We start from the raw sequence: 57,671 nt of genomic DNA, 5'->3' as shown, positions 1-57,671 counted from the left end.
ACCAATAAAAGAAATTCTGGTCATTCCGGCAAGACAGGCAGCATCGTTGAGAGGTGGCTGCGGCTCACTGCGGGCGGGATGCTCACGCTGGCAGGGCTCTGGTGTCGTTTACCTGGATCATGCACCCAGGTAGCAAGAACAGTTTGCGCTTTAACTATACTCAGGAAGCTTCAAAAGTGCCGGCGATTGTACACCCGCCAATCAGCTATTCTCGCAAAAATGTAGGAGAATAGCTTGACTAATGTAGTAGGCTATTCAGCATTTCCCGTATCCTGTTATTTCCCTACCAAATCCTTACTAAAATCGGCCATCCACCATGAAAATTGCCATACTCGATGATTACCAGGATGCCGTGCGCGGCCTCGATTGTTTCCAATTGCTCGATGGCAACGAGGTCAAAGTATTCAGCAATACGGCGCGGGGCCTGGGCCAGCTGGCGATCCGCCTGGCGCCGTTCGACGCGCTGGTGCTGATCCGCGAACGCAGCAGTTTCAACCGGGCCCTGCTGTCGAAACTGCCGAACCTGAAACTGATTTCGCAAACAGGCAAGGTCAGCGGACACATCGATGTGGCGGCCGCCACGGAGCTGGGCATCGCCATCGCGGAAGGCATAGGCTCGCCCACGGCGCCGGCCGAACTGACGTGGGCACTGATCATGGCGGCGCAGCGCAAGATCGTGCCTTACGCGCAACATTTACAGGAGGGGCTGTGGCAGACGTCGTCACTGGAACCGGCGCGCAATACGCTGGGGACGGTACTCAAAGGGCGCACCCTGGCGATCTGGGGCTACGGCAAAATCGGCCAATTGATCGCCGGCTATGGCCGCGCCTTCGGCATGACCATCCTCGTGTGGGGCAGCGAAGCGAGCCGCGCGGCGGCCGTGGCCGCGGGCGACACGGCGGCGGTTTCGCGCGAAGCGTTCTTTGAACAAGCGGACGTGCTGACCTTGCACCTGCGCCTGTCCGACAAGACGCGCGGCCTGGTTACCAACGAAGACCTGGCGCGCATGAAACCGACTTCCCTGTTCGTCAACACCAGCCGCGCCGAACTGGTGGCTGAAGGGGCGCTGGAAACGGCGCTGCCGCTGGGACGCCCGGGCGCCGCCGCGCTGGACGTATTTACGGACGAGCCGCTGCCGCCAGGCGCGCCATTGCTGCTGCTGCCGAACGTGCTGGCCACGCCACACCTGGGCTACGTCGAGCGTGACAGCTATGAGCTGTATTTCCGCTACGCCTTGCAAAACATCGTCGATTTTGCGCAGGGTCAATGCACGCGCCTGCTCAATCCCGAGGTGCTGCAGCACGCGCGGCAAACGCCTCAGGAGCGCTGAAAGCCCTTGATGAGGTCGGCCTCGCCCGTGAGGCGGATGGCGGGCGCTGGCAGCACGTGGCGGCCACGCCACAGGCCAGCCCAGCCGGGCGGCCAGGCGATGTCCGGCCCGGCATATGGCGCCACGCCAGCGCGCACGGCGACCACCGGCACGGGCGGCATGTCGGGCAAAGGCTCGCCTGGGCTGCGCTGCATGTCAAGGCTGTACATGTAATTGGGCAACAAGGCGTCGCAGACACGGCCAAACCAGTCGCTATGGTCGTCGTCGCGGCCCAGCGCCTGCGCCAGCCCTTGCGGGTCGAAACGGGCCAGCGCATCGATCAGCTCGCCGGTAGAGGCGCCGGGCGTATCGCCCCAGCCCATCACGGGGTTAACGTTGTAATCGGCGCCCGAGCCATACCAGCCTTCGCGCCAGGGCCGCTGCATCCAGTCACGCGGCCCCGTGAACAAATGCCAGCGCCAGTGCAGGCCGGACGGTTTCGGCCAGGAATACAGGTACAGTTTTTGATAGCCGGCCTGATGCAGTTCGCGCACCATGGCCATCAGGCGAGCATGCGGCATGCGGTCGGGCGGCGCGCGGCGGAAAAGGATCGCTTCGCCATCGGCAAACTGCACATCGTCGGTCGACAGGTTCAGGTCCAGGGTCCGCGATTCGCTGCCGAAACGGGCGGCAATCCAGCCCGTCAGCAAATTGACGGACGTGATCACACCGTAACCTCGGTGGCGGTGAAAAATGACGGTACCGGGAGCGAGCGCTTTCATACGGAGTCGGGGCGGTAGGCAAACAAAGAAACCAGTGTACTCACAGGTGGTCAAATTTTCCAGTGGCGATCTGCAACGGCCTGCAGCGGGCCCGCCTTTCACGCAAGGCACACAATCCACGCTATCATGCGCGTCATTCTCCACTGACATCGTGACCACATCATGACTTTGCGCATACTCGCCACTGGCGGCACTTTCGACAAACACTACAACGAATTGAACGGTACCCTGGGCTTTTCCGACAGTCATTTGCCGGCAGCGATTGCCCGCGCGCGCATGACGGCGCCCGTGGCCCTGGAGCAACTGCCCCTGCTGGACTCGCTCGACATGCAGGATGCGGACCGCCAGCGCGTGCTGGCCTCATGCCGCGCGGCACAGGAGAAAGCCATCGTCATCATCCACGGCACCGACACCATGCGCGAAACGGCGCAAGTGCTGGGTGCGGCGAACCTGCAGCAGACGGTCATCTTGACGGGCGCCATGATTCCTTATGAAATCGACAATTCCGATGCCCTGTTCAACCTGGGCTTTGCCTGCGGCGTGGCGCAAACTTTGCCATCTGGCGTGTACGTGGCCATGAATGGCCAGATCTTCGCCTGGGACAACGTGCAAAAGAACCGCGCCGCCGGCGTGTTCCAGCCCTTGTAAGCCGATGGCAGGAATGGTGGCAAACAGCAGACCGGCAAACGATCTGACTGACCATCTTTCACAATTCAAGCAGCCCGTTTCAACGGGCTTTTTTTACGTTTTTTTACCTTGCACTAATTCTGCAAAGCAACAGCTTTCAACGAATTATTGCAGGTAAAACATCGAATTGCCAATAGAATAATTTTATGTTGTAAAAAAACGCCATTGATCATTTTTAAAAACACCGATACGGTCAAATATAAAATCGTCATTTAACAATTTAATTGAAGTTTCTTCAGTATCCGTAAATTATTGCCAAATCCGACACGGTTAGGGTGCATTTTTTCTTTCTTAGAAGACATAATGTTTGCCTCGACAAGTCATAAGTGCATTTATAACAATATTGCGCTAAGTAGTCTTCCACCTCCCACAGACGTGGTTCCGCCTACCGTACACGCGCACCGCTGGTCATCTATCCGATGGCCTGAGCGGTGCTCGTGTACCGCTTGTCGTTATTAAAACTACTACGGAGTAATTGTTACAATGGCATTTAAAGAAAAAATTGGCGTACGCAGCGTACGCCTGGCCCTGACCGTCCTGGCAGGCAGCGTCTTGTTCTCTGGCCAATCCATGGCAGACGAAGCAATTCAAAAAGTTGAAATTACCGGTTCGAGTATCAAGCGTATCGCCGTCGAAGGCGCACTGCCAGTGCAGCGCCTGACGCAAGAAGCGATCGCCCGTACCGGCGCAAACACCGTTGCTGATCTGGTACAAAGCCTGCCAGCCATGCAAGGTTTCACCATCGGCGCCGTTGCCGCCGGTTCCAACTCGGGTGGCCGCACCAGCGCATCGATCCATGACATCGGCGAAAGCTACACCCTGGTTCTGCTGAACGGCCGCCGCATCGCGCCACAAGGCTCGGGTACCTCCGTCAACCTGAACGCCATTCCGATGAGCGCGGTTGAGCGCGTCGAAATCCTGACCGACGGCGCTTCGGCCCTGTACGGCTCGGACGCCATTGCCGGCGTGATCAACTTCATTCTGAAGAAAAACGTCCAAGGCGGCACCCTGGAAGCCACCTACGGCGGCCCGGAAGACAAAGGCGGCAACGCCTGGAATACCAACGTCACCTACGGCTTCGGCGATCTGGATGAAGATCGCTTCAACGTGCTGGTATCGTACCGCCACGATGAGCAATCGAAACTGAAGGCAACGGACCGCTCGTTCGCCCGTTCGTCGTACATTCCTGTCAGCAACGGCGGCAAGAACTACATCTACGACCGCACCAGCCCGTCGACAGCGCCAGGTAACGCCACCGTCGCCTTCAAGGACAGCGCCACCAACCCACAACTGCAGTTCAGCCCGTACCTGGCTGCCAACGGCAATTGCGGCCCGACCAACTACGTCACGGCTACCAACGCAGCTGCATGCGGCTTCGATGGCGGTTCGACCGTTGAAATCGTTCCAGAATCGAAACGCGACAGCCTGTTCTCGCGCGGTACCTACAAACTGACGGACAACCTGAATGCGTTTGCCGAAGTCGCCCTGTCGCGCTACGACCTGACCGCACGCATCGCCGCCAACCCGGTGCCGATCACGATCGCCAAGGGCAGCGCGCTGTACAACCAGTACGTCCAGCCATACCTGACGCCTGCGCAGCAAGCGGACGTGAAAACCGTCACCGCCAACTACCGCATGGTTGACTGGGGCACCCGCGCCAGCAACACCATCACCGACACCAAACATTTCGTCGTCGGCGTGGAAGGCGAAGTGGGCGAGTGGAACGTGGAATCGGCCCTGACCTGGTCGCAAAACGCGATCGATGAGCGCTATGTGGGCGGCTATGCCAAGAACGCCGAGTTCAAGGCCATGCAAAAAGATCCATTGTTCAACCCGTTCGTACCAGCTGGCAGCGCTTCGCCAGCCCTGCAGAACCTGATCAACAATTCGCAATTCAACGGTTCGATCCGTACGGCATCGACCACCATGCGCGGCATCGACGCGCACGGTTCGCGGGAACTGTTCACCCTGCCAGGCGGCAAGGCCAATATCGGTATCGGCGGCGACTACCGCGAATACAAATATGAGCAAACGCCATCGAACGGCGCGACCAGCGACACGATCTACAACTTCAACACCTCGGCACGCTACGACCTGAGCCGCGAAACCTATGGTGTGTTTGCCGAATTGCTGGCACCTGTCACCAAAACGATCGAAGTGAGCCTGGCCGGCCGTTACGACACCATCACCAAGATCGACAACGGTGTTGTGAACAAGTCCATCGGTAAAGACCAAAGCGCCAGCACCTACAAAGTGACGGCACGCTGGCAGCCAGTCCAGCAATTGCTGGTACGTGGTTCGTACGGCACGGGCTTCAAGGCGCCGAGCATGCTGGACATTGGCCAGCCACTGGTCAACAACGGCTTCACCGCCAAACCATGGGATTGCCCATTCCCAGGCAGCGATCTGTGCCGCGGCAAAGCCCAGCAATACAATCAGTTGGCAGGCGGTAACGAAAACCTGAAACCGGAAAAATCGAAGCAGTACACCGTTGGTTTCCGTATCGAACCTAGCTCGGCATTCTCGTTCGGCGCCGATCTGTGGGATGTGAAGATCACCGACGCGGTGTCGGCAGTAAGCGAAACCCAGGCCTTCGGCAATCCAGCGCTGTACAAGGATCTGTTCGGCGCCTATACCGAGCCATCGACCGGCAATACCTACTTTGCGTTCAAGTCGCTGTCGATGAACATCGGCCAGACGCATAACCGTGGTATCGACTGGGACATGACCGGTCGCCACCGCTTTGACTTCGGTAACTTCACGGCCAACCTGAGCGGTACCCATATGCTCAAGGCTGACTACACCGTGCCAGGCACCAAGAATCAGTGGACCACCAACATGAACTACTTCGGTATCACCGATGCAGTCACGTTCCGCAACCTGATCAAGCTGAACATGAGCCTGGAATCGGGCAAGCTGACCAGCAGCATGGTTGTCAGCTATCGTAACGGCTACACCGATGCAGCTGCTTCGGTACTGAACGTCGATACCAAGAAACTGGAAACGATCCGCCTGGAAGTTCCGTCGTACACCACCGTCGATCTGCAAGGCCGCTATGCCTTCAGCTCGGCGTTGACGCTGCGCGCTGGTATCAAGAACCTGTTTGACCGTGAACCGCCGCTGTCGCTGCGCGCTTCGTCGGGCCACCAAGTTGGTTTCGATCCACGCTACGCCGATCCAATGATGCGTTCGGTCTACTTCACCGGTAGCTACAAGTTCTAATGTGACGTTTTGAACTAGGCTTAGTAAAAGCGCCTTGCACCTCACCGTGCAAGGCGCTTTTTTTATACGTCAGCAAAGGACGCTGGCGAAAAAAAAGGAGCCGAAGCTCCTTTTTCGTACCGGCATGACGACGCTTACGCGGTCGCCTCGCCGCCCAATGCTTCGACCACGTCGGCCATCAGCTTGCTCAGCTCGCCCGTCATCAGCATCACGTCGCCGTCGAAACGCTCTTCGTCGTTCTTCGTGCTCGATTCCGTTTCCTTGATCACGTCCAGCGGCTTGACGCTCTTGATGGCCAAGGACTCCGTCAGCACGAACGAGATCTTGTCGTTCCACGTCATGGCCAGGCGCGTGCACTGCTTGCCGGCCGCGATGTGGCGGCGCACGTCGTCCGCTTCCAGCGTGTGGCGCACGTAGCGCACGGTGGCCTTGCTCTCGCCCGTGGCGCGCAATTCCGTATCCATGTCGACCGTGAAGCCGGCAGGCGCATCGTCGGCCTGCAGCCACTCCGTCATCACCGCCACCGGCGAGCGCTGTACGCGCAAGCTTTCCAGCGGCAGTTTGTCGACGGCTTTCAGCAGCAGCTTGATGACTTCATCGGCTTTTGCCGGGCTGGCGGCATCGACCACCAGCCAGCCATTGACGGGGTCGATCCACGTCCAGACATTGCTGCGGATGCTGAAGGCGCGCGGCAGCAATTCGTCGGCCACGCGTTCCTTCAATTCTTTCATGGCTTTCTTGCCAGGCGCAAAGCCTTGTGCTTCTTCCATCTCGGCAGCGCGGGCCTTGGCCACCTGGTTGATGACGGTCGCTGGCAGCAGTTTCTTTTCCGTGCCCAGCAAGATCAACATTTGTTTGTTGACAACATGGACCAGACCACCATTCGGGCGTGGCGTATCCCAGCCCTGGCGCATCAGATCCATGCTGGTCGCCGGCGTAAATTTGTTCGAGGACAAGGCCTCTTCCAGTTGTTCTGGCGTATAAGCCCATGGTGCGGGCAGGCGGTAAATCTGAAGATTCTTGAACCACATAGTTTTTGTCTTCCGTTTGTTTCAGTAGTGCCAGGGGAACGCCATTCTACACTTTCGACACGGGAATGCCGTCAAAAGCGCGGACTGGCGCGATGCTTGTAATCCATGGGGAATGCCGCTACAGGGCGGGAAACAGCTCCGCCTGGGCTGGCGCCTGCCGCGTCACGACGGCCGGATCGGACAAGGTCGAGATGCGCACGCCCAGCAGGCGGATTTTCTTTTCAAACGGCACGCGCCGCAAACAATCGCGGCTGGCGCGCAGGATGGCGGCGGCGTCCGCCGTGGCGCTGGGCAAGGTGATGTCGCGCGTGACGGTGCTGAAATCCTCGAAGCGCAGCTTGATGCCCACCGTGCGCCCCGCCAGCGACTGCTTGTCGAGGTCGCCCGCCACGCGCGTACACAGGCTTTCCAGCTTTTCCGACAGGGTGGCGCGGTCGCGCACCACTTGCAAGTCGCGCTCGAACGTCGTTTCGCGGCTGACGGACTTGGTTTCCCGGCTCGTCTGCACGGGGCGCTCGTCGATGCCCAGCGCCGCCTGGCGCAGCCAGCCCGTGTACAGGTCGCCAAATTGCGTACGCAGCATGGTGAGATCGGCTCGTGCCAGTTCGCCGATGGTAATAATTCCCAAGGCTTCCAGCTTGGCCGTGGCCTTCGGGCCGATGCCGTTGATCTTTTTTGCCGGCAAGGGCCATACGCGTGTTTCGACATCCTCGGGATGCAGGATGGTGAGGCCGTCGGGCTTTTCCAGGTCGGAACAGATTTTTGCCAGCAATTTGTTGGGCGCCAGGCCGACCGAGCACGACAGGCCCGTCGCTTCGAACACGGCCGTCTTCAGGCGCGCTGCCATGGCGGGCGCCTGCTCGCCATGTTCGGTGAGATCGATATAAATTTCATCGATGCCCACGTTCTGGATGATGGGACACAGATGGGCCACGGCTTGCTTGAAGCGGGCCGAATACTCGCGGTAGGCCTCAAAATCGGCTGGCAGCAGAATACTATCGGGCGCCAGCCTGGCGGCCTTCATGATGCCCATGGCGGAAAACACGCCGAACGCGCGCGCCGCATAGGTGGAGGTGGTGACGACGCCGCGCCCCACGTAGTCGCGCATGCGCGCAAACTGCCGCGTGCCATCCTCCTGCAGCACGGGTTGCTGCAGCCGGCCGCCGCCGATGACGACGGCTTCGCCGCGCAGTTCCGGATACTTCAACAGTTCGACGGAGGCAAAGAAGGCATCCATGTCCAGGTGGGCAATCCAGCGGCGGGCTTCAGGCAAGGTAGGAGCAGATGTGGTCAAGGACACCTCGCGGCAGGATGCAGATGAATACTGTAATTATATACAGTATCGCTGGAAATCCCCACGGATGCAAGTTGAAACGCATGAGCACGGCGGTTGCTTTTCTCAATGGCAAGATTACAATCCTGACATAACTATTCAAAGGAGTCGCCTTGTCTATAGCACATCAAGCTTTGCGCCATCTGGCCGTCTGCTCATCCATCGTGCTGTCCACGCTGGCGCCATCCGCGCTCGCCGCCGATGCCGCCGCCATTGCACCTGTCGCCGCCAAGACAGCCTGGCAGGAAACGCGCCACGGCACGGTCGTCACGGACGACTACCGCTGGCTGCAAAAGAAGACCGATCCTGCCGTCATCGACTACCTGAATGCGGAAAACGCCTACACGGCCGCCGTCACGGCCCCGATCCAGCCGCTCGCCGACAAAGTGTATGCGGAAGTCAAAGGCCGCATGCAGGAAGTGGACCTGTCCGTGCCTGCGCGCCAGGGTAACTTTTACTATTACACGCGTACGGAAGCGGGCAAGCAATACCCGCTTCACTGCCGCCGCCCTGTCGGCGCGAATGGCGCCTACGATGCCCAGGCGGCCGAAGAAGTCCTGCTGGACCAGAATCAATTGGCCGAAGGCCACAAATTCTTTGCCGTGCGCGCATTTTCAATCAGCCCGAATGAGCAATTGCTGGCCTACACCACCGACACGACTGGTTTCCGCCAGTACGAGCTGCATGTCAAGGATTTGAAGACGGGCAAGTTGCTGCCTGATACCATGCCACGCGTGACATCGCTGGCCTGGGCGGCGGATAACGCCACCCTGATGCTGGCCCAGGAAGACACCACCACCAAGCGCTCGGACCGCCTGTTCCGCCTGGCTCTGGGCGGCACACCACAGCAGGTCTACCACGAGCCAGTGGAGCAGTTCGCCATCAATGTGGGCCGCACGCACGACAAACGCTACTTTTTGCTGACCTCGGGCAGCACGGATACCAGCGAAGTGCTGCTGTTGCCAACCAACAAGCCGGAAGGCAGTTTCCAGAGCGTGCTCAAGCGTGAAAAGGGCCACCGCTACGGCGTCGAACACCGCGACGGACAGCTATACATTCTCACCAACAAGGATGCAAAGAATTTCCGCGTCGTCAGCGCACCGCTGTCTGCGCCGCAGCCGAAGAACTGGAAACCCGTCGTGCCGCACAGCAAGGACGCCGTAATCCAATCCATCGACGTGTTCCAGGGCTACCTGGTGGTGATGGAAAAGGCCCGCGCATTGAACCGCGCGCGCATCTATGATTTTGCGCAAAAGAACTGGAAAACCGTGCAGTTCGACGATCCCGTCTACCTGGCCACGGCGGCCGGTACGCCCGAATTTAACGCCACGCAATTTCGCATGTCTTACCAGTCGCCCGTCACGCCACCCACGGTGATTGACGTCAGCATGAAAGATGGCAAGCGCACGGTGCTGAAACAACAGGAAATTGTCGGAGGCTTTGACGGTAGCCGCTACACCACGCAGCGCCTGTGGGTAACGGCGCGCGATGGCGTGCAAGTGCCGCTGTGGATTGTCTACAAGAAAGGCGTCAAGCTCGACGGTTCAGCGCCGCTGCTGCTGTACTCGTATGGCTCGTATGGCATCTCGACGGAAGCCAGCTTTGGCCTCGCCCGTCTCAGCCTGCTGGACCGGGGCGTCATCTATGCCCAGGCGCATATCCGCGGCGGTACCGACATGGGCGAAGCCTGGCATGAAGACGGCATGCTGATGAAGAAGAAAAATACCTTCAATGACTTCATCGACAGCGCCGACTACCTGGTGCGCGAAAAATGGACGAGTCCGAACCGCCTCATCATCCAGGGCGGCAGCGCGGGCGGCCTCCTGATGGGCGCCGTCGTCAACATGCGTCCCGAACTGTTCCACGCCGTGCACGCGGCCGTACCGTTCGTCGATGTGATGAACACCATGATGGACGCCAGCCTGCCTCTGACGACAGGGGAGTACCTGGAATGGGGCGACCCGAACCAGAAGGCGGCCTATGACTACATGCTCAGCTACTCGCCGTACGACAACATTACGCGCAAGAATTATCCAGCCATGCTGGTGACGACGGGCCTGAATGACAGCCAGGTGATGTACTGGGAACCGGCCAAGTATGTGGCCAAGCTGCGCGCGTATAAGACGGACAGCAATCCCCTGCTGCTGAAAACAAATATGGGCGCCGGCCATGGCGGTGCTTCGGGCCGCTACAACGCCATCCAGGAAAGTGCATTCAATATGGCGTGGATGCTGTCGCAGTGGGGTATTACCCAATAATGTGAAAAAAGCGCTTGCAGAAGGATTTTAGCCATCCTATAATAGCGCCTCTTCCAGACGTGGTGACAAACGTCAGGATGGTTTTCTGAGACAAGCAACGGGTGCTTAGCTCAGTTGGTAGAGCGGCGCCCTTACAAGGCGTAGGTCGGGAGTTCGAGCCTCTCAGCACCCACCAAATCAGAAAACTGTCCAGTGCTTCATGGATCAGCAATACAGATCATACGAGCTTGGAGTGGTAGTTCAGTTGGTTAGAATACCGGCCTGTCACGTCGGGGGTCGCGGGTTCGAGTCCCGTCCGCTCCGCCAATAAAAGAAAAGCCCTTTGGTTCTCTGAACCGAAGGGCTTTTCCCATTTCAGAAGCAAAAAACACGTCAGTACTCCCTTCCTTGAATATTTTTGCACTTTTCAGCAAAAAAACTGCTTTTAGCCCTCAAGAATAGTTGCACAAGCGGGAAAGCACCCCCTATAATAGTGCCTCTTCCAGACGTGGTGACAAACGTCGGGATAGTTTTCTGGGTATGCGGGTGCTTAGCTCAGTTGGTAGAGCGGCGCCCTTACAAGGCGTAGGTCGGGAGTTCGAGCCTCTCAGCACCCACCACCAATACAGAAAATTATCCAGTGCTTCATGGATCAGCAACACAGATCATACGAGCTTGGAGTGGTAGTTCAGTTGGTTAGAATACCGGCCTGTCACGTCGGGGGTCGCGGGTTCGAGTCCCGTCCGCTCCGCCAATAAAAGAAAAGCCCTTTGGTTCTCTGAACCGAAGGGCTTTTCCCATTGTGGGATCAGAATCTCAACACCGCCAACGTCAACCTCAAAGCTAACTTATCAGGGGGTCTGACCCCGGCTGTTAGAATCAGCGCTACCCTGACTTCGCCCCCGCCCGCATGCGCTTGCCCCGTAGTACTCCTGCCTATATCGCCCTGCGTCTGCGCCTGGCCCATCATGCTTTGCTGCAATTTGCCGCCAGCCTGAGGAGTTCCATGGAGATCTTCTTTTTCCTGGCCGGACCTGTCCTGCTGGGTCTGCTCAGCGTCATCGCCCTGCCTGGCTTTCTCGCCGTCAGCCTGCCTTGGCCCGCCGCCCTGGCTGTCGTGAGCGCGCAAGTCCTGCTGACCTGCCTGCCCGCCTGGCTGCTGCGCAAACGGCTGTTGCCTGCTCCCATCGCCGCCTGGCTGCGCCAGCTGCCCTTGCCGACGCGCTTGCGCTGGCAAGCCGACGTGGCCGTGGCCGGTTTGCTGATGCTGCCGCTGGGCCTCGCCTATGCCGTCTCGACCACCATCTGGCTGCTGCAGTCGCCACCCTGGCTGCGCCCGATTGTCGCGCCCGGCATTGCCGCCACCATCGCCGCCTGGCTGCTGGCCTGGCTGCTGACGACGCTCATCGTGGCGCAGCGCCTGCGCGCGCCACGCCCCGCACAAAGGGCGCGCCCACCCACCATGACCGCCTATGTGCCGCACCGGCCCCGCTGGCGCACCGTGTTCCTGTGGCACCAGTTGTTCTGGCTACCGTTCTGGCGCAACGACAATGTAATTGGCATCCAGCAAAGCGTGCTGCTGGCCACGGCTGGCGCCAGCATGCTGGCCTGGTTGCTGCGCCCGCCCCTCGTGCCCGCGCCACTGTTGGGTTTGCTGGCCAGCGCCAGCCTGATCATTGTGACGGACCGCGGCGACAAGGCCGTGCGCGAGCAGATCGGCTTGCTGCAACCCTCGCTGAACGCCTGGCCCCTGGCCAGCACCGCCCTGACGCGCCTGGCCTGCGCCGCCAGCCTGCTACCGCCGTTTGCCGTGCTGCTGGCAGGCGCTGTCTTGCTGTACAACCTTCACCCCGCCGCCTTGCAGCAGCGCGTCACCAGCATGTATGCCCTCACCGCCAGCGCGGCCCTGCTGGCCATCGTCGGCCTGCCCCGCCTGACGGCGCGCGGACGCGTCGTCCTCGTCGTGCTATCCATCCTTGCCTTGAGCGCCATTGGGAGCGAATTATGGAATTGAATGCCACTTCTCCCACCCTGCACATCGAACACCTCGATTTTCATTTCCCCACGCACAGCGTCTTCCAGGGCTGCAATCTGCAATTCGGCCCCGGCGTCACTTGGCTGCGCGGCGCAAACGGGGCAGGCAAGACGACCTTGCTGAAACTGGCGGGTGGCGCCCTGCTGCCCGCGCGCGGCGCCATCCGCCTGGACGACATCGACAGTGCTTTCATGCCGCTGGCCTACCGCGCCCAGGCCTTCTATTGTGGCGGCGACGCCCCTTCCCTGCCCTGGCTGCAGGTGCACGAAATGCTCGACCTGCACCTGGCCCTGTACACGGGCAGCGACCAGTCCCTGCTGAACGACGAGCTGAGCGCATTTGCCATGACGCCGACCTTGCAGCAAAGCATCACCGCCCTTTCGCTGGGCCAGCACAAAAAGCTGCAACTGGCCTTGGCGCTGGCCTTGCCCGTGCGCCTGCTGCTGATCGATGAACCGTTCAATGGCCTCGACGCGGTGGCCATGGCGCATCTGCGCACGCGCCTGTCCGAACCGTCCCGCCTGGCGCGCCAGTGCATCGTGCTGACCAGTCACCTGGTGCCGGATGTGCCGCTGGCGGCGACAGTGGAAATATAGACAGGAAATACAGCTTTGCAGATCGACCAAGAAACGCTTACGATGCCGTGGTGCAAAACCGGCGATCCCGGTGCCACCACTTCCATAAAACGGCGCGCTTATTCCCTGCGCCTGGCTTATTCTTGGAGAAATTATGTTGAACACCCACCGCAGCGCCCTGGCCATCCTGTGCGCCGTCCTTGCCGGCAGCGCCATTGCAGCCGGCCCCACGGGCACGGCCGCCGACTATGGCACCTCGGCCCACCACGGCGCCGCCCAGCGCAGCATCGAACTGCAGGCCGATACGCGCCACATCAACGTCACGCGCGGCGAAACCGTCACCATCGTGCGCGCTGGCCAGCGTTTTACCTGGCACGTGCAAACTTTCAGCAACAAAACCGTCTTCGCCCTGGCCGAGATCGCGCCAAAGGACATGGCCGTCGATGGTATTGCCGTGTATGTGGCAGCCAATCCGCAGTACGCGGGCAGCTAGTTTTCTGCGCGCATAAAAAAAAACCGGAACAGCCTCGCGGCGCTCCGGTTTTTTTTATGCAGCGCAATATTTACGCCGTCAGCGCTTCCTTGGCGGCGGACTCTTCGACCACTTCCTCGTCATCCGAGCGGATCAGGTGGTCAAAGGCGGACAGGGCTGCCTTGGCGCCTTCACCGGTGGCGATGATGATCTGCTTGTACGGCACCGTGGTGACGTCGCCGGCCGCAAACACGCCGGGGATCGAGGTCTGGCCGCGGGCGTCGACTTCGATTTCGCCGTGGCGCGACAACGCTACCGTGCCTTTCAACCATTCCGTGTTCGGCACCAGGCCGATTTGCACGAAGACGCCTTCCAGCTCAACCTTCTTCGACTCGCCGCTGACCCGATCCGTGTAGCTCAGGCCATTGACGATCTTGCCGTCGCCGTGAATCTCGGTAGTTTGCGCCGACGTGATCACGGTGACATTAGGCAGGCTGTGCAGCTTGCGTTGCAGCACGGCATCGGCACGCAGTTCCGCGCCGAATTCGATCAGGGTCACGTGCTTCACCAGTCCGGCCAGGTCGATCGCCGCTTCCACACCCGAGTTGCCGCCGCCGATCACGGCCACGCGCTTGCCCTTGAACAAGGGACCATCGCAGTGCGGGCAGTAGGCGACACCGTGGTTGCGGTATTCCTTCTCGCCCGGCACGTTGATTTCGCGCCAGCGGGCGCCGGTCGCCAGGATGACGGTCTTGGCTTTCAAGATGGCGCCATTTGCCGTTTCAATCTCGATCAGCTTGCCTGGCGTCAGCTTGCTGGCGCGCTGGGTGTTCATGATGTCGACGTCATAGGTCTTGACGTGCTGTTCCAGCGCCATGGCAAACTTCGGACCATCGGTTTCCTTGACGGAAATAAAATTCTCGATGGCCATGGTGTCGAGGGTCTGGCCGCCGAAACGCTCGGCCAGCACGCCCGTCTTGATGCCTTTACGGGCCGCGTAAATGGCCGCTGCCGCGCCGGCAGGACCGCCGCCGACGATCAGGACATCAAAGACATCTTTTTTCGACAACGCTGCCGCCTGGCGTGCGCCGGCGTTGGTGTCGAGCTTGGCGAGGATTTCCTCGACATTCGTGCGTCCCTGACCGAAATGCTGACCATTCAGGAACATCATCGGCACGGCCATGATCTGGCGTTCTTCCACTTCTTTCGGGAACACGCCGCCATCGATGGTGGTGACCTTGATGCGCGGATTGATCACCGCCATGGCATTCAAGGCCTGCACTACTTCCGGGCAGTTATGGCAGGAGAGCGAAATAAACGTTTCAAACTCGTAATCGCCGTCGAGGTTGCGGATCTGCTCGATCACGGCATCGTCGAACTTGATGGTGTGGCCGCCCACTTGCAGCAGCGCCAGCACCAGGGAAGTGAATTCGTGGCCCATCGGCACACCGGCGAAACGCACGCCGATGTCGGAGCCTGCACGGTTGATACTGAACGACGGGGTCCGTACGCCAGCGTCTATGCGCTCGACCAGCGTGATCTTGTCGCTCAACAGGACTATCTCCTGGAGCAATTCCTTCATCTCGCGGGCTTTTGCGCTGTCATCGAGAGAAGCGACCAACTCAAGCGGATACACTACTTTTTCCAGGTAGGATTTCAGTTGGGTTTTGAGGGTTGCGTCTAACATGATTTTTTTTCCTTTTCTACAAATATTTAGGCGAATGCCGGGCCGGACACCCGGTCCGGCATCGCGGTAACTACTTGTTTGCTGCTAGATGTTGCAAGGCTTCAAGACTTAGATCTTGCCAACCAGGTCCAGCGATGGGGTCAGGGTTGCTGCGCCTTCCGTCCATTTCGCTGGGCAAACTTCGCCTGGGTGAGCGGCAACGTATTGGGCTGCCTTGACTTTGCGCAACAGTTCCGCTGCGTCACGGCCGATGCCGTTGTCATGCACTTCCAGCACTTTGATGAAGCCGTCCGGGTTGATGACGAAGGTACCGCGCAGTGCCATGCCTTCTTCTTCGATCATGACTTCGAAATTGCGCGACAGGGTACCGGTTGGGTCGCCGATCAGTGCGTATTGCACTTTCTTGATCGCGTCCGAGGTATCGTGCCATGCTTTGTGCGCGAAATGCGAGTCGGTCGAGATGCCGTAGACATCGACGCCCAGCTTCTGGAATTGATCGTGGTGATCGGCCAGGTCTTCCAGTTCGGTTGGGCAAACGAAGGTGAAGTCGGCTGGGTAGAACACGAATACCGACCACTTGCCTTTCAGCGACGCTTCCGTCAGGTCGACGAATTTGCCATTGTGGAATGCGGTTGCCTTGAATGGTTTAACTTGGGTATTGATGAGCGACATAATCATTTCCTCTCGTGTGGTGAATCAGTAAGACTCTAGTGTAAGGGGTTTTAACCCATATGCAAAATTGATTGTCACAATAGTTTCAATTGATTTTAGCTATCATGACGCCATGGGAACTCCATGATAGGCAGTTCCCACGGGATTGAACAGCGACAGCAAGGTATTGCCTTGCTGCCGCCGGGTCTTTAATTTTTGAGTTCTTCCGGTACTTTGCCGCCGTTTTCCGCCAGCTTGATCATCACCTGGCGGTGCAGCCAGATATTCATGCTGGCAGAATCATTGGTGTCGCCCGCGAAGTGCAGCTCTTGCGCAAGTTCCTTGCGCGAAGCCAGGCTGCTGTCGAGTTGAAGCAATTTCATCAGGTCGACGATGGACGTGCGCCAATTGAGTGTTTCCGCGTTCTTGCTGGCCAGGTCGACCAACACCACTTCCACGTCCACCACCGGTACGGCAGCCGCTGGTGCGGCTGGAGCTGCCGCCGGTGCCGCCGCCGCTGGCGCGTCGGTAGCGGCAGCTGGCGTGGCTGCCGGAGCTGCATCGGACGAATGGTGGAAGATTTTGTTATAGATATTGCTGAAAATGCCCATGAGGTCACCTCGAGTTGAGTGAATGGAAGAAGGTTTGCCTGCGCGCCCGGTTCATGACGCGAACCGGTGACAGCTGGAGCCGGGCGCAGGCGCCAGCCCGTCGAGTATAAGCCCGTTCAGGCCGGGAGCCCTGTCCCGCAGGGCCAGTGGACATCTGGTGACAGGGTACGCCTGTTTCAAGGGTGCAAGGGCCGCCGGGCGTGCAGCAGCGCATCGAACGCTTCGATGGCCAGCGGCGGCGCAAACAGATCCCCTTGCGCAAAATCACAGCCTATGCCCAGCAGCAATACGCGCTGCACTTCGGTCTCCACCCCTTCGGCGATGACCTGCAAGCCCAGCCTGTGGGCCATGGTGACGATGGCTTCGCACAGCACCAGTTCGCTGGCGCCGGGCGCCAGCTTGCGCACCAGCACGCCGTCGAGCTTCAGGTAATCGATGCCGCACTGCTGCAACTGCGTCAGCGAGGCAGGGCCACTGCCGAAGTCATCCAGGGCGATCTGCAAGCCCGCCTCGCGCAAGTGCTGCAGCCGCTGCGCCATGCCGCTGCCGGCGCCGGCGCCGGCGCCCAGCAGCGCATCCTCGCGCATGTCGAGCACGATGGCCGAGGGGGGCACATCGAGCGCCATCAGCTGGCGCAGCCAGGTGCCGGGCGCCTCGGCTTCGCGCTGCAGCTCCAGCGGCGACTGGTTCAGGCACAGTTGCAACCCTGGCAAGCCGATGGCCTGGCCCTGCGCGCGCCAGCGCAGCAGTTGCGCGGCCGCCGTGCGCAGCACCCAGTCGCCGATGTCGACGATCAAGCCGCTGCTCTCGGCCACCGCCAGGAAATCGGGCGGACACACGATGCCCCGCTGCGGATGGTTCCAGCGCAGCAAGGCCTCCGCTTTGACAATATTGCAGCCATGCAGTTCAACGATGGGCTGGTAATGCAGCTGCATCTGCTGTTCGCGCAAGGCCGTGCGCAGGTCCGCCCCCATGCGCATGCGGTTGACGGCCGCCACTTGCATGGCGGGCGTAAAGTAGCTGTAGCGGTTGCGCCCCGCCCCTTTCGACACATACATGGCCTGGTCCGCATGCTTGAGCAAGTCCTCGATATTGCCCGCGTCGTCAGGATACAGGGTGATGCCGATCGACGCCGAGACGAACGCCTGTTCCTGCCCCAGCAAGAACGGCGCCAGCAAGCCGTCGAGTATCTGCCGCGCGATGCGGTCGACTTGCTGCAGATCGTCGAGATCGGACAGGATCACCGTGAATTCATCGCCACCCAGGCGCGCCACCGTATCCGTCTCGCGCACGCCCACGCGGATGCGCCGCGCCGCTTCGATCAGCAAGATATCGCCCTGATGGTGGCCCAGGGTGTCGTTGACTTCCTTGAAATGGTCGAGGTCAATGAACAGGATGGCGACGCGGCTCGTATCGCGCCGGCCCTGGGCCAGCGCCAGGCGCAAGCGCTCGTGGAACATGCGCCGGTTAGGCAATTGCGTCAGGGTATCAAAATTGGCTTGTTGCCAGATCAGCGCTTCCGTTTGCCGCTTGTCCGTCACGTCTTCCAGCATGCACAGGTGGTGCGGCCCGCCATGGCGCGTCATGGCGATGGCCGTCACCGAGGCATCGACCCACACCACGTCGCCATCGGGACGCACGATGCGCTTGGCGTGGCGGAAGCCCGGCATACGCCGCTCCAGCAACTGCGCCACATGCGCCTGCTCGCCCGCCACGTCATCGGGATGGCTGATATCCATCCAGCTCGACCGCTTCATGTGCTCCAGGCTGCGCCCGGCGATGGCCAGATAGCGCGGATTAATATCAAGAAACCGTCCGCTCACGGTATCGATCAGGGCGATACCCATGGGCGCTTCCTCGAACATGGTGCGAAAGCGCAATTCCCCCTGGCGGATGGTTTCTTCCGTACGGCGACGCTCGCGTGCCAAGTTACTGAAATGAAAGGCGGCCGACACGGCCAGCAAGCTACCCGCCACGCCCAGAGACAGGTACAACCAGCCCAGGTCGGCGCCTGGTACGGGACGGTACAGGAAACCCTTGTAGGCGGGGCTGTCCGTGGCGTTGGGCGGCAGCACGCCCATGGCGGCATACGTGTCGGCGATATGCTGCCAGCGCTGGGGATTCATGTAGCCCAGCTCCACCAGCACCGGCTGCAGCAGCAATTCCATCTGCTGCGCCTCGTACAGCAGGTGCGCGCGGTCATGGCGCTGGCTGTATTTAGCATGGATTAACTGCGCCATTTCCTCGCGGTGTGCCATCGCGTATTGCCAGCCGCGCAGGCTGGCCGCGCGGAACGCTTTCACGCGCTCGGGATGGCGGCGCAGTTCGTGCTCGCTGGTAAACAGATTGTCGCCATAGAAATCGATGCCGGCCGTGCGCGGCGTAAACTGGTAGTAGGGAAAGCCCACCCGGTCCAGGTAGTCCGGCTCGTTGGTGGAATACGCGGCGATGGCATCGACCTTGCCATCGATCAAGTCCTCGACACGGTAGCTGGGTGGCAGGTGCAGCATCTGTTCCGGTGCGACACCCATTTTCTGCAGGAACAGCGACACTTCATCGGACGCGGATGCCACGTCGGTAGGCGTGCCTATCATCACGGAGGCGCCCGCCAGCCGGTGCACGTCGGGCGCGCCGCCATGCTGGCGCATCAGCAGCACGCTGGGCGAATGCTGGAATACCACGGCCAGTACCACCAGGGGCTTGCCAGCCATGCGGCTGAGCAACAAGGTGCTGTTACCGACGCCATATTCGGCCAGGCCCGTCAGCACGGCGGCCTCGGCATGCGGCACGCCGATGCCTTCGCGCAGCGTGACCTCCAGCCCCGCCTCGCGATAATAACCTTGCTCGATGGCCGCGTAATAGCCGGCAAACTGGAACTGATGCGTGAAATTGAGCTGCAGGGAGATGGGTTCCAGCGCCCGGGCGGGCGTTGCCAGGCACAGCAGCAGGAAGCAAAAGCAGCGCCAGCCGTGCGCCAGCCTGCCGATGGGCGGCAAGTAGGAGCGGAAAGCGTCAGATGCTCTCATCGGCATGGCAGGACACCACAGAAACTGCCGAGCTGGCAGGGGTATGACTATTGTAGCCGCCCCTTTTACCGATGGATAATTATTTCACTAAGAACAATAAAGTTGATGTTTTTGGCAAACAATCTGACGATTGTTTGCGCTAGAACACGACGCCGGCCACCAAAATGATGTTGGAATACGGACTGCATTCGCCCGTGCGCACGATGGCGCGCGCGCCCTTGGACAGTTGCTTGAACTCTTCATGCGTCACCTGGCGCGCATCGGGCAAGGCCAGGGCCGCCACCTGCGCCGCCATGGCCGGATTGTGCTGCGGCAACTCACTGGCGAGCAAATGGTATTCCACCTGCATTTCGCTCAGCACGGTATTCACGGTATCGATGAAGCCAGGAATGCCGCGCGTCAGGGCCAGGTCGATCAGGGGTACGCCCGGCTGCGAGGGCAAGCCAGCGTCGCCGATGACGAGCATGTCGCCATGGCCCAGCGACGCGATCATTTGCGACAGCGCAATATTAAGCAGCGGTGATTTTTTCATGGGCGTGGTGGCGTTAGAACAGCTCGTGCAGGTGGGGAATCGAGGTTTGTGCGCCGGGCTTGGTGACGCTCCAGGCGGCCGCGCGCTGGCCTTGCTGAATCGCTTCAGCCTCGTCCATGCCGGACGCCAGGCCCGCCACAAAACCGCCGATGAAGGTGTCGCCGGCCGCCGTCGTGTCGACGGCTTGCACCACGTCGGCCGGGAACGTGTAGTCGCCGCCATACAGGGCCGCGTGTACGCCCTTGGAACCGAGGGTGATGATGACGTTGTCGCTGCCCAGCTTTTGCAGCGCGGCCGCCAGGTCCTTGGCATCCGCGCCTTCCGGGCTGACGCCGGCCAGCATGGCCGCTTCGATTTCATTCGGAATCAGGTAGTCGACCAGTTCCAGCACGCCGTCCGGCAAGCTGGCAGCCGGGGCCGGATTCAGCACCACGGTCTTGCCCATAGAGCGGGCCAGCTTGATGGCGTGCACGACGGTGGCCATCGGCGTTTCCAGCTGCAGCACGACAATATCAGCCTGTTCGATCAAACCTTGCGCAGCGTCAATGTGCGCGGGGCTCAATAAATCGTTGGCGCCGCCGGCGATCACGATGCTGTTCTGGCCATTGTCATCGACGAGGATGGAGGCGATGCCGGACGCCACTCCCGGCAAGGTGGTGATGTGGCTGTCGATGATGCCGTCGCCCACCAGCGCGGCGCGCAGGGTGGCACCAAACGCGTCATCCCCCACGCAGCCGACCATGGCCACTTGCTGGGCTCCCGCCACTTTGCCGCTCAGGCGCGCGCAGGCCACGGCCTGGTTGGCGCCCTTGCCGCCAGGAATGGTGCGAAAAGCGCCGCCCGTCAGGGTTTCGCCGGGGAGGGGCATGCGCGGCACGCGCAAGACCAGGTCCATATTGATGCTGCCGATAACCACGATCATGATGTCATTCCCATCAGTTCAGTTGCAGGTAGAGAAAAAGGTGCCGGCGCGGCGGCCACACTGGAGCCGCGCACGTGCAGTTCGGGGGCGATGCTGCGCTGCTGGCGCGGCAAGGCGGGGTCGGCGATACGGGCCAGCAGGCAGGCTGCCGTGATATGGCCCAGTTCGCGCGTATTTTGCGCCACGCTGCTCAAGGCCGGATGCACGAAGCTGGCCAGGTCGATATCGTCGAAGCCGACGACGGCCAGGTCCACGGGCACGGCGATGCCCCGCTCGGCGGCGGCGCGCAGGGCGCCAAAGGCCATCAAGTCATTGCAGCAGAACAAGGCGTCGGGGCGCTGGCCCTTGGGCAGCGCCAGCAAGTCCAGCGCGGCCGCATAGCCGCCGGCGCTCGTGAAGTCGCTATGGCGGCACAGCGCGTCGGCCAGGACCACGCCCGCGTCCGCCATGGCGCTGCGCACGCCGTCGATGCGTTCGTTGGAAATGCTCACTTCGAGGGGACCAGCGATGCAAGCGAGGCGCCGGCGTCCCAGCCCCAGCAAATGGCGCGCGGCGAGAAAGCCGCCGGCGCGGTTATCGACGGCCACCGCATCGATGGACAGGTCGCTGGGCGCGCGGTCGAGCAGCACGGCCGGCACCTTCATCTTGCGCAGCAGTTCGCCATCGCTGTCGGCCAGCGCGGACAGAATCAGGCCGTCGCAGCGCTTGGTCAGCAACACGTTCAGGTAGTCGCGCTGCTTGACGGGGTCGTCATCGGAATTGCACAAGATCACGCTGTAGCCAGCCGCGTAGCAGCTGTCCTCGATGCCGCGCGCCACTTCCGAGAAATACGGATTCGTATTGTTGGGAATGATGAGGCCGATGGTACCCGTGCTGCGGCTGCGCAGGGAACGCGCCAGCGCGCTGGGCACGTAATGCAATTGCTCCGCCGCCGCCAGCACGGCGCGGCGCGCCTCGTCGCTGACGGGGCGGGTATTGTTGAGGACGTGCGACACGGTGGTAAACGACACCCCCGCCGCCTGCGCCACTTGTTTGATGGTTGCCATGGGCCGCGCTTTCTCCTGCGATTATGCGCGCTCGCCGCGGCGGCGGTAAGTGTCGAGCACCACGGCGGCGACGATCACCAGGCCCGTGACGATGCGTTTCACGGGTTCGGATACGCCCACTTGTGCCAGGCCCGCTTCCAGCACGGAAATGATCAACACGCCGATAAAGGTGCTGATGACGGAACCGCGCCCGCCCATCAGGCTGGTGCCGCCGATCACGACGGCGGCGATCACTTGCAATTCCATGCCCACGCCGCCATTCGGGTCGGCCGCTTCCAGGCGCGAGACCTGGAACAGCGCGCCCACGCCAGCAAGAAAGCCCATCAGGGCAAACACCAGTACTTTCGACGGCTTCGTGTTGATGCCGGACAAACGCACGGCTTCTTCATTCGTGCCAATGCCGATCCAGTGGCGTCCCAGCACCGTGCGCGTGAGCACCAGGTGGCCGATGACGACGATGGCGATGGCGGCGATGAAGGCGGGCGAGAGGCCAAAGGCGATCGGCGAGCTGATGCCGTCAACGGCGCTGCCGATGTATTCCGTGCGCGAGTTCGTCACTTGATAGGCCAGGCCCCGTGCCATTTCCAGCACGCCCAGCGAGACGATGAACGAGGGAATGCGCCAGCCGACGGAAATGAGGCCCGTGGTGGCGCCGCACAGGGCGGCGACGAACATGCCCAGCAGGGCCGCGCTCCACACGGGCCAGCCCCAGTGCACGACGGCCAGGGACAGCACGGAAGCGGCCAGCGCCATCACGGAACCGACGGACAAATCGATGCCGCCAATGATCAGCACGAAGGTCATGCCGACAGCCATCACGACCAGGGTCGGGATATTGTTCGACAGGGTGCTCAAGGTGGCCAGGGTAAAGAAGTTTTCGCTGGCAAACGAGAACAGCACGCACATGGCAAGCAGGGCGCCGATCAGGCCCGCATAATTTTTCAGGTCGGCCAGGCTGCGCTGCAGATACGAAGGAGAGGAATGGATGGTCATGGGAATCTTTCCGGCGGATCAGGCCGCAGCTGGAGTGGAATGAGGGGTCAAATAGCCGGAGAAAGCGGCCGACAGCAGCGCGTCCTGGCTCCAGGCGCCCCGCTCGAAGGTGTCGACAATGCTGCCCGCGCTCATGACGGCGATGCGGTCGCAGATCAGCATCAGTTCGCGCAAGTCGCTCGATACGATGACAAGGCCCTTGCCCTGGCGCGCCTGTTCAGCCAGCACCTGATAAATATCAAACTTGGCGCCGATATCAATGCCGCGCGTGGGCTCGTCGAACAGCATCACGGGGCAGTCGCGGTACAGCCAGCGGGCGATCACCACTTTTTGCTGATTGCCGCCTGACAATTCCGCCACCGTTTGCGCACTGTTGCGCGAGCGGATGCCCAGGCGCTGAATGTAATCGTCGGCCACCGACGCTTCGGCCGCGTCGTTGAGCCAGCCTGCGCCACTGACGGTGTCGAGCGACGCGAGGGTCGTGTTGACGGCGATGGACTGGCGCAGCAACAAGCCTTGTCCCTTGCGGTCTTCCGTGATCATGGCGATGCCCGCCTTGACGGCTGCCTGCGGCGAGTGCAAGGCGGCAGGAGTTTCGCTGTCGCCCAGAAACACCTGGCCAGCGTCGGCGCGGTCGGCGCCGAAAATCAGGCGCAGCAATTCCGTGCGGCCCGAGCCGATCAGGCCGGCGATGCCGAGGATTTCGCCCGCGCGCAAGTCGAACGAGGTCGGGTTGACGACCTTGCCGCGCGCCAGGCCCCGCACGCGCAGCAGCGGCGCGCCTATGGTGCGCCCGCTCAGGTCTACCGCATCGTCGGCCGAGCGGCCCACCATCAGGCTGACCAGGTCGGCGGCCGAATGGCCAGCGATATCGTCATCGCACACCAGTTGCCCATCGCGCAGCACGGCGATGCGGTCGGCCACGCGCTTGAGTTCTTCCAGGCGGTGGGAAATATAGATGATGCACACGCCTTCGGCCTTCAGGCGTTCGATTTGCAGGAACAGCAATTCCACTTCGCGGTGCGTCAGCATGGCCGTCGGCTCGTCCAGCACCAGCAAGCGGCAGGAACCGATCAGATTGCGCGCGATTTCGATCATTTGCTGGTGACCGATGCCCAGCTCGCCCACGAGGGTCCACGGGTCGAGTCCGCCCAGGCCCACTTTCTCCATCTGTTCGCGCGCATCACGCTCAAGGCGCGTACGGTCGATGAAGCCGAAGCGCTGCGGCAAATTCTTGAGGTACAGGTTTTCCGCGATCGACAGCGTGGGAAGCAAATTGAGCTCCTGCATCACCATGCGGATGCCCAGCGCCTCGGCGGCGCCGCGCGAGGCAGGCTGGTATGGCTTGCCGTCGAGCAGCATCGTGCCCGTGGTGGCTTGCTCCAGCCCGCAGATGATCTTCGACAGGGTACTCTTGCCCGCGCCGTTCTCGCCCGTCAGCGCCAGCACCTGGCCAGGGGCGAAGCGCAAGCCCACGCCGCCCAGCACGGGGCCGACATAGGACTTGCCGATGTTGTCCAGGGTCAATAGAGGGGTGGCGGCTGATGGCGCCGGGGGGATGTCGGTAGGCATGGTAAAACTCCGCGGTAGGGGCGGCGGGACCGGCGCCGCCTACTCGCACGAGTACGCGGGCACCGGCCCCGGCGGGATCAAACGATCAGGACTTGGCGCCCTTGGCGACCAGTTCGACCTTGGTTTCGATGACGCCACCCAGATCGGCTTGTTTCTTCTTCTGCGCCAGGGCTTTCAGCACGGTCTCGATGCCGAACACGGCTTGCTGTGAACCGAACTGGTCGGCGGTGGCCAGCACGCGGCCATCGGCCAGCATCGGCTTGATGGCGTTGATGTTGTCATAGCCGACGACGAGGACTTTGCCCGTCTTGCCGGCCGCCTTGATGGCGGAAATGGCGCCGATGGCCATGTTGTCGTTACCGCACAGCAAGGCCTTGATGTTCGGGTTGGCATTCAGCATGGCGGCGGCCACCGTGTTGGCGGGGGCGATTTCCCACTGGCCCGACTGCACGCTGACGACTTTCGCACCGGCCGCGTTCATGGCGTCCTGGAAGCCCAGGGTGCGCTGCTGCGCATTGTAGGTGGTGGAGACGCCTTCGATGATGCCGACGGGATCGCCCTTCTTGATCTGCTTGGCCAGGAAGTCGCCGACGACCTTGGCGCCCTTGCGGTTATCCGGACCGACGAACGGCACGGTGATGCCCTTCTCTTTCAGGGCGCCTTCGTCGAGCTTGTTGTCGATATTGACGACGATGATGCCCGCGTCGATGGCTTTCTTCAGCACCGGCACCAGCGCCTTCGAGTCGGCTGGGGCGATCACCAGCGCGTTGACGCGCGAGACGATCATCTGCTCGACCAGCTTGATCTGGCTCGACGTATCCGTCTCATCCTTGATGCCGTTCGACAGCAAGTCGTACTTGGCGGCATTCGCCTTCTGATGCGCCTTGGCGCCATTTTCCATGGTCAGGAAAAATTCATTGGCGAGCGACTTCATCACCAGCGCCACCTTTGGTTTGGCTGGTGTCTGCGCCATCGCCGGCACGGCGGGCAAGGCACACACCAGGACAGCGGCGGCAATCATTTTCAGGCGAATACGGGATGTCATGAGCGTCTCCAGAGTTGTTGGTCAAGCACGTGTAAATCATGCTTTTATGGAATTTCATTGCGCGCAAACGTTTGCGCGAAGCGAATAGTGCCTCAATGCCCCATATCAGTGCAAGCAAAACTGTATGTGCGGTGCAGCAAAAAGGGCGCGCCCAGAGGGACAGGAACAGGCTGATGCGATCAGCCTGCCGAGGGGAAATGCGCGTCAGTCAGGATTTTGTTGCGGGGCGGGCACTGGCCCATTGCACGGCCAGCACGCTGGCCAGGACCAGCAGCAAGCCCAGCATCGACCAGCCCGTCATGGCCTGGCCCAGCAAGGCCCAGCCCAGCACGACGGCCATCAGGGGACTAAGCAGTCCCAGCGAGGACACGGCCACGGGCGACAGGCGGGCGATGCCGCGGAACCACAAGGCGTACGCCAGCAGGGCGCCGGCCAGGCACAGGTAGGCGTAGGCCAGCACTTGCTGCAGGGACAGCGGCGGCAAGGGTGCATCGGCCAGCCAGGCGACGGGCGCGAGCATCAGGCCGCCGAGCAGCAATTGCCAGCCCGTCAGCGCCAGCACGGGCAAGTCCGGCTTCCAGCGCCGCGTCAGATAGGTGCCGGCCGCCATGCAGGCCGTGCCGCCCAGCGCGGCGGCGATGCCGATGGGTTCCCACACCGTGCGCGGCGACAATAATAAGACGCCCATGCCGGCCACGCCCAGCACGCTGGCCCCCAGCGCCAGGCGGGCCGGGCGGCGCCCTTCCACGCCCCAGGCCAGGCCCATCACCAGCAGAGGCTGGATGGCGCCCACCACGGCAGCCAAGCCGCCAGGCAAGCGGTAGGCGGCCACGAACAGCAGCGCCTGGAACACGCCGATATTGAGCGCGGAAAGAATCAGCACGCGGCCCCAGTCGCACCGCGCGGGCAGGCGCCGCATCAGGAGCAGCAACAGCAAGCCGGCCGGCAACACGCGGATCAGGGCCGCCGTGAAGGGCCGGTCCGGCGGCAGCAGTTCGGACGTGACGATATACGTGGAACCCCAGATCAGGGGCGCCAGCGCCGTGAGCAGAATGTCGCCCCAGGCGGGACGGGCAGGAGAGGCGGACATATACTATCTCGACGTTAAGATAAAGTCGAGTGTGATCGCAAACTATCTTGATGTCAAGACAAATGCCTCGCTGTGTCGCAGCGCGGTTTGCATGAAAAAAGCCCGGCATGGCCGGGCTTCGGGGATTGCGTCAGGCGGCACGCTGCGCCGCCTGGCCTGATGCTTAATCGCGTAAGCGCTGCAGCACCGCGACCGGCATGCCGCCGATGCTGAGCGTAGCCGTGTTGTTGCTATTACTCAGGCTGATTTGCATGGCCATGCCGCCTGCACCTTCCGGCGCGAACGTCACGACATTGCCTTCGGTGGCAAAGGTGCCCTTGCTTACCTTGTCGTTCTCGATGACGCTGTCACGCGTAAATTCCAGCACACCGCCCATTGGTGCCTTCCACTTGCCCTGCAGCGGATGACCGCCAAAACTGAACAGGCCTTTCAGCTTGTCCAGCATGCCCGCTCCTTGCGCGCCGGACGCCTGGCGCATGGCGCCGGCCATGGCCATGGTGGCCTGCTGCAGTTGCGCGCGGTCGGTGACTTGCCATTGCTTGTCGACCAGCGCCAGCGGCAGCTGCATTTCCAGGTCCCCGTTCGGCAAGTGTTGCAGGATCAGCGCACGGTCCGGCGAGGCGCTTAACCATGCCGCCTCATCGGTCAAGGCCAGCTTGGCAGTGGCCATTGCTACCTGCTGACCACCCATCTCGCGTACCTGCTCGTAGCCGCTGACCTTGGCCACATTCACGCCCTTGGCCACGCACAGCTTGTTGCCGCGCAAGGCGGCCTTGCCGGGGGCGGCCAGCGCGTAGACAAATTGCGGTTGCGCAAGCCAGCCACCGCTGCTTTGCTCGACGGGCGCGGTGTACAGCCCGCTACGCACGAGGATATCGAGCCATTGCCGAGTGGAACTGTCGTACGAGGCCACGCGGATTTCTTCCTTCTGGTACGGCAAGTTGGTGAGGCACAGCAACTTGTCGCGCGCTGCCTCGTCGGCTGCCAGATGGGCGTTGATGGCACGGCTGAAACTGCTGGCCGAGGCCGCTTCTGGCGCCAGCAGCCACGCCAGGGCGCCACCGGCCACGATGACTACCGCCAGCACGCCGCCGGCAAGGATGAGGTGGCGCCGTTGCATGCCGGCCCGAACCGGTACGGCAGCCGATGCAGGGGCAGGTGTGGGCGACGACGCGACGTTGACGGCCTTGCCGCATTCATCGCAAAAACGCGCGTCGGGCGTATGGGCGGTGCCGCACTGTTTACAAAATTGCGCCATGGTCTGCCTTACTTGAGTTTATGCGCGCATTCGCCGCAGAACACGTCATCGGACGCGACCGGTGCCTTGCAGTTCGGGCATTGCAGGCTGTCAGCCGGCGCAGCAGCTGGCGCTGCCGGGGCGGCTTGAGCGGCTGGGGCCGTCGCCTGCTCGGCCAGGGCGCGCGCACGTTCACGCGCTTCCTCGGCCTTTTTCTTGACCACGGCCAGGCCGTCGTTCAGGCTCGCTTCCGAGGCGCTGAAATCGACATTGCGCGTGGCGTTCAGGTAAATGATGCACACGCCCTTGGTGAAGATCAGGCCAGGCACAACGGCTGCGGCCGCCATCAGCAAGCCGCCGCCGAGGCCGGCAGCGATGATATAGCCGGAACCGCTGCCGCCACCCAGGCCCGAGGCCAGCGCGTACATATTCATCTGGCCGCCCAGGCCTAGGATGCCGGCCGACATACCCGTGGTCAGCGATACGCCCGTGCCCAGCACGCCAAAGATCAGCAGCGCGGTAAACGACGTGATCAGGAACAGCAGCACTTCCAGCAGGATCACCGACACCAGCTTGGTGCGCACGATCAGGTTCAGGCGGGCAATGATCTGGAATACGCTGGCGCCCGACCAGGCGGCAGGGCCGGCCAGCGGCAGCATCACGTAGAACAGCGCAAACACCAGCACGCCCAGCACGATGGCCGACAGGGGGAAGACCAGCGCGTACAGCACGGGGCCCAGCACGGGGATTTTGCAGACGAACAAGATGATGGCGATGGCGATCATGGCCGCCAGCACGATCAGGAATTCCAGGAAGACGACTGCGATCAGGCGGTGGCTCGTGTACAGCGAGACGAGCACGGCATCAACCAGGCTCAAGCCAGGCTGGCCCTGCGCATCGCGCATCAGCAGGATGCCTACGGCGTTGGAACCGTAAAACATCACCAGGAAAGCCATCAAGCCGCCCAGGAAGGCCAGCACGACACTGCTCATGCTGCCGGCGAGCATCGTCAGCACGCCACCGACGAGCACGGCGCCGATGAAGGTCAGAGCCAGCAGGGCAATCGCGCGGAAATTCTTGATGGCGTCGGTCGCTTCGATCAGCGATCCCACGGCGGAGGAAAAGGGAAACGGTTTATGTGCTTCTGTGGAAATGGTCATGTCTAGCCTGGAAGGGGGAAATCGGGATGGGACAGCCTGCCTGGCCGCCCCGTGGTATTGCGGTGTTAGTAGGCAAGCGCCAGCTGCAGCTCGCCCGCAGGCGCCTGGCGCTGGACGATCTGCAGTTTGACGTCCTGGCCACCGACACGCTTGCTATTCAGGTACAAGGCGGTACGCACGGGATAAATGCCCTGCGGCACGCCTTCGGGCATGGGAATCGAGAAGCCGCCCTTGTAGGCGCCGCTGCCGTTGTTGCTGCTGACCACTTTGCGCACAGTTTTGATCAGGTCGCCATTTGGCTTGTACAGGCTCAATTCTTCTTCCACCAGCGGGTTCGGATCGCGCGTGCCGGCTGCCACTTCAATATACGAATTGGTCTGCGCCTTCTGGCCCGGACGCACGGAGGACGGCGTAAAGCCCGTCTCATACTTCACCAGCGTCGACTGCTCGGGCAGCTTGCCCTTGTTGGCCACCTTGTAGTCGGCCTGCACTTGCTGCGCCGTCTTGACTTGCTGGCTTTGATAATTCAAGGCCACGCAGGCGAGTGCGCCCAGGCTGGCGCCCAGGGCAGCGCCGCGCACGGTGTTGGTGCCACCGCCCAGCAAGCCGCCCACGACGGCGCCGATGCCGGCCAGCATGGCCGTATTGCATTCACCGCTGGCCGCTTCCGTGCCTGCGGTGGTGGTGCCGGTGGCGCCAGGGCCACCCGGCGTGGCGCAACCGGCCAGCATCGAGGATACGACCAGCAGCGCCACCATGGGCTTGGCAATTTGTTTCAAGTTTTTCACGTTATTCTCCGGGAGGAACAAAATAGGGGGAAAGGCAAGCAGCGCGGCTTACTCGATCTGGATTTGCGACAGGGCCTTGTCTTGCGCTTCTTTCGCCTTGCGCTTGAGGTCGAGCGCGTAGCGGTTGCCCTTGTCCATGCGCAACACGGCATTCGCATTGGCAATGGCACAGTCGTATTTGCGCTGGCTCATGCAGTGGCTCGCTTCCGACAGGCTCTCCGTGATCACGCTTTCGAGGCCGGAAGCCTTGTTGGCGGGGGCGGCTGGCGGTGCTGCCTTGACAGGCTTGGCCGGCTTTTCCACGACCGGGGCAGGTGCTGGCGCTGGTGCTGGCGTTGGTGCAGGTTCGGGGGCGGGCGCAGGGGCGGCAACCGGCGCGGGCGCAGGGGTGGGCGCCGCTGGCGTCACGGCAGGCTCCGCCGCCGTGGCGCCATCGAACACAGGGTCGCTGATGACTAGCGGCTTCTCGGCGGCAGGCGCAGCTTCCTTCTGCACGGTGGGCACGGGTGCCGGCGGCGATGCTGGCGGCTTGCTTGACAGGAAATAATAGCCGCCTGCACCGCCCAGCAGCACTAGCGCTGCGACGGCTGCGGCAATCAGCTTGAAGGGGCTGCCACCCGGTGGGTTGTCGGCTGGCGCTTCCGACACGCTGGCGGCTGCGGCAGCGGGTTCTGGTTCTGGTTCTGGTTCTGGTTCTGGTGCGGGTGCGGGTGTGGGTGCGGCGTCGGACTGGCGCTTTTCAAGCACGGGCGGCGCCGCCGGTGCGGTGACAGGTTCCACCACTGGCGTCGGGACAGGTTCAGGCACGGGCTCGATGGCGGGTGCAATGACGGGTTCCGGCAGAGGCGGCGGCACCGCTGCGGCGACGGGCGCCACGGCAAAGCTGAACGCGCACTTGGGGCAGAATCTGGCATCGGCCTTGCAATCATGGCCGCACTGGCCACAGGATTTGCCTGGCACCGGGGCGGCAGCGGGTGTGGCAACGGCAAACGTCGTGCCGCAGGAAGAACAGAATTTTGCGCCCGGTTTATTCTCGGCCTGGCAGGAAAGGCATTTCAATTGGCATCTCTTTTCATATCAACGCTGACGCCGTACGCCTTTATCGCTTGCCAGAATGGCAGCTTTGTTGCCGTACGGCTAAATATTCAACGAGTATATTTTCAAACACCAAGTTGCCACAAGAGAAAATTGCCATTTGCTCTATTCAATTTTTAAATATTAGTAAAAATCCAGCCGCCAGGGAGGTGTCGCGCACCATCTTGGTGCGCAGAGAGCAAAAAACCCGGCAACGCATACGCGTTGCCGGGTTTTCTGGCTATGCCCGAGGCGCCGAGGACAGTTTACTTGCGTCCGCCCCGTGCCGGCGCGGCATGGCTACCCTTGGCGGGCGGCTTGCTGCCACGGCCCATCGGCACGGCGGCCGGCTTGGCCTTCGTCTTGATGGTAGACAAGATCGATGGCCGCACTTTTGATTCGGCAGCCGACGCCTTCGGCGCCGCTGCCGTACCGCCCAGAGCGATGCGGTTCTTGCCCGGCGTGACCTTGAACTTGTCCGGCGTGCCGGCACCATGTGTCTGGCGGCTGCGTTCGCCTGCGGCCAGGCCGCCCGACTCGGACGAGGTCCAGGCAGGAATCAAGTGCTTGTCGCCATTGCCGATCAAGTCGCCACGGCCCATGTTGACCAGCGCTTCGCGCAGGATCGGCCAGTTGGCCGGGTCCTGGTAGCGCAGGAAAGCCTTGTGCGTGCGACGGATCTTGCCGCTGCGCGCCGTTTCCACCACTTCCGAGTCTGCCGTGACCTTGCGCAAAGGATTCTTGCGCGTGTGATACATCGTCGTGGCCATGGCCATCGGCGTGGGCATGAAGGTTTGCACCTGGTCCAGCTTGAAATTGTTCTTCTTCAGCCACAGGGCCAGGTTCAGCATGTCCAGGTCCGTCGTGCCCGGGTGGGCAGCGATGAAGTACGGGATCAGGTACTGCTTCTTGCCCGCTTCCAGCGAGAAACGGTCGAACATTTCCTTGAACTCGTCATACGCGCCGATGCCAGGCTTCATCATCTTCGACAAAGTGCCCTCTTCCGTGTGCTCGGGCGCGATCTTCAACAAGCCACCGACGTGGTGCGTCACCAGTTCCTTCACGTACTCGGGCGAACGCACGGCCAGGTCGTAGCGCAAGCCCGAGCTGATCAGTACTTTCTTGATGCCGGGAATGGCGCGCGCCTTGCGGTACAGGGAAATGAGCTTGCTGTGGTCCGTGCCCAGGTTGACGCAGATGGACGGATACACGCACGACAGGCGGCGACACGACACTTCGATCTCTTTTTCCTTGCAAGCGAGGCGGTACATATTCGCCGTGGGACCACCCATATCGGAAATGGTGCCCGTAAAGCCTTTGGTTTTATCGCGGATATGCTCAATCTCGCGCAAGATCGACGGTTCCGAACGGCTCTGGATGATGCGCCCTTCATGCTCGGTGATCGAGCAGAAGGTGCAGCCACCGAAACAGCCGCGCATGATGTTGACGGAAAAGCGGATCATTTCCCAGGCCGGGATATGCGCCTTGCCATAGCTCGGATGCGGCGCGCGCGCGTAATTCATGTCGTACACGCCATCCATCTCGTCCATGGCCAGCGGCAGCGGCGGCGGATTGAGCCACACATCGCGTTCGCCGTGCGCCTGCACCATGGCACGGGCATTGCCGGGATTCGATTCCAGGTGGAACACGCGCGAGGCGTGCGCATACATGACGGGGTCATCCTTGACGACGTCGTAGGCGGGCAGGCGCACGACCGTCTTGTCGTGCTTTTCCTTGGCCATGGCCAGGCGCTCTTCGCGGCTCATGATGCGAATCGGCTTGATGACTTCGGCCGATTTCGAGGCATTTTCCGTAGCGCAGGCGGTCTTGTCTTCCTGCACCATCTCGTACGGGCTGTAATGCGGGTCGATCTTGCCTGGCACGTCGACACGGGTGGAATTGTGCACGCCCCAGTCGTCGCCGGGCAACCAGCCGGACGGCACCATGAAGGCCGTGCCGCGCAAGTCGCGGATATCCTTGATCGATTCGCCGGCGGCGAGGCGGTGGGTCAGGTCGACCAGCGCCCGCTCGGCATTGCCGAAGATCAACAAATCAGCCTTGGAATCGGGCAGAACGGAACGGCGGACCTTGTCCGACCAGTAATCGTAATGGGCGATGCGGCGCAGGGACGCTTCGATGCTGCCGATGACGATGGGCACGTCGGAATACGCTTCGCGCGCGCGCTGGGCGTACACGGTGACGGCACGGTCCGGGCGCTTGTTCGGTTCGGCATTTGCCGTGTAGGCGTCGTCGGAGCGGATCTTGCGGTCAGCCGTGTACTGGTTGACCATGGAATCCATGTTGCCGGCGGTAATGCCATAGTACAAACGCGGCTTGCCGAGGATGCGGAACGCTTCGGCCGACAGCCAGTCCGGCTGGCTGATGATGCCGACGCGGTAACCCTGCGCTTCGAGCAGGCGGCCGACGAGGGCCATGCCGAAACTCGGATGGTCGATGTAGGCGTCGCCCGTGACGAGGATGACGTCGCACTGGTCCCAGCCCAGCACGTCCATCTCGGCACGCGACATCGGCAGGAAAGGCGCCACGGCAGCGCGGGCAGACCGCTTGGGAACGGTCGCAAATAAATTGGTAGGGGAGCTCATAGGGTACGAATTGTACCGGAATTGGCCATTTCCAACCTGACGGCCTGCTTTTTACTGTTGGATTTTCGTATAAAAAACGTTTATTTTTCAATCACTTGGGGAAATGTAGCCCTTTCCCGTAGGAACGGGCCCGGCATTTCTCAAAACTTGCTTAAATGCCCATATTGGCTAAAATTTCACCCAATTCACGTAAGGCCGGCTCGAGTTTCGGATGCTTGACGGCAAACTTGGCCGACAATTCCTGGCTGCGTTCGGCCAATCCATAAGTGGTCGACTCTTCTTCCTGTTCCTGCGCGGCGCGCTTTTCCATCAGCAACTTGATGTCGACATCAAGTTTTTGCAGCAAACCATGCAGTTCTTCATCGACGGGGCCGCTACTTGCCAGTGTCGAATGCAGCTGTTGCAGCGATTCCTTGAGTTTGCTATCCATATCTTTTTCCTGTCAGTCAGTAAATTGCGTGTCCAGGTACAGCTGTTCCACCTTGCTTCTGGCCCACGGGGTCTTGCGCAAAAACTTCAGGCTCGACTTGATGCTGGGATCGCTGATGAAGCAATTGATATCGATGTGCTTGGCCAAGCCGTCCCAACCGTAGTGGGCGTGCAGGCGCGTCACGATACCTTCCAGGGTAATGCCATTCAAATCTTGCTGACTCATATACTCTTTCAACTGCCTTCTTATTTACATCTTACTCAATTCTACGCCGCCGGCACGGAAAGCTTGCGTGCGCCATGTCAACGCAGCGCAAGCTTCAGATGAGGACGGATTACTTCGCGTTCAAGCCCCGGCGTTCCAGCAGCGGTTCCACGGTGGCGTCGCGGCCGCGGAAGTCACGGAACAGTTGCAGCGCATCGACACTGCCGCCGCGCGACAGCAATTTGCTGCGGAACCAGTCGCCATTCTTGCGCGTCAGGCCGCCGTTTTCCTTGAACCAGTTGACCGATTCCGCGTCCAGCTTTTCCGACCACAGGTAGGCGTAATAAGCTGCCGAATAACCGCCCGAGAAGCTGTGCGAGAAGTAGCTGGTGCGGTAGCGCGGCGGCACGGGCGCGTAGTCGACGCCCGCATCCTTCAAGGATGCCGCTTCAAAGGCCAGCACGTCCGTCGGGATCTGGCTCGGCGCCAGCTGGTGCCAGCGCTGGTCCAGCAGGGCTGCCGACAGGTATTCCGTCGTCATGAAGCCCTGGTTGAATTTCTTCGCTGCCGTGACCTTGTCGAGCAATTCCTGCGGCATGGCCGCGCCGCTCTGGTAGTGCTTGGCATAGTTTTGCAGCACTTCCGGCCAGACGGCCCACATTTCATTGACTTGCGATGGATACTCGACGAAGTCGCTCGGCACGCTGGTGCCGGCGAAGCGCGGGTATTTTACGTTCGAAAACATGCCGTGCAGCGCATGGCCGAATTCGTGGAACATGGTCGTCACTTCATCGAAGGTCAGCAAGGTCGGCTGGCCGGCGGGCGGCTTCGGAATATTCAATTGATTGGCGACGACGGGATGCGTGCCCATCAACGACGATTGCGACACGTATTCATTCATCCATGCGCCGCCATGCTTGTTGCCGCGCGCATAGAAGTCGGCGATGAACAGGGCCAGCGGCTTGCCGTTCGCATCGAGCACGTCGTAGACGCGCACGTCCGGGTTGTACACCGGTAGATCAGTACGCTGTTTGAAGCTGATGCCATACAGTTTATTGGCGGCAAAGAACACGCCGTTGTTCAGCACGCTGTTCAATTCCAGGTACGGTTTCAGCTCGTTTTCATCGAAATTGAACCGTTGCTTGCGCAGCTTGTCCGTGTAGATGGCCCAGTCGGCCGCCGCTACCTGGAAACCGCCCTTTTCCGCATCGACCACTTGTTGCAGGTCGGCTGCTTCGCGGCGCGCATTGGCGACGGCCGGTTTCGCCAGTTCCGACAGCAAGGTATTGACGGCCGTGGTGGTCTTGGCCGTCTGGTCTTCCAGCGAATACGCGGCGTAGTTGGCATAACCGAGCAGGGTGGCCCGCTCGGCGCGCAGTTTTGCCAGCTTCAGCACGATGGCGCGGTTGTCAAACTCGCCGCCCTGGCTGCCGCGGTTCAGGGACGCATCCATCAGGCGCTGGCGTGTCTTGCGATCCGTCAATACGGCCAGCGGCGGCTGGCCACTGGTGTTGACCAGGGCGATGAGGAACTTGCCCGTCAAGCCGCGTTCCTTGGCTGCCGTGGCGGCCGTATCGATATCGCTGTCCGTCATGCCGGCCAGCTCGGCGCGTGTGTCGACGACGATGCTCTTGGCATTCGTTTCCTTCAGCACGTTTTGCGCAAAAGCCGTTTCCAGGCCCGCCTGCTCGGCGTTGTAGGCTTTCAATTTTTCCTTGTCCGCATCGGACAGCTTGGCGCCGGCGCGCACAAAATCGGTGTGGTAGCGTTCCAGCAAGCGCAAGGATTCGGCATCGAGGCCCAGCTTGTCGCGCTTGGCGTACAGGGTGTCGATACGGGCAAACAGTTTCGGGTTCAGGGTGATCGCGTCGCCATGCGCGGCCAGTTTTGGCGACACATCCACTTCCACCGCTTCCAGCACGCTGTTCGTGTTGGTCGACGTCATGTTGCTGAAGATGCTCTGCACGCGGTGCAGCAGCTGCCCCGTGCGCTCGAGGGCCACGACGGTGTTTTCAAACGTGGGCGCCTGGCGGTTGTTGGCGATCGCATTGACTTCGGCCAGCTGGCGTTTCATGCCTTCGGCAAACGCCGGCGCGTAGTGGCCATCCTTGATCAGGCCGAACTGCGGCATCTGGAATGGCAGCGGACTGGCTTTGAGCAAAGGATTCTGGGCGCTGATGGCGGCGGCGGGTGCAGCGGCGGCGGCCAGGGCGGAAGGAGCGGCGTGGGCCAGCATGACGCTGGCGGCGATGACGAGCAGTTGTGGACGGATCATGACATCTTTCAGGAAGCGCGGGGAAGAACCGCGATCGCGTCGCGGGCCAGTGGCAGATCATAGCAGCCTGTCACACAGGCGTCATCCAACAGGGGCGATCCTGTGGTGCATCCCGCAAAATGCGCGGTTTACCACGGTTTTCAATCAACATCGCCAAATAAAAAAGGCTGCCGATCGCTTGGCAGCCTTTTTCATTGACCCAGCTTTGAGGCCGGGAATGACGCGGTTTACTTGCCGTTCAAGCCACGGCGTTCCAGCAGCGGCTCGATCTTCGCATCACGGCCGCGGAAGTTGCGGTAGATGTCGAGCGCATCGGCACTGCCGCCGCGCGACAGCAGTTTATTGCGGAACCAGTCGCCGTTCTTGCGCGTCAGGCCGCCGTTTTCCTTGAACCACTCCACCGTATCGGCATCGAGCTTTTCCGACCACAAATACGCGTAGTAGCCAGCCGAATAGCCGCCCGCGAACGCGTGCGAGAAATACGTGGTGCGGTAGCGCGGCGGCGCCGGGGCGAAATCGACGCCCGCGTCCGTCAAGGCGGCTTTCTCAAACGCCAGCACGTCGGTGGGGATCTGTGCCGGGGTCAGCTGGTGCCAGCGCTGGTCCAGCAGGGCCGACGCCAGGTATTCTGTGGTTTTATAGCCCTGGTTGAAATTGTCTGCCGCCGTCACTTTCGCCAGCAGTTCCGCCGGAATGGCCGCGCCCGTTTGATAGTGCTTGGCGTAGTTTTGCAGCACTTCCGGCCACAGCGCCCACATTTCATTGACTTGCGACGGGTATTCGACAAAGTCGCGCGGCACGCTGGTGCCGGCGAAGCGCGGATATTTCACGTTCGAGAACATGCCGTGCAGCGCATGGCCGAATTCGTGGAACATGGTGTTGACTTCATCAAACGTCATCAGGGTCGGCTGGCCCGCTTCCGGCTTCGGAATGTTGAGATTATTCGCAATCACCGGCTTGCGGTTCAGCAAGCTTGACTGGCCCACATAGGCATTCGCCCAGGCGCCGCCGCGCTTGTTGCTGCGCGCGTAAGGATCGAGCGTAAAGATGGCCAGCTGCGTGCCGTCTTCGTTGAAGACGTCATACACCAGCATGTCGGCCGTGTAGACGGGCAAATCGGTGCGCTGTTTGAAGGTGAGTCCATACAATTTTCCAGCGGCAAAGAACACGCCCTTGGTCAATACGCTGTGCATTTCAAAGTACGGTTTTAATTGCGTCTCGTCGAAGTTGTAGCGTTCGGCGCGCACCTTATCGCTATAAAAGGCCCAGTCGGCGGCGCCCACCTTGAAGCCGCCTTTTCCCGCATCGATGACCTTTTGGATATCGTCCGCTTCACGGCGCGCATTGACGACGGCAGGCTTGGCCAGCTCGCCCAGCAGGGCGTTCACGGCGGTGGTGTCGTGCGCCGTCTGGTCTTCCAGCGAGTAGGCAGCGTAGTTCGGGTAGCCCATCAGTGCGGCACGTTCGGCGCGCAGTTTTGCCAGTTCCAGCACTTCCTGGGTATTGTCGAACTCGCCGCCACGGCTGCCGCGCGCCTGCGAAGCGGCCATGATGCGTTCGCGCACGGCGCGGTTGGTCAGCAACGACAGCGGCGCCTGGCCCGTCGTGTTGACGAGGGCGATCACATATTTTCCATCCAGGCCGCGCTTCTTGGCCAGGCCGGCAGCCACTTCGATGGCGGCCGGCGACAGGCCGTCCAGTTCTTCACGTGTGTCGACCACAACAGCCGAAGCGTTCAATTCCTTCAGCACGTTCTGCGCGAACTTGGTCGACAGGGCGGCCAGCTGGCCGTTGTAGGCGCGCAGCTTTTCCTTGTCTGCCGCCGACAGCTTGGCGCCCGCGCGCACGAAGTCCGTGTGATAGCGCTCCAGCAGGCGTTTCGATTCGGCATCGAGACCCAGCTTGTCGCGCTTGGCGTACAGGGTGTCGATGCGTTGGAACAATTTGTCGTTGAGCATGATCGCGTCGCTGTGGGCCGCCATCTTCGGCGCCAGTTCGCGTTCCAGGCCCTGGATCGTCTCATTCGTGTTGGAGCCGGACATCACGGAAAACACGGTGCGCACGCGGCCCAGCAACTGGCCCGAGCGCTCCATGGCCACGATGGTGTTGTCGAACGTGGCCGGCTTCTTGTTATTCGCAATCGCCTTGATTTCCGCCAGGTTGGCGGCCATGCCTGCCGTAAAGGCGGGCGCGTAGTCGGCGTCCTGCACCTTGTCGAACGGTGGATAGTGGAATGGCAGGCTGCTGGCCTGCGCAAACGGATTCGAAGCGGGCAGTGCAGCCGCCGCGGTAACGGCAGTGGTTGGCGCGGTGTTGGCGGTGGCGGCAAAAGCGGCGGCTGGCGCCAGCATCAGGCTGGCGGCGATGACGAGCATTGTTGGACGGGTCATGTCTTCTTTCAAGAAACGCAAGAGAGCCGCGATTGTGTCGCGGGCCAACCTGAAATAATAACAGCCTGAAACACTTGCGTCACCAGCAACTACCGATGGTAGCGATGCGCCCATATATGAAAGGTTTTCATGCCCGATCATTCAACCAGGCCTACCGGCACGGCGGCGTCAGCGCGGCGAACGGTGAAAATGTGTGCATTTTCATCCTGCCTCCATGACGTATGCTCCATTGCTTACATTTTGAATGGATGCTCCATGAGCTTTGAATATCGCAAGACACGCGCTCTGGAGCTGTTGCACAGCACGGGCATGGCCCGCAGCCACTATGCGCCACCGCTGATGCGCCTGTTGTGGAAGGCCGGCGTACAAGTACCGCCGCCGCATTTCCAGTCCTTCCTGCGTGCCGCGCTCGGCATGGGGCTCTGGTTCGGCACGTGCTGGGGCGTGGTCATGTGGATTTTTTTCTGGTGGCGGTCCGATGCCGCCACCCCGTTATCGCCCCTGGCGGCGCTGGTGGCGGCCAGCGCCGCCGGCCTCCTGTTTGGTCTCGCCATGGCCAGCTTCTATGCGCGCGACCGGCGCAAGCACCAGTTGCCGGCATGGACCGAACTGGACGCTCAATAAGGCGGCAACGCCAGGCAAGGCCATTGCCTCAATAGTGTGGCGGGCGTTCGTTGACCAGTCCGCCATTCGCCTGCTGCGCCCCGTCGCGCACGTGTTCGCCCAGCTTGTGCAGCATCGCTTCCAGCTGGTCGATGCGCTTGCCCTGCTGGTACACCATCTGGTTCAGCGACTCGACCAGGTCTTCCTGCTGCGCCAGCTTGATTTCGATATCGACGAAACGTACTTCCATCTGTTCTGCATTGTCCATGGTGTTCTCGGTGATTCCTGACTGAAAGCGGCATTCTACCGCCGCAGCGGCGTAAGCCAGGACAAACTCCATCCATTCGCCGCCAGGCGGGTCCCGATTTCTGCGTATTCTTCCTGCATGGGCTCAACAGCAAGGCCGCCGTGGCCGCCTACATGAGCGAAATCGTCGCCACCGGCAACGCCGAACTGTTCCAGTCGGCCATGAACGACGTGGTGCGTGCCTATGGCATGGGCAAGGTGGCGGCCCGGGCCGACATCACGCGCGAAGGCGCATATAAAGCCTTGCGCGAAGGTAGCAAACCGCGCTTCGAAACCATTTTAAAGATGCTCGATGCGCTGGGCATGCAGCTGGCCATCGTGCCAAAGACCACGCCGGACGGCGCCGTGGAAGCCTGAACGCCGCTTACACTTTCGGCGTGGCCAGCAAGGCCTTCATGCGCGCCAGACGTTCTTTCGGCGAAATGATTTCCGACTCCGTCGGCACAGCGTCGCCCACGTCAAGTTGCATTTCTTTGATGAAACGCGACGGGTCGCAATGGACTTGCTCGCCGGCCCGCTTGCGCTTCTTGCACCAGGTGACATGCAAGGTGCGCTGGGCCCGCGTGATACCCACATACATCAGCCGGCGCTCTTCCTGGATGCGCGCGGCGATGGTTTCGGCCGGCGCGTCGGGGTCGCCCTTGTGCGGCAAAATACCCTCTTCCACGCCCACCAGAAACACGTGCGGGAATTCCAGCCCTTTCGAGGCGTGCAGGGTGGACATGCGCACGGCATCCTGCTCCTCGTCCTTGCCCTCCAGCATGGTCATCAGGGCCACCATCTGCGTCAGTTCCAGCACGTTCTTTTCTTCGCCGTCGCGGTCCTTGCCGCCCCTGCCCCGTTCCTTGAGCCAGTTGACGAATTCCAGCACGTTCTGCCACTTGCTTTGCGCTTGCCGTTCCTCGAAAGCATCGTACAGATATGACTCGTAGTGGATTTCCTTCATCATGTCGTCCAGCACTTCGGCCGCGTTGTCGCCGCTGCCGGCCGCGCCGGGACGGCTGGCGCGCGATTCGAGGTCGTTGATGAAGTTGCAGAAATCGCGCAATGGCCCCAGCTGGCGGTCCGTCAGCTTGGCCTCGATGCCGCCTTTAAAGACGGCCTGGAACAGCGAACACTGCCACTGGCCAGAGAACGCGCCCAGCACCTCCAGGGTCGACTGCCCCACGCCGCGGCGCGGCGTCGTCACGGCGCGAATAAACGCCGGGTCGTCGTCTTCGTTGGCCAGCAGGCGCAGATAGCTGATGATGTCCTTGATTTCGGCCTTGTCGAAGAAACTCTGTCCGCCCGAAATCGTGTAGGGAATGCGTTCCTTGCGCAAGCATTGCTCGATGATGCGCGCCTGGTGGTTGCCACGGTACAAAATGGCGTAATCGGAAAATTTGTTCTTGCGCTCGAAATGGTCGGCCGAGATCATGATGGCCACTTGCTCCGCCTCCTGCTCGTCCGTCTGCATGCCCAGCACCTTGATCGGTTCGCCCAGGCCATGTTCCGACCACAGCGACTTTTCAAACAGTTTAGGATTGTTGCCAATCACGGCGTTGGCCGCATTGAGCACGCGCATGGTGGAGCGGTAATTCTGCTCCAGTTTGATCACGCGCAAGTCGGGGAAGTCCGTTTCCAAGGTCTTCAGATTTTCCACGGTGGCGCCGCGCCAGGCATAAATGGCCTGGTCGTCGTCGCCCACGGCCGTAAACATCGGCTTCTTGCCGATGCCCGTCACCATCAATTTCACCAGTTCGTACTGGCAGGTGTTCGTATCCTGGTATTCGTCGACGAGCAGATAGCGCAAACGGCGCTGCCACTTGTCGCGTACGGGTCCGTTGTTGCGGAACAGTTCCACGGGTAAGCGGATCAGATCGTCGAAATCGACGGCCTGGTAGGCGGAAAGCGTTGCCACATAGCTGCGGTAGATGCGCGCCGCGTTCGCTTCGTCCTCATCCTTGGCTTGCGCCAGCGCCATGTCGGGGTCGATCAAGCCGTTTTTCCACAGCGACATGGCGTTCTGGATGCCTCGGATCACCTGTTTATCAGTGGTAATGGCGAGGTCTTGCACGAGGGAAAAACAGTCGTCGCTATCCATGATGGAAAAGCGGTCTTTCAAGCCCACGCCATTGGCTTCCTGGCGCAGGATTTTCACGCCCAGCGAGTGGAAGGTCGACACCGTCAGTTGCTTGGCCTGGCGTGGTTGCTTGAGCAGCTTGGCGATGCGCTCCTGCATTTCCAGCGCCGCCTTGTTGGTAAAGGTCAGCGCGGCGATGGTGCGCGGGTCATAGCCCCGGTCTTCGATCAAATGGGCGATCTTTTGCGTGATCACGCGCGTCTTGCCCGAACCGGCGCCCGCCAGCACCAGGCAAGGGCCGTCGAGGTAGGTGACCGCTTCGCTTTGAGGCGCATTCAGACCGAACTGTGGTGCTTTGGACATCAGGGTATTTCCGCAGGGAACAGCAGCCCATTGTAACAGCGTCGCGCCCGCCATTTGCACGGCAAGGTCTGCGTGAAAAACAGGCAATGGCATTGATATCTCGCCAATTGCCGCCATCTTGGGACATGCAATGCGTGCGGCGATGCCAGCGCTGGAGTACCATTCCGCCTATATCGCCCGTGCGCGCCCACTTACCGAATGGCAGTCCCATGAAATTTGAACATCTGATTGAAATCAACGATCCGCTCAACCCGCTGATCGACACCCTGAGCCTGGAACAGGTCTGGCGCGGCCTGGTCTTGCGCGCCGAGTCGCCCAAGCTGTTCGTACCCCACCTGGACGAGTGCCAGATCAGCGAGCGCAGCGATGCCGGTTTCGCGCGCAGCCTGCGCTATGGCGAACTGGTCATCAACGACAGGGTGGTGCTGGTGCCGCAACTGCAAGTGCGTTACGAAGTGCCGGCGCAAAAGGATATCAGCGCCTCCTCGCTGGTGATGACCATCGAGATGCCCGACGAGGCCAGCCTGTGGGTGCGCTTCCAGTACGACGACGGCCACGACGCGGCCATCGATGCGGCCAACGCCCTGTACGACGACTTCCGCCGCTCTGCCTACAAGGAGTCCGACATCGACACCGTGCGCATCATGCGCGAGCTGGCGCTTGAGGGACGGCTGGATGCGGGCTTGCTGAATTAAGCTCGCGCGCTGCGGCCCCACAACTGGTCAGGGCGAAACTGCAGCCCCGCCTGCTCCGCGCTGAGCACTTCGCGGATGGCGTGCAAGTCCACGCGCGTATCGCGCCGCAGCGGCACATCGAGGCGCGCGCCGCGGGGGCCGATCAGCGACTGCACATGGGGCGTGGTGGCATTCAAGCCCTTGCGCGTGACAATGCCGATTTCTCCATTCAACAGTTTGACGAAGGTGCCGACGGGGTAGATACCCAGTTCGCGCACCAGCAGGGAAGCCAGCGGCGCATCCAGGGTGGCCTTGTCGGCCATCAGCATTTCGCGCAGGGCCACGTTTGGCAGCATGGGCTGGCGGTAGCTGCGCTTCGATACGCGCGCGCAATAGCGGTCAGCCAGCATGATCAGGCGGGCGCCGATGCCAATCGCCTCGCCTTGCGTGCCCAGCGGATAACCGCTGCCATCGATATTTTCATGGTGCTGCAACACGGCTTGCAGCCAGACGGCGTCCGTGACGCCGTCCGAGCGCAGCAAGTCGACACCCGCTTGCGGATGGGCGCGCAAGTAGGCGCGTTCCTGCGCGTCCAGCGGGCCCGCCTTGTGCTGGAAATCCGCATGGCGTTCCAGCATGCCCACATTCATGCTCAGGGCGGCCAGCACCACGCTGCGGATCACGCCCGCATCGAGTTTCAGGGCGCGCGCCAGCAGGGCCGTGATGACGGCCGTGTCGACGCTGTGGCGCACGGCAAAGTCGCCCGCGCCCTGGTTGTGCAGAATGCAGGCCAGCGCCACGTCGGCGTCCAGTACAACGGCCTCTTCCACCAGCTGCGCCAGCGACGCCAGCGATGCATGGCTGCCCGCCTGCCCGGCGGCAATGGCCGGCAAGACCAGCGCCAGTCCTGCCGTGACGAGGTTCAGCATGCGCAGGGCCGATGGCGCTTCCGTCGCCGTGCGCGGCAGGTCGGCACTGGTATCGGCGATGACGCCGCGCGCCAGCAGCAATTCGATCTGGTTCTCGCTGCTGATGACATGGCCCAGCCTGGCCAGCAAGCCGCCCGTCTCGCTATGCACGTCCCAAGGCAGAGCTACGCCCAGGGCGAGTTCTCCCGCGTAAATGCGCCGAATTTTCACATCGCCTCCGTCATCGCTAGCCGCTCCCCTTTTTACCATCGGGTGCTCGTGGGCATGAACCAATTGAAATGTTTTTTGCTTTTAATCAATATTCCAATGTGGCAGCGATCATCGCGCAATCATGTGAGCTTGTCTACAAAATTATGTAAAGAATAAAATTGCATCAGACGCCAGGCGAGCAATCGGCGCAGCCGGGCGCGTGTTCCGGGTCTTTTTCCAGGTGCAGCGCCAGCTCGCGCAAGGCCGTACGCACGCCCTCCTCGATGACGGGGTGGTAAAACGGCATGTCGAGCATGGCCGGCACCGTCAGCTGCGCCTGGCATGCCCAGGCCAGCAAGTGGCTCAAGTGTTCCGCCCGCGGACCTATCAGCTCGGCGCCGAGAAAGCGCTTGCTGCCAAACTCCGCATACACGCGCAGCAAGCCCTGGTTTTGCAGCATGACGCGACTGCGGCCCTGGTTGCCAAACGACACTGCGCCCACGGCGAAGCGGCCCGCATGGCTCAAGCACAGTTGCTGGTAAGAGGCGCCCAGGGTGGCGATCTGCGGCTCCGTGAAGGCGATGGTCAGGGGCGTGCGGCGCAAGCCCGGTATGACGTCAGGAAAGCGCGCCGCGTTGTCACCCGCGATACGGCCCTCGTCGGCTGCTTCGGGCAACAGCGGCAAGGCATTGTCGGCATCCCCGGCGATGAAGATGGCGCTCTTGCCGCACTGCATGGTATGCGGGTCATGCAGGGGAATGCCATAGCGGTCGAGCTCGATTTGCGCCGTTTCCAGGCCGATTTGATCCACATTCGGACGGCGGCCTATGGCGGCCAGCAGATACTCGAACTGCTCGGTTTTTTCCTCGCCCGCGCCATCGCGGCTGGTCAGCAGGATGCCGCTGCCATCCGGGTTTTTCGCCACATGCGCCACGCTGGTCTGGAAGCGGATGTCAAGTTCGCGCGCCAGCACGGCGCCGGCCTCTTGCAGCACCAGCGGGTCCGTCAACTGCGCGACTTTATTGCCGCGCGCAAACAGGGTCACGCGCACGCCCAGGCGGGCCAGCGCCTGGCCCAGCTCCAGGCCGATCACGCCGCTGCCGACCACGGCCACGGAGCTTGGCAAGTCCGTCCATTCGAACACGGCGTCGCTAATGATGACTCTGTCGCCCGCCGCCTGCCACTCGAGCGGCACGATGGGTGTGGAACCGGTGGCGATGACGACGCTGGTGGCCTCGACCATCGTGTGTTCATCCACCTGCAATTTGCCGGGCGCGATGAAACGCGCATGGCCGCGCAGTTTTTCTTCCTCGGGGATGGCGTTGACGCCGTCGAGCACGAAGCCCACAAAGCGGTCGCGCTCGCTGCGCACTCTGCTCATCACTTGCTGGCCGTCGATGCGCACTGGGCCCGGATGCACACCGAAGCCGGGCGCGCTAGCGACCGCATGGGCCGCCTCGGCCGCCGCGATCAAGAGTTTGCTGGGCATGCACCCCACACGCGCGCAAGTCGTGCCGTACGGCCCGCTTTCGATCATCAGCACGCGCTTGCCCTGCATGCGCGCCGCCCTGTGCGCCGTCATGCCAGCCGTACCGCTGCCGATCACGGCCACATCCACTTGTATCGTTTTCATCGTGCCAGTCATCCCTGTCAGATTGCTCATGGCGTTCCATACTACCCGTTTGGCGAAAATAAGGTTTTACTTTGCAGCAATATATGCATTAGTATAACTAATCATATTCAAAATTTATAAGCTGAGCTAATGGGATCACTCGATTATCGCGCACTGGCCGTGCTGGACGCCGTGGCCAGTCATGGCAGTTTCGACAAGGCTGCCCTGGCCTTGGGCATCACCCAGTCTGCCGTCTCGCAACGTATCAAGGCGCTGGAAGACGCCAGCGGGCGATTGCTGATCATCCGTGGCCAGCCAGCCGTGCCGACGGGCCTGGGCCAGCGCCTGATCGTGCATCACCGCAACGTCAAGCTGATGGAAGCGTCGCTCGATATCGACCTGGGCAACAGCGTCAGCATGCCGGAAATCGCCGTCGCCATCGATACCGACAGCCTGGCCACCTGGTTCCCGGACACCTTGCCTGCCCTGCTGGCGCCGCCGCGCTGCCAGCTCGATGTGCGCCTGGCCGACAGCGATAGCGCCTTGCAAATGGTGCGCGACGGCTCCGTGTTTGGCTGCGTGGCAGCCGAGTCCGGCACTGCGCTGGACGCGGCGGCGGCCACCAGCGTCACGCCGCTGGGCACCTTGCGCTATGTCTGCGTGGCCACGCCCGTGTTTGCGGGCCACTGGTTCGGCGATGGTTTCAGTGACGAGGCGGTGCAATTGGCGCCCGCCGTGGTGGGCCAGCACGGCTTGCTGGCGCGTTTCCTAGCTGAACAATTGGGCCTGCGTGCAGCGTTTCCGCACCACACCTTGCCCGTGGAAGCAGCGCGCCGTAGCTGCGTCCAGGATGGCCTGGCCTACGGCCTGATGCCGCAGCGCCTGGCCGCGCCAGCGCTGGCGACGGACAGACTCGTCGATCTGATGCCGGGCAGCACCCTGGACGTACCGCTGAGCTGGCATGCCTGGACACTGGACACGCCATTTACCAAGCTGCTGTCGGAGCAGATCGTCAAGTCGGCGCGCGACTACCTGCAGTAATTTAAATATCCAGCGGGTCCACTTCCAGCGACCATTTCACGCGCGTCTTCATGGCGCGCAACGCACTTAACCATTCTTTCAAGAACGCCTGCAGCGCGGGCCGCGAGCTCGATTCGAGCAGCAACTGGGCACGGTCCACGTTGTAGACGCGCGTCATGCTCATGGGAATCGGGTCATTGATGGTCACTTGCGGGTGTTCCATGCACTCCTTGGCCGCCTGCAGAAATTCGATGGCCGTGGCCAGTTCCGGCGCCTCGGCGCGCAGCAGGGCCTGGAACAGATAGGGCGGCAGCGCCGCCTGCGCCCGCTCTTCCAGCAAGGTCGTGGCGAAATGGTCGTAATCGTGGTTGACCACGGCGTCGTACAACGGATGGCGTGCATAGCGCGTCTGGATCAGCACCTCGCTGACGCTGCCGCCCTCCGTCTGCGCAGCGCGCCCGGCCCGGCCCGCCACCTGCATCAATTGCGCGAACAGCCGCTCGCTGGCCCGGTAATCCTGCGAAAACAGGGCCGTGTCCGGGTTCAAAATGCCCACTAAAGTCAGTTTTTTGAAATCGTGGCCCTTGGCCACCATCTGCGTACCGATCAGAATATCCACTTCGCCCCGGTGCACGGTGTCGAACGCTTCCTGCGCACTGCCCTTCTTGCGCGTGGAATCGGCATCGATGCGCAAGATGCGCGCCTCTGGAAACAATTGCTGCAAACCCTCTTCCACCCGCTGCGTGCCCCGCCCCAGCGGTTGCAAATCGACGTTGCCGCAAGTGGGGCAATGCCGGGGAATGCGCAATTCCAGGCTGCAATGGTGGCAGCGCAAGCGGTGTTCGGGCTTGTGCAGCACCATGAACGAGGTGCAGCGCGTGCAATTGCTGATCCAGCCGCACGATTCGCAGCAGATCACCGGGGAGTAGCCGCGCCGGTTCAGGAACAGCAACGACTGCTCGCCCCGCTCCATGCGCAGCTTCAAGGCGGCTACCAGATGCGAAGTCAGCCCATCTTTCGGCCGGTCGCGTTCCATATCGAGTATCTTGACGCGCGGCAACACCGCATTCTTGACGGCCCGTTCGCGCAATTCGAGCTTGCGATAGCGCCCCGTCTGCGCGTGGTGCCAGCTTTCCAGCGAGGGCGTGGCCGAACCCAGCACGATGGGAATCTGCAATTGCCAGGCGCGCCACACAGCCAGGTCGCGCGCGGAGTAGCGCAAGCCTTCCTGCTGCTTGTAGGACGGATCGTGCTCTTCGTCGATGACGATCAACTTGAGATGCGGCAAGGAGGCCAGGATGGCCAATCGCGTGCCGAGGATGATGCGGGCCTGGCCCTGGTGAGCGGCCAGCCAGTGCAGCATGCGTTCGCCTTCGGACAGGCTGCTGTGCAGGGTCGCCAGCATGACGCCGGGAAAGCGCGCGCGGATATTGCCTTCCAGCTGGGGCGTCAGATTAATTTCCGGCACCAGGATGAGGATTTGCGCCGCCTCGTCGCGCGCCAGCACCTGGGCGCAGGCTTGCAGATACACTTCCGTCTTGCCGCTGCCCGTCACGCCGTACAGCAAGGTGGGCTTGAAACCTTGAGCGCCGCCGATGGCATCCGCCGCCTCTTGCTGGGCGGCATTGAGCGCCGGCATGTTCAGCGGCGTGCCGTCGTGCACGTCGGCCAGCTTGGCCAGCTTCTTGATGGCGCGGTCCAGCGCCACGGTGGTCAGCACGCGCAAGTTCTTCGGCAAGCCCGGCAAGGCCACTTCCCCCAGCGGACGCTGGTAGTAATCGGCGGCAAAGGCGGCCAGCGCCAGCCACTGCTCCGACAGCGGTGCCAGCTGGCTGCGCACGGCCAGCACGTCCTTCAATTTCGCGGCGGGCACGTCGCTACTGTCGCACACGCCGACGATCAGCCCCATCACTTCGCGCCGGCCGAACGGCACCAGCGCCAGCTGCCCCACTTGCGGCAACGCTACGGCAACGTCCGCGCCGGCGTCCGCACCTGCATCTACCGCCGCGTTCCAGCGGTAGTCGAACAGGGCGTTCAGGGGCGTGTCGAGCGCGATTTTCAGGATGCAAGACGTCAAAATGCACTGCGACATGGGGAGTTGGCCTATCTTCATAAAAAAGCGCGCAGCAAGGTCAATGGTGCGGCGGGATGTCATGCATCAAGCCAGCGGGCCATGATACTTGTTTCGTCCTTCAAACGCCTAACGGCGGACACGACAGCGTGTCATGCTGCCAGAAGAAAATTCTGTGGATAACTTTGTGGACAAAGCAAAATTAACTTTCATAAAAATGTGGATAGAAAATTTTGATCGCCGTCAAGAGGGGCAAGCAAGAAAAATTAGCTATTTAAAATCAATGACTTAAAAATTGATGCCCGGGAGGCGACAAATCCGTGGGGCATTTCCGCCGCTGTGCATAACTGAACCATTTCTGATTTTTTTGTACAGAAATAAGCACTATTTTTTTGCATCCAAGCCGGAAAAACGCGGGCCGCATGAGGCAAAGTTGACAATTGCCGGGCAAGCGTTCGATTTTGCCTGTCCGGCGGCGAAACATTGTTTAATTATCATGCACTGCAGCATACACTTCAGGTAAAACCTGAACATCTGCGCTAAGTATCGGTTAACAAATTACTTTTCAATTTTATCCACAGAATCTGTTGATAACTTTGTGGACAATGAAGGAATAAGGCTGACAAACGGAACAATAACCTTATCAATTGCAACAAAGTCCGCCAGTCAATGAACTTTTTATTTGTTAATAATCAAGCACTTACAGAGCCTCTCCGGGCATGGCTTTTCGACTGCCTCTTATTTCCGCAGCAAAAAAAATTGTGCATAAGTCGGTATTTCCTGATATGGCGCAACAAAGAAAAAGGCAGGCTTCCGCTGGAAAGCCTGCCTTTTCTGCCCCTGCGCCAGGGGAAACGGGAACTTACTGACCGCTGCGCATGGCGCGGCTCATGCTGTGCACGGCTTCCACCATGGCTGACACCGATTCCGGCGGCGTGAACTGGGAAATGCCATGGCCCAGGTTGAACACGTGGCCCGTGCCTGCCGACGGCGCGCCAAAGGCGTTAAGCACTTTCGCCACTTCGGCGCGGATCTGATCCGGGCTGGCAAACAGGATGGCCGGGTCGAGATTGCCCTGCAAACCCACTTTATGCCCCACCAGCTGGCGCGCGCGCGTCAGGTTGACGGTCCAGTCCAGGCCCACGGCATCGGCACCGATGTCGGCGATCTGCTCGATCCACTGGCCGCCGCCCTTGGTAAACACGATGGCGGGAATCTTGACGCCATCCTTGTCGCGTTTCAATTGCGCCACCACTTGCTGCATGTAGGCCAGCGAAAATTCCTGGTATGCGCCATCGGCCAGCGCACCGCCCCACGAGTCGAAAATCATCACGGCTTGCGCGCCGGCATCGATTTGCGCATTCAGGTACTGCGCCACGGAGGTGGCGTTGATCGCCAGGATGTGGTGCATCAGGTCAGGGCGGTTGTACAGCATCTTCTTGATGGTATGGAACTCTTTCGAGCCCCCGCCTTCCACCATGTAGCACGCCAGGGTCCAAGGGCTGCCGGAAAAACCGATCAGCGGCACGCGGCCATTCAATTCCGTGCGGATTTGCGTGACGGCCTTGAAGACGTAGTCGAGCGACTCCAGGTCCGGCACGCGCAACGCCTTCACATCCTGCTCCGTGCGCAGCGGGCGTTCGAACTTCGGGCCTTCGCCATCGGCGAAATACAGGCCCAGGCCCATGGCGTCGGGCACTGTCAGGATGTCGGAAAACAGGATGGCAGCGTCGAGCGGGAAGCGCGCCAGGGGCTGCAAGGTCACTTCCGTCGCGTAATCGGGATTCTTTGCCAGGCCCAGGAAGGAGCCGGCCCGCTCGCGCGTGGCGCGATATTCGGGCAAGTAGCGGCCCGCCTGGCGCATCAGCCAGACAGGGGTGTGCTCGGTCGGCTGGCGCAGCAGGGCGCGCAGGAAAGTATCATTCTGGAGCGGAGCAAATTGTGGCATGGCAGGCAATCGAGCTTGGAGAAGCGGTATTATCGCATCCAATCGCCGCCATTTCATTGATTCCAGTGCCGCTTTGCAGCATTTGCCACGCACAGCGATGACTTTCGTTGTGCCAGCCCTTCCATTATGATGATGCACGCCGCCGCGCGCCCTGACCCTGCCTGGCGGCCCTTGATCCCTACACTACACGGAGCCAGCATGACCTCGACCGCATCCAGTACCCCTTATGGCATTTGGCCATCGCCGATCAGCGCGGCCATCGTCGCCGCTGGCGCCTCGCCGCTGACGCAGCTGGCCCTGGGCGGTGCGGATGGGAACGATGTGTACTGGCTGGCCGGGCGCGCCAGCGAGGCGGGCCGCAACACCCTGCTGCGCCAGCGCGGCGCGCGTGTCGATGAATTGACGCCGGCGCCCTTCAATGTGCGCACCCGCGTGCATGAATACGGCGGCGGCGCGTATGCCGTTGCCGGCGATACCGTGTATTTTTCGCATTTCGCCGACAATTGCCTGTACCGCGTGGCCGGCGACGCCGCGCCGGAAGCGTTCACCTCGGGCGGCACCACGCGCCACGCGGACTTCGTCGTCGATGCGGCCCGTTCCCGCCTGATCGCCGTGCGCGAGCAGCATCCGGCAGAAGGCCACGCGCATCCGGAAAACTGCCTGGCGGGCGTCGGCTTCGACGGGCGCGACATGGTGCTGGCGCGCGGCCACGATTTTTATGCGGCGCCGCGCTTGTCGCCGGACGGCAGCCAGCTGGCCTGGATCAGCTGGGACCATCCGCGCCTGCCATGGCAAGGCACGGAACTGTGGCTGGCCGACGTGCACGCGGACGGCAGCCTGGGTTCGCCGCGCCTGATCGCCGGCGGCGCGCGCGAGTCCATCTGCCAGCCGGAATGGTCACCGGGCGGCGTGCTGCACTTCGTTTCCGACAGCAGCGGCTGGTGGAATCTGTACCGCCTGCACGGCGCCGACATCGAGGCGCTGTGCCCGATGGAAGCGGAATTTGCCACGCCGCACTGGACTTTCGGCGGCAGCATGTACGGTTTCCTGTCCGACGACGAGATCGTCTGCACGTATATCCAGGCCGGCGTCAGCTACCTGGCGCAATTGAACGTGGCCGAGGCCAAGCTGGAGCCGATTTCCCACCCGTACCAGGAAATCCGCGAACTGCGCGTGGGACCCGGCTTCGTCGCACTGCTCGGTGGCAGCCCCACCATTGCGCTGGAACTGGCGCGCATCGACCTGTCGAACCATGAACTGGAAGTGCTGGCGCAATCGATCGCCCACTTGCCCGCGCTCGACTACCTGTCCGTGCCGCGCAGCTTGAGCTTTCCTAGCAGCAATGGCCGCACGGCTTACGCCTTCTTTTATCCCCCCACCAATGGCGACGTGCAGGCGCCGGCAGGAACATTGCCACCCGTCATCGTCATCAGCCACGGCGGCCCCACCAGCATGGCCAGCAATACCCTGAAACTGGCGACGCAGTACTGGACCAGCCGCGGCATCGGCGTGCTCGACGTCAACTATGGCGGCAGCAGCGGTTTCGGCCGCGAATACCGCGACGCGCTGCGCGGGCAATGGGGCATTGTCGACGTGGAAGACTGCATCGCCGGCGCGCGCTACCTGGCGGCAAACGGCCTGGCCGACCCCGAGCGCCTGATCATCCGCGGCGGCAGCGCGGGCGGCCTGACGACCCTGTGCGCCCTGACCTTCCACGACGTCTTCAAGGCGGGCGCCAGCTATTACGGCGTATCCGACCTGAAAGGCCTGGACCTCGATTCGCACAAGTTCGAATCGCACTACAACGATTACCTGATCGCCTCGCAGCCACAAGCCGAAACCCTGTACCGCGCGCGCTCGCCCATCCACCACACGGATAAATTATCGCGCCCGATGATCTTCTTCCAGGGCCTGGACGACAAGGTGGTGCCGCCGCAGCAGTCCCAGCTGATGGTCGACGCCCTGCAGGCGCGCGGCGTGCCCGTCGCATATGTACCGCTGGAAGGCGAGGGACACGGCTTCCGCAAGGCGGAAAACATCGTGCGCACGCTGGACGCGGAACTGTATTTCTACCAGCGCGTGTTCGGCCTGCCCGTGGCGGCTGGCGAGCCGCCCGTGCATATCGCCAATTTGCCCGCATGACCGACCCGCATCTCGACCAGTCCTTGCTAGACGAGTTCGCCGCCCTGGAGCAGCACGAACAGATGATCCTGGCCTTGCTGGCCATCGCGGGCGAACCGGTGGGCAAGCATGCCGTGTATGAACACTTGCAGCGCGCCAATGTCGTCGAACCGGATGGCACACCATTTGCCCTGCTCACCGTCACAGGCATGCTGCAGCATTTGACGCGGCACGCGCTGGCGTCCGAGGTGGTAGGACGGGGCTATGCCTGCGAGGCGAAGCTGCGCTGGCCCGCCATGCGCGCCGCCATCGAGCACCTGGTGTTTCGCGACCTGTGCCAGGCTATCGAGCTGATCAATCCCGTACGCCGCAACTGGGATGGCTATGTGGAATTGCGCAGCTACCGGCAAGGCGTGGCGCGCTTGCGCATCGCCCTGCTGCGCAATGACGAGGTACGCCACGTGGCCGCCATCCTGGCCGCCTGCATGGCTTGCTATGAAGCGCAGCAGCTGCATCCGCTGATCGAGATTTTCGGCCGCCCGTTCGAGCCGGAGATGTTGTCTTTCGTCATGCCGCAACTGCAGGATGACATCCTCGCCGTGCTGCTGGGCAATGCCCCGCGCGAGCCTGCCACGGCGCACCCCATTCGCGCCTACGCACGCGCCCACCACGCGCGCCAGGCGGCGGCCGGCGACCATATCGGCGCCGCCCTGCCGCTGGCCCTGGCCGAAGATGCCCTGCTGTGCGGCGAACTCGACGTGGCTGCGCGCTACCTGGCGGGCCAGCAGGGACCGCAGGCGCTGTTTGTCGACAGCAGCATCGCCCTGTTGCGCGGCGAACACGCGCACGCCGTGGCAGGCTTCGAGACAGCCTTGAAAGGACTGCGCAAGGAGGCGGGCAAGCGCAAGCTGTGCTTTACGGGCATAGGCGGCCACCTGTATGTGCTGGCCCTGCTGCGCGGCAATGACGCCAAGCTGCTGAAAAGCGCGGAGACCTACCTCGATATCGCGCTGCACGCGCAGCCCAACCACGACAGCATCGTCTACCAGCAACTGAATACCTTGCGCCTGGTGCGCGCCGGGGTGCAGCAGGCGGAAAGCATCCCCACGCGCAGCTGGGAAACGGGACTGCAGGCGCAGCTGTTCCAGGCTTTGCTGTACTACTGGCTGGCGCTACCGCAATTGAGCGAACGCAAGGATCAACTGCGATCGCTGGTGCAGCAAGCGGACGCGGCCGGCTACGACCTGATTGCGGCGCAGGCGGCCGGCTTGCTGGGTTTGATGGGCGAGCCGCAGCAGGAGCGCTATGCCACGGCCAAGCGGGCGCAGCACGGCCTGACGGACATGGCGCCGTGGTTCGAGCGCCAGGAAGCGTGGCAGCGCCAGCTGAGCGCCCTGATCAACCTGCAGCAGAACACGCCCGCCGAAGCGCTGGGCGGCGTCTCGCGCCTCGTGTGGCTGGTGGCGTTCGACCCGCGCTTTGGCCTCACGGCCGTGGAAGTGCGCGAGCAGAAACGCGACGCGCGCGGCGGCTGGAGCAAGGGCCGCGCCATGGGCTTGAAACGCCTGGCCGAAGAGGCGGGCGACATCGATTTCCTCACGCCGCAGGACGCGCGCGCGGCGGGCAGCATCGCGCCGTTCAAGCAATACTATTCGTCGGCACCGCGCTATGAAGTCGAGCTGGACAAGGCTGCCGTGCTGCTGGTGGGCCACCCGCTCGTCTTCTGGCTCGACAACCCCGACACGCGCGTGGAACTGATCGCCGGCGCGCCCGAACTGCTGATCAAATCGCACGAGGGGCAACTGTGGCTGGGCATGCAGCCGCCCCTGCCCGACAGCGGCAGCAATGTGGTGGTGCAACGCGAGACGCCGACGCGCTTGCGCGTGGTGCACATCCTCGACGAGCACCGGCGCATCGGCGCCATCGTGGGCCTGGGCCTGTCCGTGCCCCTGCATGCCGAGAAACAAGTCATGCAGGCGATAGGCGCCATCTCGTCCATGGTCACCGTGCAATCGGATATTGGCGGCGGCACCGGCGACGCGGAAGCGATCACGGCCGATCACCGCCTGCACGTGCACCTGCTGCCCTACCAGCAGGGTCTGAAAATGCAGATTTTAGTACGCCCGCTGCTCGACAACGGCGCCTATTACGCGCCCGGCAGCGGCGCCGAAAGCGTGTTTGCCGATGTGGCTGGCAGGGCCGTGCAGGCGCGGCGCGACTTGAACGGGGAACGCGAGGCGCAGCGCCAGCTCATCGGTCGCTGCCTGGTGCTGGAAGAGGCCGAAGAAGAGCATGGCGAGTGGCTGCTGGGCCAGCCTGCCCTGGGCCTGCAACTGCTGGTGGAATTGCAGGCGCTGGAGCCAAACGGCATCGTGCTGGCCTGGCCCGAAGGCGAAACCATGCGCGTGTCGAAACGCATCGACAGCGGCCAGATGCGATTGAATATCAAGAGCGAGAAAGACTGGTTTGCCGCCAGCGGCGAAGTGCAGATCGATGAAGACAAGGTGATGGATTTACGCGCCCTGCTGGACTTGATGCAGAACAATAAAAGCCGCTTCGTGGCCCTGGGCGACAACCAGTTCCTGGCCCTCAGCGATGAATTGCACCGCCGCCTGTCGGAACTGGCAGCGTATGGCGAAGCGCATGCCGACGGCGTGCACATCCACCCGCTGGCCGCCTTCGCGCTGGAAGAGCTGGCCAACGATGCGGGCGGCGTGAAGGCCGACAAATTGTGGCGCGAACACTTGCTGCGCCTGCGCGCCCTGGACGACTATGAGCCGCAGCTGCCCAGCACCTTGCAGGCGGACTTGCGCGACTATCAGCTGGCCGGTTTCGAATGGCTGGCGCGCCTGGCGCACTGGGGCGTGGGCGCCTGCCTGGCCGACGACATGGGACTTGGCAAGACTCTACAGGCGCTGGCCCTGATCCTGGCGCGCGCGCCCAACGGCCCCACCCTGGTGGTCGCACCCACGTCCGTGTGCATGAACTGGATCAGCGAAGCGCAGCGCTTTGCACCGACCTTGAAGGTCAAACTGTTCGGCAGCGGCGACCGGGCCGACATGCTCGACACCTTGCAGCCGTTCGACGTGGTGGTGGCCAGCTACGGCTTGCTGCAGCAGGAAGCGGCCCTGTTTGCCGGCGTGCGCTGGCATACCATCGTGCTCGACGAAGCGCAGGCGATCAAGAATGGCGCCACCAAGCGCTCGCAAGCCGTGATGGCCTTGCAAGGAGATTTCCGCATGGTGGCCAGCGGCACGCCGCTGGAAAACCACCTGGGCGAACTGTGGAATCTGTTCCGCTTCATCAACCCCGGTTTGCTGGGTACCCTCGATCAGTTCAACCTGCGCTTCGCCGGTCCCATCGAAAAGGATCAGGACAAGCGGGCGGCGGCCGGTGCGCGCCTGCGGCTGCGCCGCTTGATCGCGCCATTCATCTTGCGCCGCACGAAGACGCAAGTGCTGTCGGAATTGCCGTCGCGCACGGAAATCGTGCTGGAAGTGGAACTGTCGCCGCAGGAAACGGCGCTGTACGAATCCTTGCGCCGCGAAGCGCTGGAAAAGCTGGCCATGGTGGAAGGGCCGGCATCGAAAAAAGCCATCCAGATCCTGGCCGAGATCATGAAGTTGCGCCGCGCCTGCTGCAATCCGCAGCTGGTGGCACCCGAGCTGGGCCTGGCCAGCAGCAAGCTGGCGGCCTTCGCAGAGCTGCTGTCGGGTTTGCTGGAAAACCGCCACAAGGTACTCGTCTTCAGCCAGTTCGTCGACCATTTGACCTTGATCCGCCAGCACCTGGAACAGCATGGCGTGCGCTATCAGTATCTCGACGGCAGCACGCCCATGCAGGAACGCAAGCGCCGCGTCGATGCCTTCCAGGCGGGCGAAGGCGATGTCTTCCTGATCAGCCTGAAAGCGGGCGGCATGGGCATCAACCTGACGGCCGCCGATTACGTGATCCACATGGATCCGTGGTGGAACCCGGCCGTGGAAGACCAGGCCTCGGACCGCGCCCACCGCATGGGGCAATTGCGTCCCGTCACCATTTACCGCCTGGTGGCGAAGCACACGATCGAGGAAGGCATCGTCGAATTGCACCAGCACAAGCGCGACCTGGCCGACAGTTTATTGGAAGGCAGCGACGCAGCCGCGCGCATGTCGGCCAATGACATGCTGGGCATGCTGCAGGAGGGCTTGAAAAAGTAAACGGGGAAGCTGCGTTCCATGCGATGATCGTTTTTCCCTGTTTTTATGCCACGCCATGACCGACTTTATCGCCACCACCGCCGGCCAGCGCGCCACCTTTTTGTGCGGCAAATCCTGGACCGCCTACGTCAGCACTTTCGTCATTGCCGTGCTGCTGTTCTTTGCCGCCCTGCCGCTGGCCTTCAAGTACAACGCGCGCGCCGCCTTCGTGGTGCTGATCGGCTCGGCCCTGATCGTCGGCTATCGCCTGCTGACGATACGCAGCTATCAGCTGTATTACGACGAGGCAGGCGTATGGCTGGCGTCCGGCATCTTGCCGTGGAAAAAGAAACTCACGGGCGTCAAATGGCGCGACATGGATGAAGCCGTCTATGAAACCAACTTCTGGAGCTGGCTGTTCCAGTCCTACACGGTGCGCGTCAGCCAGCGCTACACGCAGGACATCGAAATCCACGCCACTGGCATGGCGCGCGGCAAGGATGCCGTGGCGACCCTGAATGCGCGCCACCAGGACATGCTGCACGGCGGCGCGATCGTCGTCTGGGCCACACGCTC

Annotated in this window: 44 protein-coding genes, 4 tRNA genes and 1 pseudogene (1 of these 49 cut by a window edge); 19 read left to right on the top strand and 30 right to left on the bottom strand. The window is 61.9% G+C overall.

The window, feature by feature from the left end; genetic code table 11:
* The first annotated feature begins 316 nt into the window (after nucleotides 1-316).
* Nucleotides 317-1,330, top strand: a complete 1,014-nt coding sequence (locus tag ACQ4WZ_RS26255; protein WP_436574835.1) for a D-2-hydroxyacid dehydrogenase family protein — start codon at nucleotides 317-319, stop codon at nucleotides 1,328-1,330.
* Here ACQ4WZ_RS26255 and ACQ4WZ_RS26250 read toward each other — a convergent pair.
* On the bottom strand, nucleotides 1,318-2,091 hold the full coding sequence (locus tag ACQ4WZ_RS26250; RefSeq protein ID WP_101483185.1) for an L-asparaginase: 774 nt from the start codon (nucleotides 2,089-2,091) through the stop codon (nucleotides 1,318-1,320). The genes ACQ4WZ_RS26255 and ACQ4WZ_RS26250 overlap by 13 nt on opposite strands.
* 162 nt (nucleotides 2,092-2,253) lie before the next feature.
* On the opposite strand from ACQ4WZ_RS26250, the gene ACQ4WZ_RS26245 reads away from it, so the two are divergent.
* Entirely contained in the window at nucleotides 2,254-2,739 is a 486-nt protein-coding gene (locus ACQ4WZ_RS26245) for an asparaginase domain-containing protein (RefSeq protein WP_101483186.1), read from the top strand.
* Between the two features lie 522 nt (nucleotides 2,740-3,261).
* Complete coding sequence (locus ACQ4WZ_RS26240) at nucleotides 3,262-6,000, top strand: TonB-dependent receptor (protein WP_101483187.1); 2,739 nt, start codon at nucleotides 3,262-3,264, stop codon at nucleotides 5,998-6,000.
* Between the two features lie 134 nt (nucleotides 6,001-6,134).
* Here ACQ4WZ_RS26240 and ACQ4WZ_RS26235 read toward each other — a convergent pair whose 3' ends face one another.
* Nucleotides 6,135-7,031, bottom strand: a complete 897-nt coding sequence (locus ACQ4WZ_RS26235) for a recombination-associated protein RdgC (protein WP_034754435.1) — start codon at nucleotides 7,029-7,031, stop codon at nucleotides 6,135-6,137.
* Between the two features lie 118 nt (nucleotides 7,032-7,149).
* Nucleotides 7,150-8,304, bottom strand: a complete 1,155-nt coding sequence (gene dinB, locus ACQ4WZ_RS26230) for a DNA polymerase IV (RefSeq protein WP_101483188.1) — start codon at nucleotides 8,302-8,304, stop codon at nucleotides 7,150-7,152.
* Nucleotides 8,305-8,477: 173 nt separating this feature from the next.
* On the opposite strand from dinB, the gene ACQ4WZ_RS26225 reads away from it, so the two are divergent.
* The 8 genes from ACQ4WZ_RS26225 to ACQ4WZ_RS26190 all read left to right on the top strand — a co-directional run bounded on the left by ACQ4WZ_RS26225 (nucleotide 8,478) and on the right by ACQ4WZ_RS26190 (nucleotide 13,704).
* Nucleotides 8,478-10,622: a S9 family peptidase gene (locus ACQ4WZ_RS26225; RefSeq protein WP_436574834.1), complete on the top strand. Its 2,145-nt coding sequence runs from the start codon at nucleotides 8,478-8,480 to the stop codon at nucleotides 10,620-10,622.
* 99 nt (nucleotides 10,623-10,721) lie between these two features.
* Nucleotides 10,722-10,797: transfer RNA gene (locus ACQ4WZ_RS26220), tRNA-Val, on the top strand.
* A gap of 54 nt (nucleotides 10,798-10,851) precedes the next feature.
* Nucleotides 10,852-10,928, top strand: a tRNA-Asp gene (locus tag ACQ4WZ_RS26215).
* Between the two features lie 217 nt (nucleotides 10,929-11,145).
* Nucleotides 11,146-11,221, top strand: a tRNA-Val gene (locus ACQ4WZ_RS26210).
* Between the two features lie 57 nt (nucleotides 11,222-11,278).
* A tRNA-Asp gene (locus tag ACQ4WZ_RS26205) sits at nucleotides 11,279-11,355 on the top strand.
* Between the two features lie 162 nt (nucleotides 11,356-11,517).
* Complete coding sequence (locus tag ACQ4WZ_RS26200; RefSeq protein ID WP_436574833.1) at nucleotides 11,518-12,615, top strand: hypothetical protein; 1,098 nt, start codon at nucleotides 11,518-11,520, stop codon at nucleotides 12,613-12,615.
* Nucleotides 12,606-13,232 (top strand): ATP-binding cassette domain-containing protein, encoded by a 627-nt coding sequence (locus ACQ4WZ_RS26195; RefSeq protein WP_436574832.1) that lies wholly within the window; start codon nucleotides 12,606-12,608, stop codon nucleotides 13,230-13,232. Before ACQ4WZ_RS26200 ends, ACQ4WZ_RS26195 begins: the two co-directional genes overlap by 10 nt.
* A gap of 133 nt (nucleotides 13,233-13,365) precedes the next feature.
* Entirely contained in the window at nucleotides 13,366-13,704 is a 339-nt protein-coding gene (locus ACQ4WZ_RS26190) for a CzcE family metal-binding protein (RefSeq protein ID WP_133989074.1), read from the top strand.
* Nucleotides 13,705-13,774: 70 nt separating this feature from the next.
* Here the strand turns inward: ACQ4WZ_RS26190 and ahpF are convergent, their stop codons facing one another.
* The 21 genes and pseudogenes from ahpF to ACQ4WZ_RS26085 all read right to left on the bottom strand — a co-directional run bounded on the left by ahpF (nucleotide 13,775) and on the right by ACQ4WZ_RS26085 (nucleotide 39,019).
* A complete protein-coding gene (ahpF, locus tag ACQ4WZ_RS26185) occupies nucleotides 13,775-15,370 on the bottom strand; it encodes an alkyl hydroperoxide reductase subunit F (RefSeq protein WP_436574831.1) in 1,596 nt (531 codons plus the stop codon).
* Between the two features lie 108 nt (nucleotides 15,371-15,478).
* Nucleotides 15,479-16,042: an alkyl hydroperoxide reductase subunit C gene (gene ahpC, locus ACQ4WZ_RS26180; protein ID WP_101483193.1), complete on the bottom strand. Its 564-nt coding sequence runs from the start codon at nucleotides 16,040-16,042 to the stop codon at nucleotides 15,479-15,481.
* Nucleotides 16,043-16,230: 188 nt separating this feature from the next.
* Entirely contained in the window at nucleotides 16,231-16,632 is a 402-nt protein-coding gene (locus ACQ4WZ_RS26175) for a DUF3597 domain-containing protein (protein ID WP_436574830.1), read from the bottom strand.
* Between the two features lie 176 nt (nucleotides 16,633-16,808).
* Entirely contained in the window at nucleotides 16,809-19,658 is a 2,850-nt protein-coding gene (locus ACQ4WZ_RS26170; RefSeq protein ID WP_101483195.1) for an EAL domain-containing protein, read from the bottom strand.
* Nucleotides 19,659-19,797: 139 nt separating this feature from the next.
* Complete coding sequence (gene rbsD, locus ACQ4WZ_RS26165; RefSeq protein WP_101483196.1) at nucleotides 19,798-20,190, bottom strand: D-ribose pyranase; 393 nt, start codon at nucleotides 20,188-20,190, stop codon at nucleotides 19,798-19,800.
* A gap of 13 nt (nucleotides 20,191-20,203) precedes the next feature.
* Nucleotides 20,204-21,112, bottom strand: a complete 909-nt coding sequence (gene rbsK / locus ACQ4WZ_RS26160; RefSeq protein WP_101483197.1) for a ribokinase — start codon at nucleotides 21,110-21,112, stop codon at nucleotides 20,204-20,206.
* The gene (locus ACQ4WZ_RS26155) at nucleotides 21,109-22,158 is read right to left on the bottom strand and encodes a LacI family DNA-binding transcriptional regulator (RefSeq protein ID WP_101483198.1); all 1,050 of its coding nucleotides are present in this window, start codon (nucleotides 22,156-22,158) and stop codon (nucleotides 21,109-21,111) included. Before ACQ4WZ_RS26155 ends, rbsK begins: the two co-directional genes overlap by 4 nt.
* Nucleotides 22,159-22,179: 21 nt before the next feature.
* A complete protein-coding gene (locus ACQ4WZ_RS26150) occupies nucleotides 22,180-23,151 on the bottom strand; it encodes an ABC transporter permease (protein ID WP_101483199.1) in 972 nt (323 codons plus the stop codon).
* Nucleotides 23,152-23,169: 18 nt separating this feature from the next.
* On the bottom strand, nucleotides 23,170-24,723 hold the full coding sequence (locus tag ACQ4WZ_RS26145; protein WP_101483200.1) for a sugar ABC transporter ATP-binding protein: 1,554 nt from the start codon (nucleotides 24,721-24,723) through the stop codon (nucleotides 23,170-23,172).
* An 85-nt stretch (nucleotides 24,724-24,808) separates the two neighbouring features.
* Complete coding sequence (locus tag ACQ4WZ_RS26140; RefSeq protein ID WP_133989069.1) at nucleotides 24,809-25,768, bottom strand: sugar ABC transporter substrate-binding protein; 960 nt, start codon at nucleotides 25,766-25,768, stop codon at nucleotides 24,809-24,811.
* A gap of 208 nt (nucleotides 25,769-25,976) precedes the next feature.
* A complete protein-coding gene (locus tag ACQ4WZ_RS26135; RefSeq protein WP_436574829.1) occupies nucleotides 25,977-26,858 on the bottom strand; it encodes an EamA family transporter in 882 nt (293 codons plus the stop codon).
* Nucleotides 26,859-27,021: 163 nt separating this feature from the next.
* On the bottom strand, nucleotides 27,022-28,116 hold the full coding sequence (locus tag ACQ4WZ_RS26130) for a zinc-ribbon domain-containing protein (RefSeq protein ID WP_436574828.1): 1,095 nt from the start codon (nucleotides 28,114-28,116) through the stop codon (nucleotides 27,022-27,024).
* 8 nt (nucleotides 28,117-28,124) lie between these two features.
* Nucleotides 28,125-29,255, bottom strand: a complete 1,131-nt coding sequence (locus ACQ4WZ_RS26125) for a zinc ribbon domain-containing protein (protein ID WP_101483204.1) — start codon at nucleotides 29,253-29,255, stop codon at nucleotides 28,125-28,127.
* 65 nt (nucleotides 29,256-29,320) lie between these two features.
* On the bottom strand, nucleotides 29,321-30,043 hold the full coding sequence (locus ACQ4WZ_RS26120) for a hypothetical protein (protein ID WP_101483205.1): 723 nt from the start codon (nucleotides 30,041-30,043) through the stop codon (nucleotides 29,321-29,323).
* A 48-nt stretch (nucleotides 30,044-30,091) separates the two neighbouring features.
* Entirely contained in the window at nucleotides 30,092-30,850 is a 759-nt protein-coding gene (locus ACQ4WZ_RS26115) for a hypothetical protein (RefSeq protein WP_436574868.1), read from the bottom strand.
* Between the two features lie 144 nt (nucleotides 30,851-30,994).
* Nucleotides 30,995-31,102: pseudogene (locus ACQ4WZ_RS26110) on the bottom strand (zinc-ribbon domain-containing protein); the annotation flags it as partial.
* Between the two features lie 281 nt (nucleotides 31,103-31,383).
* Complete coding sequence (locus tag ACQ4WZ_RS26105) at nucleotides 31,384-33,645, bottom strand: YgiQ family radical SAM protein (RefSeq protein WP_218973501.1); 2,262 nt, start codon at nucleotides 33,643-33,645, stop codon at nucleotides 31,384-31,386.
* A 226-nt stretch (nucleotides 33,646-33,871) separates the two neighbouring features.
* Entirely contained in the window at nucleotides 33,872-34,150 is a 279-nt protein-coding gene (locus ACQ4WZ_RS26100; RefSeq protein ID WP_070219601.1) for a DUF4404 family protein, read from the bottom strand.
* Nucleotides 34,151-34,162: 12 nt separating this feature from the next.
* Complete coding sequence (locus tag ACQ4WZ_RS26095) at nucleotides 34,163-34,375, bottom strand: VF530 family protein (RefSeq protein ID WP_071326083.1); 213 nt, start codon at nucleotides 34,373-34,375, stop codon at nucleotides 34,163-34,165.
* Between the two features lie 109 nt (nucleotides 34,376-34,484).
* The gene (locus ACQ4WZ_RS26090; protein ID WP_101483207.1) at nucleotides 34,485-36,629 is read right to left on the bottom strand and encodes a M3 family metallopeptidase; all 2,145 of its coding nucleotides are present in this window, start codon (nucleotides 36,627-36,629) and stop codon (nucleotides 34,485-34,487) included.
* Nucleotides 36,630-36,856: 227 nt separating this feature from the next.
* Nucleotides 36,857-39,019, bottom strand: a complete 2,163-nt coding sequence (locus tag ACQ4WZ_RS26085) for a M3 family metallopeptidase (protein WP_243857901.1) — start codon at nucleotides 39,017-39,019, stop codon at nucleotides 36,857-36,859.
* A 255-nt stretch (nucleotides 39,020-39,274) separates the two neighbouring features.
* Here ACQ4WZ_RS26085 and ACQ4WZ_RS26080 point away from each other — a divergent pair, with 255 nt between their 5' ends.
* Nucleotides 39,275-39,643 carry a DUF6404 family protein gene (locus ACQ4WZ_RS26080; protein ID WP_436574827.1) on the top strand — a complete coding sequence of 123 codons (369 nt, stop codon included), beginning with the start codon at nucleotides 39,275-39,277 and terminating at the stop codon, nucleotides 39,641-39,643.
* A gap of 28 nt (nucleotides 39,644-39,671) precedes the next feature.
* On the opposite strand, the gene ACQ4WZ_RS26075 is transcribed toward ACQ4WZ_RS26080, so the two are convergent.
* Nucleotides 39,672-39,890 carry a SlyX family protein gene (locus tag ACQ4WZ_RS26075; protein ID WP_034753936.1) on the bottom strand — a complete coding sequence of 73 codons (219 nt, stop codon included), beginning with the start codon at nucleotides 39,888-39,890 and terminating at the stop codon, nucleotides 39,672-39,674.
* A 17-nt stretch (nucleotides 39,891-39,907) separates the two neighbouring features.
* Here ACQ4WZ_RS26075 and ACQ4WZ_RS26070 point away from each other — a divergent pair, with 17 nt between their 5' ends.
* Complete coding sequence (locus ACQ4WZ_RS26070; RefSeq protein WP_436574867.1) at nucleotides 39,908-40,285, top strand: addiction module antidote protein; 378 nt, start codon at nucleotides 39,908-39,910, stop codon at nucleotides 40,283-40,285.
* Nucleotides 40,286-40,292: 7 nt separating this feature from the next.
* Here the strand turns inward: ACQ4WZ_RS26070 and ACQ4WZ_RS26065 are convergent, their stop codons facing one another.
* Nucleotides 40,293-42,353: a UvrD-helicase domain-containing protein gene (locus tag ACQ4WZ_RS26065; protein ID WP_101483210.1), complete on the bottom strand. Its 2,061-nt coding sequence runs from the start codon at nucleotides 42,351-42,353 to the stop codon at nucleotides 40,293-40,295.
* Between the two features lie 209 nt (nucleotides 42,354-42,562).
* Here ACQ4WZ_RS26065 and ACQ4WZ_RS26060 point away from each other — a divergent pair, with 209 nt between their 5' ends.
* Nucleotides 42,563-43,048 carry an SRPBCC family protein gene (locus tag ACQ4WZ_RS26060; RefSeq protein WP_436574826.1) on the top strand — a complete coding sequence of 162 codons (486 nt, stop codon included), beginning with the start codon at nucleotides 42,563-42,565 and terminating at the stop codon, nucleotides 43,046-43,048.
* On the opposite strand, the gene ACQ4WZ_RS26055 is transcribed toward ACQ4WZ_RS26060, so the two are convergent.
* Both ACQ4WZ_RS26055 and ACQ4WZ_RS26050 read right to left on the bottom strand, forming a co-directional pair.
* Nucleotides 43,045-44,166 (bottom strand): HD-GYP domain-containing protein, encoded by a 1,122-nt coding sequence (locus ACQ4WZ_RS26055; protein ID WP_243857900.1) that lies wholly within the window; start codon nucleotides 44,164-44,166, stop codon nucleotides 43,045-43,047. The genes ACQ4WZ_RS26060 and ACQ4WZ_RS26055 overlap by 4 nt on opposite strands.
* Nucleotides 44,167-44,329: 163 nt before the next feature.
* A complete protein-coding gene (locus ACQ4WZ_RS26050) occupies nucleotides 44,330-45,778 on the bottom strand; it encodes a dihydrolipoyl dehydrogenase (RefSeq protein ID WP_436574866.1) in 1,449 nt (482 codons plus the stop codon).
* 129 nt (nucleotides 45,779-45,907) lie between these two features.
* On the opposite strand from ACQ4WZ_RS26050, the gene ACQ4WZ_RS26045 reads away from it, so the two are divergent.
* Nucleotides 45,908-46,798: an ArgP/LysG family DNA-binding transcriptional regulator gene (locus ACQ4WZ_RS26045; RefSeq protein ID WP_436574825.1), complete on the top strand. Its 891-nt coding sequence runs from the start codon at nucleotides 45,908-45,910 to the stop codon at nucleotides 46,796-46,798.
* Nucleotide 46,799: 1 nt separating this feature from the next.
* Here ACQ4WZ_RS26045 and ACQ4WZ_RS26040 read toward each other — a convergent pair whose 3' ends face one another.
* A complete protein-coding gene (locus tag ACQ4WZ_RS26040) occupies nucleotides 46,800-48,869 on the bottom strand; it encodes a primosomal protein N' (RefSeq protein WP_436574824.1) in 2,070 nt (689 codons plus the stop codon).
* A gap of 133 nt (nucleotides 48,870-49,002) precedes the next feature.
* Between ACQ4WZ_RS26040 and ACQ4WZ_RS26035 the strand changes: the two genes are divergently transcribed.
* Nucleotides 49,003-49,140 (top strand): hypothetical protein, encoded by a 138-nt coding sequence (locus tag ACQ4WZ_RS26035; protein WP_166674671.1) that lies wholly within the window; start codon nucleotides 49,003-49,005, stop codon nucleotides 49,138-49,140.
* Nucleotides 49,141-49,710: 570 nt separating this feature from the next.
* Here ACQ4WZ_RS26035 and hemE read toward each other — a convergent pair.
* Nucleotides 49,711-50,796 carry a uroporphyrinogen decarboxylase gene (hemE, locus tag ACQ4WZ_RS26030; RefSeq protein WP_101483214.1) on the bottom strand — a complete coding sequence of 362 codons (1,086 nt, stop codon included), beginning with the start codon at nucleotides 50,794-50,796 and terminating at the stop codon, nucleotides 49,711-49,713.
* A gap of 198 nt (nucleotides 50,797-50,994) precedes the next feature.
* Between hemE and ACQ4WZ_RS26025 the strand changes: the two genes are divergently transcribed.
* The 3 genes in view from ACQ4WZ_RS26025 to ACQ4WZ_RS26015 are tightly spaced (at most 55 nt apart) and all read left to right on the top strand, a layout consistent with a single transcriptional unit that may run on beyond the window.
* The gene (locus ACQ4WZ_RS26025) at nucleotides 50,995-52,938 is read left to right on the top strand and encodes a dipeptidyl-peptidase 5 (RefSeq protein ID WP_436574823.1); all 1,944 of its coding nucleotides are present in this window, start codon (nucleotides 50,995-50,997) and stop codon (nucleotides 52,936-52,938) included.
* Complete coding sequence (locus ACQ4WZ_RS26020) at nucleotides 52,935-57,116, top strand: DEAD/DEAH box helicase (protein WP_436574822.1); 4,182 nt, start codon at nucleotides 52,935-52,937, stop codon at nucleotides 57,114-57,116. The genes ACQ4WZ_RS26025 and ACQ4WZ_RS26020 overlap by 4 nt, the downstream gene beginning before the upstream one ends.
* 55 nt (nucleotides 57,117-57,171) lie before the next feature.
* On the top strand, nucleotides 57,172-57,671 hold the 5' portion of the coding sequence (locus ACQ4WZ_RS26015; protein ID WP_436574821.1) for a hypothetical protein. Its footprint extends 34 nt past the window's final position; the window shows 500 of its 534 coding nt (coding positions 1-500); its start codon is at nucleotides 57,172-57,174; its stop codon lies off the right edge, out of view.

The sequence above is a fragment of the Janthinobacterium darwini genome, assembly GCF_051380905.1.
Lineage (GTDB): Bacteria > Pseudomonadota > Gammaproteobacteria > Burkholderiales > Burkholderiaceae_D > Janthinobacterium.
This window is presented reverse-complemented; position numbering and strand designations above follow the sequence as displayed.

Excerpts from the sequence above, each read along its gene's own strand:
- ACQ4WZ_RS26255 (WP_436574835.1), top strand. The coding sequence starts at position 317 with ATGAAAATTGCCATACTCGATGATTACCAGGATGCCGTGCGCGGCCTC.
- ACQ4WZ_RS26250 (WP_101483185.1), bottom strand. The coding sequence starts at position 2,091 with ATGAAAGCGCTCGCTCCCGGTACCGTCATTTTTCACCGCCACCGAGGT.
- ACQ4WZ_RS26245 (WP_101483186.1), top strand. The coding sequence starts at position 2,254 with ATGACTTTGCGCATACTCGCCACTGGCGGCACTTTCGACAAACACTAC.
- ACQ4WZ_RS26240 (WP_101483187.1), top strand. The coding sequence starts at position 3,262 with ATGGCATTTAAAGAAAAAATTGGCGTACGCAGCGTACGCCTGGCCCTG.
- ACQ4WZ_RS26235 (WP_034754435.1), bottom strand. The coding sequence starts at position 7,031 with ATGTGGTTCAAGAATCTTCAGATTTACCGCCTGCCCGCACCATGGGCT.
- ACQ4WZ_RS26195 (WP_436574832.1), top strand. The coding sequence starts at position 12,606 with ATGGAATTGAATGCCACTTCTCCCACCCTGCACATCGAACACCTCGAT.
- ACQ4WZ_RS26190 (WP_133989074.1), top strand. The coding sequence starts at position 13,366 with ATGTTGAACACCCACCGCAGCGCCCTGGCCATCCTGTGCGCCGTCCTT.
- ahpF (WP_436574831.1), bottom strand. The coding sequence starts at position 15,370 with ATGTTAGACGCAACCCTCAAAACCCAACTGAAATCCTACCTGGAAAAA.
- ahpC (WP_101483193.1), bottom strand. The coding sequence starts at position 16,042 with ATGTCGCTCATCAATACCCAAGTTAAACCATTCAAGGCAACCGCATTC.
- ACQ4WZ_RS26175 (WP_436574830.1), bottom strand. The coding sequence starts at position 16,632 with ATGGGCATTTTCAGCAATATCTATAACAAAATCTTCCACCATTCGTCC.
- ACQ4WZ_RS26170 (WP_101483195.1), bottom strand. The coding sequence starts at position 19,658 with ATGAGAGCATCTGACGCTTTCCGCTCCTACTTGCCGCCCATCGGCAGG.
- rbsD (WP_101483196.1), bottom strand. The coding sequence starts at position 20,190 with ATGAAAAAATCACCGCTGCTTAATATTGCGCTGTCGCAAATGATCGCG.
- rbsK (WP_101483197.1), bottom strand. The coding sequence starts at position 21,112 with ATGATCGTGGTTATCGGCAGCATCAATATGGACCTGGTCTTGCGCGTG.
- ACQ4WZ_RS26155 (WP_101483198.1), bottom strand. The coding sequence starts at position 22,158 with ATGGCAACCATCAAACAAGTGGCGCAGGCGGCGGGGGTGTCGTTTACC.
- ACQ4WZ_RS26150 (WP_101483199.1), bottom strand. The coding sequence starts at position 23,151 with ATGACCATCCATTCCTCTCCTTCGTATCTGCAGCGCAGCCTGGCCGAC.
- ACQ4WZ_RS26145 (WP_101483200.1), bottom strand. The coding sequence starts at position 24,723 with ATGCCTACCGACATCCCCCCGGCGCCATCAGCCGCCACCCCTCTATTG.
- ACQ4WZ_RS26140 (WP_133989069.1), bottom strand. The coding sequence starts at position 25,768 with ATGACATCCCGTATTCGCCTGAAAATGATTGCCGCCGCTGTCCTGGTG.
- ACQ4WZ_RS26135 (WP_436574829.1), bottom strand. The coding sequence starts at position 26,858 with ATGTCCGCCTCTCCTGCCCGTCCCGCCTGGGGCGACATTCTGCTCACG.
- ACQ4WZ_RS26130 (WP_436574828.1), bottom strand. The coding sequence starts at position 28,116 with ATGGCGCAATTTTGTAAACAGTGCGGCACCGCCCATACGCCCGACGCG.
- ACQ4WZ_RS26125 (WP_101483204.1), bottom strand. The coding sequence starts at position 29,255 with ATGACCATTTCCACAGAAGCACATAAACCGTTTCCCTTTTCCTCCGCC.
- ACQ4WZ_RS26105 (WP_218973501.1), bottom strand. The coding sequence starts at position 33,645 with ATGTCGCGTGCCGAGATGGACGTGCTGGGCTGGGACCAGTGCGACGTC.
- ACQ4WZ_RS26100 (WP_070219601.1), bottom strand. The coding sequence starts at position 34,150 with ATGGATAGCAAACTCAAGGAATCGCTGCAACAGCTGCATTCGACACTG.
- ACQ4WZ_RS26095 (WP_071326083.1), bottom strand. The coding sequence starts at position 34,375 with ATGAGTCAGCAAGATTTGAATGGCATTACCCTGGAAGGTATCGTGACG.
- ACQ4WZ_RS26090 (WP_101483207.1), bottom strand. The coding sequence starts at position 36,629 with ATGATCCGTCCACAACTGCTCGTCATCGCCGCCAGCGTCATGCTGGCC.
- ACQ4WZ_RS26085 (WP_243857901.1), bottom strand. The coding sequence starts at position 39,019 with ATGACCCGTCCAACAATGCTCGTCATCGCCGCCAGCCTGATGCTGGCG.
- ACQ4WZ_RS26080 (WP_436574827.1), top strand. The coding sequence starts at position 39,275 with ATGAGCTTTGAATATCGCAAGACACGCGCTCTGGAGCTGTTGCACAGC.
- ACQ4WZ_RS26075 (WP_034753936.1), bottom strand. The coding sequence starts at position 39,890 with ATGGACAATGCAGAACAGATGGAAGTACGTTTCGTCGATATCGAAATC.
- ACQ4WZ_RS26065 (WP_101483210.1), bottom strand. The coding sequence starts at position 42,353 with ATGTCCAAAGCACCACAGTTCGGTCTGAATGCGCCTCAAAGCGAAGCG.
- ACQ4WZ_RS26060 (WP_436574826.1), top strand. The coding sequence starts at position 42,563 with ATGAAATTTGAACATCTGATTGAAATCAACGATCCGCTCAACCCGCTG.
- ACQ4WZ_RS26050 (WP_436574866.1), bottom strand. The coding sequence starts at position 45,778 with ATGAAAACGATACAAGTGGATGTGGCCGTGATCGGCAGCGGTACGGCT.
- ACQ4WZ_RS26045 (WP_436574825.1), top strand. The coding sequence starts at position 45,908 with ATGGGATCACTCGATTATCGCGCACTGGCCGTGCTGGACGCCGTGGCC.
- ACQ4WZ_RS26040 (WP_436574824.1), bottom strand. The coding sequence starts at position 48,869 with ATGTCGCAGTGCATTTTGACGTCTTGCATCCTGAAAATCGCGCTCGAC.
- ACQ4WZ_RS26035 (WP_166674671.1), top strand. The coding sequence starts at position 49,003 with ATGCTGCCAGAAGAAAATTCTGTGGATAACTTTGTGGACAAAGCAAAA.
- hemE (WP_101483214.1), bottom strand. The coding sequence starts at position 50,796 with ATGCCACAATTTGCTCCGCTCCAGAATGATACTTTCCTGCGCGCCCTG.
- ACQ4WZ_RS26025 (WP_436574823.1), top strand. The coding sequence starts at position 50,995 with ATGACCTCGACCGCATCCAGTACCCCTTATGGCATTTGGCCATCGCCG.
- ACQ4WZ_RS26020 (WP_436574822.1), top strand. The coding sequence starts at position 52,935 with ATGACCGACCCGCATCTCGACCAGTCCTTGCTAGACGAGTTCGCCGCC.